We start from the raw sequence: 56,078 nt of genomic DNA, 5'->3' as shown, positions 1-56,078 counted from the left end.
TTGCCCTGCCTGGGCGAAGGTGTCAGTGCGGGCCCGATTGAAAGGGCACGGCATTGATGGCGGGCTCCAGCGGGGCACCCGTTTCCACATGGCCCGATCCCGTCGCCTCCACGGGGGGCGATACCCGGCCCGACACCACGGTTGCGGTTGCGATGGCCAGCCCGACAAGGGCCGCCACCAGCACGATCCAATCCAGCGAGACCGCGCCGTTCTCGTTCTCAAGAAACTGCACAATAGACACTCCGCATGTCCGCCGTTCCCGGTCGGGCCTAGCGGTCCAAGGCGGCGTGGACGTGGCGCATTCGCGTCAAATCTTCGGTAGTCTCGGGGCGCGGCGCGGTCTGCGGCCCGCTCAGGTCTCGCGGGCCAGCCTGCGCAGGACCGGCACCATGGTAAGGCTGAGGGCCGCGCACCAGAGCGCCATGGCGCTCCCCTGTTCGGGAAAACTCACACCCCGGTCGATCAGAACCCCGGTGATGCCCGGCCCGATGGCCGTGGACAGCACCATCAGCGCGGTCGCCATGGCCCGCACGGAGCCGAGGTGGTTGGTGCCGTATAGGGACGGCAGAAGCGTGCCCCATGTCGTGCCCGACATGCCCTGCGTCACCCCGATGATGCCGAGCGCCACGATCCAGCCCAAGGGCGTCTCCGCCGGGCCGATCAGCCAGATGCCCAGCGCCATGGGCAGCACCATCACCGGCAACAGGCGCTGCGGCCCGAAGCGGTCGCAGGCCCATCCGGCGGCAAAGGCCGTGCTGACGGTGGCGGTCGCATAGGCGAGGTAGCCGGGCGCCATGGCAGTCAGCGTCCAGCCCTTCACCTCGGAGACATGGACCTGGTGAAAGAAGATCACCGTCCCGATGAAGCCCGGCGTCAGCAGAAGCGGCACCAGCGCCCAGAACAGCCAGTGGCGCAGCACCTCGGGCCGGGTCCAGTGCCGCCCGCCAAGGCCGGGCGCGCCCGTTGCTTCTACGCTGCCTTGCGGCGCGCGGTCCTGCGCCAGGAGCCAAACGAGCAGCGGCAGGACGACCAGCAGCAGGACCGCGGCCACCACGCCCCATGACGCGCGCCAGCCCAAGGCGGCCAGCAAGAGCACCGCGGGCAGCGGCAAGAGCACCTCGCCCAGCGGGTAGCCGAGGTTGGTCAGCGCCATGGCGCGGCCCCGTGTGGCCACGAACCAGCGCGCCATGGCGGTCATCTTGATGTGGCTGAACATCCCCTGCCCGCAGAAGCGGAGCAGGAAGACCGCGATGCCGAGCGTCCAGAGCGACTGGCCCAGCGCCATCAGCAGCGCTGCCCCCGCGAAGGCCCCCGCGATCATCGGCGCGAGCCGCGACAGGGGCACGGTGTCGGCCCAGCCCCCGCGCCCCAGCAGGAGTGCCGCGGAGGAGAGCGTCGCAACCGTGTAGATCAGGCCCCAGTCGCCGTCCGACAGGCCGTACTCCGCCCGGATCTCGCCCGCGAAGAGCGAGATGAACCAGGTCTGTCCGAAGGACGAGCCGAAGGCGAGCAGCAGGCCCGTGGCGAGCCAGCGCCGGTTCTCGGCCAGGAAACGAAGCATCGGGGACCGTCAGAGAAGGGTGCGTTCCACCACCCAGTATGCCCCGACCGCCGAAATGGCCAGAGAGGCCGGGATGGCGATGGCTTTGCGATACCAGCTGCGATGCAGGAACCAGCCCGTCAGCGCAAAGGCCATGGCGATGACCGCCAGCTGTCCGAACTCCACCCCGATGTTGAAGCCCACCAGCGCCACGGCGAAACGCTCGGACGCGATGCCGTAGTCGCCCAGCACGCTGGCGAAGCCCAGCCCGTGCAGCAGGCCGAAGGCGAAGACCAGCGCGGTGCGTCCGCGGGTGGTGCCCCGGCCGATGGTGTTCTCGATGCCCACGTAGACGATGGAGGCCGCGATCAGCGGCTCGACCACCGCCGCGGGGACGGTGACGATGTTCGTGGCGGCCAGCGCCAGCGTGATCGTGTGGGCAACCGTGAAGGCCGAGACCTGCCACAGGAGCGGGCCGAGCTGCGTGGCGAAGAAGAAGAGCCCCAGCACGAAGAGAATATGGTCGAGGCCAAGCGGCACGATATGCTCGAACCCCGCCCCGATGTAGCGCAGGAAGACGGCACCGGCGCCCTCGGTCAGCACCTCGGCGCGGGGCAGCTCGGGGGTCAGCTCGCCGCCCGACAAGAACCCCTCGTAGGCGTCTTCGCCGCCGCCCACCTGCCGCGGCACGAAGGTGCCGTAGCCGGGCGCAAGGCCGAGGCGCACCCCCGCCTGTCCCTCGGGCAGGGCGGCGGCGATGGTCAGGATGCTGTCGCGCGGCAACTCGAGGTCGCCCGCCGCCGGGATGGCGACCTCGACGATCTCGGGCGTCAGGCGCTGCCCCTCCACCTCGATCAGGAAACCGCGCGCGATGCGGGGCCAGTCGGCGCGCAGCGCGGCCTCGAGCGTATCGGGCTCCATCGCGCGGAAGCGGTCATAGAGGAACGCCTCGGGCGCATCGTTGGTGTCTTCGACGGTGGCAAGGTCGATCCCCGCAAGGATCGTTTCCAACGTGATCCGCAGCGTCAGGGTGACCTCATCGGCCCCCACCTCGACATCCGCGATGGTCGGCCGGATCTCGTGCGCGCGCGCACCTGCCGAGATCGTGAGCAGAAGCGCCATTGACAGCGCGAGCGCGCGGGACAGGATCATGGGAAACATGGAAGAGGGCCGATCGATGAAAGTTTTGCACGTTGCGTTGACAGTTGCGGCGATTGCCGCCGGGGGCAAGGGTCTGGCGCACGAGTTCTGGATCGACCCCGCCGCCTTCCGGCTTGCGCCGGGCGAGGTGCTGGCCGCCGACCTGCGCGTGGGCGAAGAATTGCGCGGCAGCAGCCAGCCCTACCTCACCCGCAATTTCACCCGCTTCGAGGTGGTCACGCCCGAGGGCACGCGGGCCGTCGAGGGGCGTTTGGGCGACATCCCCGCGCTGGAGATGGCGGACCTGCCCGAGGGGCTGGCCGTGGTGGTCCACGAGACGACCGGGCGCGACCTGACCTGGTCGGAGTGGGAGCGGTTCACCGGCTTCGCCGAACACAAGGACCTGGGCGACGTGGCCGCGATGCAGGCCGCCCGCGGCCTCGATCAGGAGGGCGTGCGCGAGGAGTATTTCCGCTACGCCAAGGCGCTGGTCGCCGTAGGCGCTGGCGCGGGCGCGGATGCGCGCGCGGGGATGCCGACCGAGTTCGTGGCGCTGGCCAATCCCTACACCGACGATCTGTCGGGCGGCTTCCCCGTGCAGCTCTGGCTGGGCGACGCACTGCGCGCCGACGAGCAGGTCGAGATGTTCGCCGAGGCCCCCGACGGCACGGTCACCGTCACGCTGCACCGCACCGATGCCGAGGGCATCGCGCGGCTGCCCGTGACGCCGGGGCATCGCTACATGATCGACGCCGTCACGCTGGAAGCGGTCGAGCCCGTGGCCGAGACGGACCCCGAGTGGCGCACGCTCTGGGCCAACATGACCTTCGCGGTGCCCGAGTAGCCTTTCGCCACCTTGCCGGGGCCGGGCGGGAGCGTTAAAGCACCCTCGTTCGACCGAGGAGATGACCCATGGACAAGTTCACCACCCTGACCGGGATCGCGGCGCCCATGCCGCTGGTCAACATCGACACCGACATGATCATCCCCAAGCAGTTCCTGAAGACGATCCAGCGCTCGGGTCTTGGCAAGAACCTGTTCGACGAGATGCGCTACGACACCGACGGCAACGAGATCCCCGATTTCGTGCTGAACCAGCCGGCCTATCGCAACGCGCAGATCCTTGTTGCGGGCGACAACTTCGGCTGCGGCTCGAGCCGCGAGCATGCGCCCTGGGCGCTGCTGGATTTCGGCATTCGCTGCGTGATCTCGACCAGCTTCGCGGACATCTTCTTCAACAACTGCTTCAAGAACGGCATTCTGCCCATCGTTCTGCCGCAGGAAGACGTCGACAAGCTGATGGATGACGCCAGCCGCGGCGCGAATGCGACCGTGACGGTCGACCTGGAAAACCAGACCATCACCGGGCCGGATGGCGGCGAGATCCGCTTCGAGGTCGACGGCTTCCGCAAGCATTGCCTGCTGAACGGGCTCGACGACATCGGCCTGACGCTCGAGAAAGCGGCGGCCATAGACAGTTTCGAGGCGCAGGCCTCGCAGGCACGTCCCTGGGTCTGATAGACTGACCTGAGCCGCCATCGCCGCTGCCCTTGCGCGCCCGCCCGGTGCCGCGGGTGTGATGCAAAGCGGCGACACCCCGTGCAGGAATGGGGCGGAATTATGGCAAAACCGCGTCGCAATTCTTGCGTCGCGGCACAGCATTGGGCAACCTCTCGACAAAACAAGGCCTTGGCTGTCGGCTTTCGGCAGATCGGGTAATAAGTGCCGGGGCATCGCGCCCCAGCTGTGACGAGGTAGAGGCAGTGCTTTCAAGGCTCCTTGGCGCTTTGGTGCGGGCGGCAGTCGTTGTCGTCGTGGTGGCAACGCCATCGTTGCTTGTGCCGGGGACGTCCCTGGAAGGCGCGCAGATGGTGACGCTGGTCGCGCTGGCGCTCGGCCTGTTCACGGCCATGGAATACGGCGCGACCTATCCCGCCCTGATCGAGTTCCGCGACGCCCCCCCCTTCAACCGCGTCCGCATCCTGTCGCTCTTCGCCATGCTTTTCGTGTTGAGCGTGGTCGCCGGCGGCGCGGGCGACGAGAGCTCGAGCCTCGTGCTTGTGCTGAACGCGCTGGGGCTGATGATCGGGCATCTGCTGGACTTTCCCTACAGCCCGCTGGCAGCGGTGTTGCAACGCCTGCCCGAAGGCGCGACGGCGATCACGGCGCTGCAGGTGACGGCCATGGCGGGGCTTGCGTTGTTCGTTGCGGTCACGGCGCTGTCGATCTTTACCATTCTCCTGCGCCTGCAGCACTGGCCGAACCGGGCCGAGGCCTTCAACGTTTGGATCAACCTTCCGACCTTCGACCCCACCACGGGGGGCGATATCGTGCCCCGGCTGGTCCGCGATGCGCGCGTTAACGTCATCTTAGGGATTTCCCTGGCATTCGTCTTTCCCATCATGGGTGTGACCATCGCCGACCATGTCGACGAGGCCATGCTCGACGCGCCGCATGCGATGGTCTGGGGGGTCGCGCTTTGGATGTTCCTGCCGCTCAGCATGCTGATGCGCGGCCTGGCCATGGCCAGGATCGCCGAGATGATCCGCGCGCGCCGGGCGCGGCTCGTCGCTGCGCCGGACACAGGTGGCGCGCAGCCCGTCTGAGCCTTGCCGCCTGCCTGCTGGCGCTCTGCGCCATGCCTGCCGTCGCCGACACGCTGCGCCTGGCCACCTATCACAGTGACCTGTCGCGGCAGGGGCCGGGGCTGGTGCTGCGCGACATCCTGCGCGGGGACGATCCGCAGATCGACGCCACGCTGGCGGTGATCGTGGCCGCGGGGGCGGATATCGTGCTGCTGCAGGGGGTCGATTACGACGCGGGCGGCCTTGCGCTTGCGGCCCTGGCTGCGCGCCTCTCGGCAGAGGGGGCCGATTACCCGCACCGGCTGGCGCTTCGGCCCAACACGGGACGGCCCACGGGCCTTGACCTCGACGGGGACGGGCGCAGCTGGCGCGCGCGCGACGCCCATGGCTACGGCTTTTTCAGCGGGCAAGGCGGCATGGCGCTCCTGTCGCGCCACCCGGTCGGCGCGGTGCGGGATTTCTCGGGCCTGCGCTGGTCCGAGATGCCAGGCAGCGCCGCGCCTGATGTCCTCCCGCCCGAGGCGCTGCCGGTGCTGCGGCTGGCCAGCGTCGCCGCCTGGGATGTGGAGATCGTGCTGCCGGGTGGGCCCCTGCACCTGTTGGCGCTGCATGCCACGCCCCCCGTCTTCGACGGACCCGAGGATCGCAACGGCCGACGCAACCATGACGAATTGCGCTTCTGGCAGCTCTATCTCGACGGCTGGGCACCCGCGGGCATGGCCCCCTTCGCCGCCACGCGCTTTGCGTTGATGGGCACGCTGAACATCGACCCCGACCGTGGCGAGGGGCGGCGCGAGGGGCTCCGCGGTCTGCTGGACCATCCCCGGCTGCAAGACCCCGTGCCGCGCCGCCCCGGCGGCGGGACCGAAACCGCCGACTGGCCCGACCCGGTGCCGGGCGATCTGCGTGTCGATTACATCCTGCCCGCCGCCGGGCTGCCGGTCGTGGCGGCCGGCGTGATCTGGCCCGAGGGAGAGGGGGCGGACCCGCCCCTGTCGGTCGTGGCCGAAGCCTCGGATCACCGCCTGGTCTGGGTCGACCTGGACTTGCGGGCGCAATAGCAGCGGGGCCTGGCGCAGCGCAGGCTCGCTTGACGCCCCGTCACGGCTTGGCTACGCGGTGGCGACGCATTCAGACAGAGGACCGCCACCATGACCACCCGCTCCTTGCTCATTCTTCCCGGCGACGGGATCGGCCCCGAAGTCATGGCCGAGGTGCGGAAGGTCATCGACTGGTTCGGCACGCAGGGCATCGGGTTCGACGTGTCCGAGGACCTCGTCGGCGGGGCCGCGTATGACGCGCATGGCACGCCGCTGACCGACGAGACCATGGCGAAGGCGCAGGCCGTGGATGCCGTGCTGCTGGGCGCCGTGGGCGGGCCGAAATACGACGTGCTCGATTTCAGCGTGAAGCCCGAGCGCGGCCTCTTGCGCCTGCGCAAGGAGATGGACCTTTACGCCAACCTGCGCCCGGCGCAGTGCTTCGACGCGCTGGCCGATTTCTCGTCGCTGAAGAAAGACGTGGTCGCGGGCCTCGACATCATGATCATCCGCGAGCTGACCTCGGGCGTCTACTTCGGTGAGCCGCGCGGGATCATCAAGGAAGGCAATGAGCGCGTGGGCATCAACACCCAGCGCTACACCGAGTCCGAGATCGCCCGCGTGGCGCGCTCCGCCTTCGAGATGGCGCGCAAGCGGGGCAACAAGGTCTGCTCGATGGAGAAGGCCAACGTGATGGAATCGGGCATCCTGTGGCGCGACGTGGTGCAGGAGATCCACGACGCGGAATACCCGGATGTCGAGCTGTCCCACATGTATGCCGACGCGGGCGCGATGCAGCTGACCCGCTGGCCCAAGCAGTTCGACGTGATCGTGACCGACAACCTGTTCGGCGACCTGCTGTCGGACCTGGCCGCGATGCTGACCGGCTCGCTCGGCATGCTGCCCTCGGCCAGCCTCGGCGCACCGATGGAGAACGGCCGTCCCAAGGCGCTGTATGAGCCGGTCCACGGCTCCGCCCCCGACATCGCCGGTCAGGGCAAGGCCAACCCGATCGCCTGTATCCTCAGCTTCGCCATGGCGCTGCGCTATTCCTTCGACCTCGGCGATCAGGCCGAGCGGCTGGAAGCCGCCGTGAACGCGGTTCTGGCCGATGGGGTGCGCACCGCCGACCTGCTGGGCGCAGAGGGCGTGACGCCCGTCAGTACCGCCGAGATGGGCGACGCCATCATCGCCAAGCTGGCCGCGAGCGTCTGAGCGTGAAGACGGCGCTCGTCACCGGGGCGGCGCGCGGCATCGGGCTGGCCACCACGCAGCTGTTCCTCGACGAGGGGTGGCGCGTGGTGATGGTCGACCGCGACGCGCCCGCGCTGGAGGCGGCGGCCAAGGGGCTTTCGGGCGCGACGCCGGTCGTGGGCGACGTGTCGATCCCGGCGGATGTCGCGCGCATCGTGACCGAAGCGGGGTTGGAGCAGGGCCTTCACGCGCTGGTCAACAACGCGGGCGTGGCCGATTTCGGCCCGATCGAGACCACCGATTTCGCCCGCTGGCGCGCGGTGATGGAGACCAACCTCGACGGGATCTTCCTGCTGACGCAGGCGCTGACCCCTGCGCTCAAGGGCGCGCGGGGGGCCATCGTCAACATCGCCTCGATCTCGGGGCTGCGCGCCTCGACGCTCAGGGTGGCCTATGGCACCTCGAAGGCGGCGGTGATCCAGCTGACCCGGCAACAGGCGGTGGAGCTGGGCGAGCATGGCATCCGTGCCAATTGCGTGTGTCCCGGCCCGGTGCGCACGAAACTGGCCATGGCGGTCCACACGCAGGACATCATCGACGCCTACCACGACGCCATTCCGCTCAACCGCTACGGCAGCGAACGCGAGATCGCCGAGGCGATTTCCTTCCTCTGTTCCGACCGGGCCAGCTACATCACCGGGCAGACGCTTGCGGTCGATGGCGGGTTCGAGGCAACCGGCGTGGGACTGCCAGCCTTGCGGAAATGAGCGGCCACGGCCCTTGCGCCGTGGCGCAGGACTGGTAACGCTAACGGGGTCCAGCGATCAGAGGCCCCATGCCCCCCGAGAAAGCGACCCAATTGCGTGGCGTTGCGCTGGCGTTGGCCGCCTTCGGCGTCTTCGCCACCCATGACGTCCTGATCAAGTATCTGGGCGGCAGCTACTCGCCCTTTCAGATCGTGTTCTTCAGCGTGCTCTTCGGGTTTCCGATGGTCACCTTCCTGATGTTGCGCGACGCGAAAGAGGGCACGCTGCGCCCGGTCTACCCGATGTGGACGGCACTGCGGACGGTGGCCACCGTGATCACCGCGGTCACGGCCTTCTACGCCTTCACCGTGCTGCCGCTGGCGCAGGTCTATGCGATTCTCTTCGCCTCGCCGCTTCTGATCACGCTGCTGGCCATCCCCCTGCTGGGCGAGCGCGTGGGCATCCGCCGGTCGCTCGCGGTGCTGGTGGGGTTGGGCGGGGTGTTGATCGTCCTGAGGCCCGGCGCGACCGACCTGACGCTCGGGCACCTGGCGGCGCTTGTTGCGGCGGTTACGGGGGCCTTCGGCGCGGTCATCATGCGCAAGATCGGCCAACAGGAACGGTCGGTGGTGCTGATCCTCTACCCGATGATGGCCAACGTGGTGCTGATGGGGGCGGCGCTGCCCTTCGTCTACGAACCGATGCCCGGGCGCGACCTGCTGGCGCTTGCCGTGATCGCGGCCTTCGCGCTCATCGCAACGACGCTGCTGATCTTCGCCTACCGTCTGGCCACCGCCGCGACGGTGGCCCCGATGCAATATTCGCAGATCATCTGGGCCTCGGTCTACGGCGCGATCTTCTTCGACGAAGGGTTGGAGTGGGCGACGGTGATCGGCACGGCGGTGATCGTCGCCTCGGGGGTCTACATCGTCTTCCGCGAGGATCGCGGCGGCACCTCGACCACCACGCCGGTGCTGCGCACGCGCTCGCGGGTGGCGGCCCCTTCGGTGCCGAGGGTGGCGACGCTTCTGCCACGCGCAGTCCGGTGGCAGCGTCCCGCCGAGAAGCCGGGAGAATAGCCCAACAGGCCCCTTGCAAAGCCCCCGCCCCTTGGCTATGCCGCCCAGCACGGTCGGAGTGTAGCTCAGCCTGGTAGAGCACTGTCTTCGGGAGGCAGGGGTCGGAGGTTCGAATCCTCTCACTCCGACCAGATTTCAAGGAAAAACATGGCGTGACAAGGTCGTGCTCTTGGGTTCGCTGAACCTTGGGGTGCCGGGCCGCACGTCGCGTGGCCTTGCATGACGCGCTCCCGACTCGGCGCTGTGGTCTACGTGGCCCAGGCACCTCGGGAGGCAGGTTGCTCCGACTGGCGCTGGAACAAGACCGTTCACGACAGACACTACATCGCGGTCGCTGTCGGCTTCGCAAAGGGCGGGAGCTGACGTTCGCTGTGATCTTTCAGCGCGCCCCGCTCCGGCAGAACACGCGGCCGACCGATGTGCCGGGGCCGCGCTTTGCGCCTCCGGTGATCGGGTCTTTCTGCTGTTCGATGGCGCGGGACATGGTCAGGATGCCTTGTGATGGAGTTCATGGAAATGATGCACGGGGCCGTGTCCTGACCCGACTGTCAGATCGCCCGAACGGGCTATGGCCGTTGCGATGTAGGTTTTCGCGTGGGCCATGGCCGACGGGAGGGTCAGGCCATGGCCGAGCTGCGTTGCCAGCGCGGAGGACAGGGTGCATCCGGTGCCGTGGGTGTTGCGCGTCGCAAGGCGCTGGCCGTCGAACCAGCGCGGGCCATCCGGGGTCAGCAGGAGGTCGGGACTGTCGCCCCCTGCAAGATGCCCGCCTTTCAGCAGCACCGCATCCGGCCCGAGGGACAACAGGGCCGCGGCTTGCGCCGCCATGGCGGACCGGTCCGTTGCCTCCTCGGCATCCAGCAGGTCCGCGGCCTCGGGCAGGTTCGGGGTGATGACCGAGGCGAGGGGCAACAGCCGGTCGCGCAGCGCGGTGACGGCGTCGGCCGCCAAGAGGCGGTCGCCCCCCTTGGCCACCATCACGGGGTCCAGAACCACGGGCACCATCAGGCCCGCCACCGCATCCGCCACCGCCTCGATGATCTTCGCGTTGCCCAGCATTCCGATCTTCACCGCGTCGATGCGGATGTCGTCGCGGATCGCTGCAACCTGGGCGGCCACCATGCCGGGGTCGGTCAAGGCAACGGCGCGCACGCCTTGGGTGTTCTGTGCCGTCAGCGCGGTGATCGCGGCCATCCCATAGCCGCCATTGGCCGAGATCGCCTTGAGGTCGGCCTGGATGCCCGCACCGCCCGAGGGGTCCGAGCCTGCGATGGTAAGGATGTTGGGGATCATGCCTGCCTCCATGCGTCGACGAGGGCGCGGGTCGCCTCTTCGGGGTTGGTGGCCCGCACCACGGCCGACACGACGGCAAGCCCCAATGCGCCGGCCTGTTTCAGGGCCGCGATGTCGTGCAGGGTCAGGCCGCCGATCGCGATGGTCGGGACGGGCGAGGCCGCGACGATGCGCGCCAGCCCCTCGGGCCCCGTGGGTGGGGCCGCATCGGGCTTGGTCGCCGTGGCCCGGACCGGGCCCGCGCCGATATAGTCCACGCCCTCGGGGATGGCCGCGCATTGCGCCACGGTCTCGATCGACAGGCCGAGCAGCGCATCGGACGCGATCAGTGCGCGCGCGCGCAGCGGGTCGATGTCGCGCTGCCCGATGTGGAGGTCGGCCCCGGTGCGGCGGGCAACCTCGGCCCGGTCATTGACGAAGACACGCACCCCCATCGGAGCGAGCGCCCCCAGCAGCATGTCGGCAAGCCGCGCGATCTCGTCATCGGGGGCGCTCTTGTCCCGGATCTGGACAGCCCAGGCGCCGCCGCGGGCGGCAGCCATCGCCTGCTCGGCCACCGGCATCGGCGCGGCAGGGTCGGTCACCACGTAGACCGGCCCGATCATGCCGCGACCTCGATCCGGGCTGCGGCGTCCAGGGTCTCGGGCGCAAGGCCATGGAGCGCATCGAGGAAAGCCGGCTGAAAGCTGCCCGGCCCCTGCGCCGTTCGGGCGGCGATCTCGCCCGCGACCCCGTATGCCGCCAGCGCCGCGACGGTCGCCTCGAATGGCGGCTGACCCACGCAGAAGGCCGCGATGACCCCGTTCAACGCGCATCCCATGGCGGTCACCTGCGCCATCATCGGGTGGCCGTTGGCGACGCGCGCTGCGCGCGTGCCGTCCGTCACGTAATCCACCGGGCCGGAGACGGCGATCACGCCGCGGGTACGCTTGGCCAAGGCGCGCGCCGCGGTCTCGGCGGCCTCCACGCTGTCACCGGCGTCGACCCCGCGCGCGGCTCCGCCGAGACCGGCCAGGGCAAGGATTTCCGAGGCATTGCCGCGCACCACGGTCGGCTCGAGCTCCAGCAAGCTTGCCGACAGGTCCTGTCGGAACCGCGTGGCGGCCACGCCGACGGGGTCGAAGACCCAGGGGCGACGGGCCGCTGCCATCACGGTGGCGGCCTCCTGCATCGCGGCACCCCAGTCGGGATCGACCGTGCCGATATTGACGGTCAACGCCTGCGACAGGGCTGCGAAATCCGCGACCTCCTCGAGCGCATGGACCATGGCCGGCGAGGCGCCGACGGCCAGCAAGACATTCGCCATCACGTTCATGGCCACGAAATTGGTGATGTTGTGAACAAGCGGGCACTCGGCGCGCATGGCGCTCAGGGCCGGTCCTGGGGTCTGCATTATGCCTCCTTTTCTGGCGGAGGCGCGGGACGGAAGACGGCGATCCCCATCGAGCCATCCCCGCAACTTCCTCCGCCGGCATGATCCGGGTCAGGTTCGAAGGGTGCTTCTCAGCCCGCGCGCAGCGGACGCCCCTGTTGCGGGTGCGAGGCTTTCACGTCGTCACAGCGAAGACAAGGGGGGCGAAGCCGTGGCGCGCTGCCATGGCGCGACGGGTCAGAGGCCCATGACCGTCACGAGACCCACCGCTGCGCCCAACAGGAACAGCGTGAGAAGAACGAGCATCGCGGTGTACCGCATGTCGACCTGCAGGATGCGTCCCAGGTTCGTCCTGAGACCCAGTGCGGCGATGGCGATGACGAGGCAGGCTTGGGACAGGACGATCAGCTGCGCGACCAGCGGGGCGGGGAGCAACCCGGTGTTGCCGAGGATGGCGAGCGCCGCGAACAGCACGACGAACCACGGCAGCCGGGTCCGGCCGTCGCCACCGTCGCGCATGACGGCGACGACCAGCAGCAGCACGACGGGCAGCAGCGCCACGCGCAACATCTTGACGAAGGTCGCCATGACGCCGACCTCCTCGCTGATGGAATGGCCCGCGCCCGCCACCTGCGCCACGTCATGAATGGTGGCCCCGATCAGGAAGGCGGTTTCGGTCGGGCCGAACCCAAGCGCCTGGAAGAGAACCGGATAGCCGACCATGGCGATGGTCGACAGGATGGTCACGGCGGTGATCACCAGAAGGGTATCGGCCTCGCGCCCTTCGCGCCGCGGCAGGACAGAGGCGATGGCCAGCGCCGCCGAGGCCCCGCAGATCGCAACGGAGCCGCCCGCCAGAAGGCCGAAGGCCTTTTGCCGACCAAAGGCGTAGGACAGGAACACCCCAGCGCCAAGGGTCGCGCCCACCAGCACGACGATGGCTGCGACCGGCTGCCACCCGAGGCCCGCGACATCCTCGAGGCCAAGGCGCAGACCCATCAGGGCGACACCCCAGCGCAGCAATGTCTGCGAGGCGATCCTGACCCCGCTCGCACAGGCCGGTTGGTCGGCCACCGCGTGCAGCGACATCCCGATCAGCAGCGCGAAAAGCATGACCGGCGCGCCGTAGCTCTCGGACAGAAAGGTCGCGGCGGCCGCGACCATCCCGGCCAGCAGGAGCCCGCGCAACGCGGGCCCCCAACCGGCGGGGGCTGCTTGCCAAAGATGCGCCCGGGGTCGCACGGATCAGGCCGTGGCCAGCGCCTGATCGTAGCCGAACAGCGCGGCCGCGCCCCCGGTGTGCAAGAACACGATGCGCTCGCCCTTGGCGAAATGGCCCTTGCGGATCAAGTCGATCAGCCCTGCCGCCCCCTTGGCCGAGTAGACCGGGTCGAGCAGGATGCCCTCGAGCTGGGCGAACATCCGGATCGCCTCGAGGCCGCCCTCGGTCGGGATGCCGTAGCCCGCGCCCACGTAATCGGTGTTCGCCACCACGTCCTCGCGCGTCACGATGCCGGGGCAGCCGAGTTTCTCGGCGGTCTTGCAGGCCAGCGCAAAGACATTGCCCTCCTGCACCGGCTGGGGTGCGCGCACGCCGATGCCCAGAAGCGGGATCTGGGCGTTGCAGGCCTTGAGCCCGGTGATCAGGCCCGCCTGCGTGCCCGCGCTGCCGGTGGCGGTGACGATGTGGTCCACGGCCAGCGCGCGGTCGTTCAACTGCCCCAGCAGCTCGAAGGCGCAGTTCACGTAGCCCAGCGCCCCGGTCGCGTTGGAGCCGCCGCCGGGGATCGTGTAGACGCTCCGCCCCTCGGCGCGGAAGCGGTCGGCGACGCTCTCCATCTCGGCGTTCATGTCGACCCCGCCCGGCCGCGTCTCGGTGGTGGCGCCGTGCAGGTGGTCGAGCAGGACGTTGCCGTTGCCCTTGTAGTTGGGGTCGTTCGACCCGGTGCGATCCTCCAGCAGCAGGTGGCAGCCAAGGCCCAGCTTGGCGGCGAAGGCCGCGGTCTGGCGGGCGTGGTTCGACTGGGTCGCGCCCTGTGTCATCACCATATCCGCGCCCTGCAGCAGCGCCTCGGCCATCAGGAATTCCAGCTTGCGGGTCTTGTTGCCGCCGGTCGACAGGCCGGTGCAGTCGTCGCGCTTGATCCAGATCTCCGGCCCGCCAAGCTCGGCCGACAGGCGGTCGAGCCGTTCAAGCGGCGTGGGCAGATGCGCGAGGAAATGGCGCGGAAAGCGGGCGAGGTTCATGGCGGCGTCTCCCTGATTTGAACAAACCGGCAGTTATCAGGGTATCGGTTGAAAAAATAACGGATGATTTGCATGATAAGATGCGAAACGCGCAACTTGAGGCCTGTCATGCGTCACGATTGGATCGCCGACATTCTCGCCGTGATCGACACCGGCTCCTTCGCGCGCGCGGCCGAGGCGCGCCACGTCACGCAATCGGCCTTCACCCGGCGGATGGACGCCATCGAGGACCATCTGGGCGGCCCCCTGTTCGACCGACGGCGCAAGCCCGTCGAGATCCTGCCGGTCACCCATGCGCTCGAGCCTGCCCTCCGCGCGGGATTGCAGCAGCAATCCACGCTTCTCAGGGACCTGTCCGAAGCCGCTGCGGGCGGCGGGGCGATCACGCTGGCCTGCCAGCACGCCATCAGCGCGACGGTGTCGCCCGGCATCGTGCGCGCCCTGTCCTGCGCGGGGTTCGAGCCGGTGCGCATCCGATCCGGCAACCAGGACGAATGCCTGCTCATGCTGCTGTCCGGCGCAGCCGACCTTGTGATCAGCTATGCCGCCGCGGACGGGGTGCCCGAACCCGGCTCGGCCTTCGAGGTCTGCCAGATCGGCCAGGACCGGTTGATCCCCGTGGCCGCGCCGGGGCTGGAGCGGTCGGCCAACGGCGCCCTGCCCGTGGTGGCCTACCCCTCCGATGTCTTCTTCGGCGGGCTCGTCGCGGAGCTCTGGCGCGACCTGCCGGAGGACATCGTTCTGCACCGGCGGATAGAGACGGCTCTGACGCTGGCGGCCTATCGCTATGCCGTCGAGGGGCTCGCCGTGGCGTGGCTGCCGCAGGCGCTGGTGCAGCCAGACCTCGACAACGGGCGGTTGCGGCGGGTGGCGGAGGCCGGGCCGGACCTGCCGCTCGACATCCGGATGCTGCGCCTGGCCGGGTCCGGACGCGAGGGGGCGCAGCGGGGCTGGGACGTGATCCGCGACAACGCGGGGGGTGTCTCAGAAGGCTTCCCATAGCGCACGCCCGATCTTGTCGAGGCGCTCGGGCGAACAGAACAGCGAAATCGTCAGGCGCGCTGTCCACGACGGGCCGCCCATGCGCACCAGCCGCCCGTCGGCCAGTTCCTCGACAATCGAGAAAGCGGGCAGCCACGCGACGCCGCCGCCCGCCACCGCCTGCCGCTTCAGGGCCTCGGCGAGCGCGTCCATGTAGCGGATATCCAGCGTCGTCTCGCGCTGGCCGATGGTGCGATCCACCACGCTGCCGAGGAAGGTGTCGGGATCGTAGCCGAGATAGGGCACCGGCGCGCGGCTGGGGCCGCCCAGCGTCCAGCCATGCCGCAGCGCCGCGGCCTGCTGCGCGACCGGGATCAGGTCTTCGGTGCAGATGTCCTTTCGGGCAAAGCGGGTCTCGTCGAGGATCGGCTCGACATGCTGGTGACGGTAATAGAGCAGGAACTCGCAGCCGCCGTCGGTCAGGAGCTGGCAGCACGCGGCCATGGTGTCCGACACCACGCGGGTGCGCAGCTCCGGCATCGTGGTTGCGAATTCCGTCAGGCGCGGCTGCAGGTAATTCACCGAGATCGCGTGCAGCGCCGCGATGCGCTGGAGCGGCAGCTTGTTGCTTTCCGCCGCGCGAATCGCCTGCCGCGCATCGGTGAGCTGCGCCATGGTGACCTGCGCGGTCGACAGGAATTGTTTGCCCGCCGGCGTAAGCTGCACCGGGTAGCTCGAGCGGTCGACCAGCGCGGTTCCGACCCAGGACTCGAGCGAGCGGATGCGGCGGCTGAAGGCCGATTGGGTGATGTTGCGCTCCTCGGCGGCGCGCGAGAAATTCAGCGTCCGGCCAAGGCAGACGAAGTCGATCAGCCAGTTGATGTCCATCGCGCACCCCGTCCGGTTCCGCCGGAGATCGAGCCTAAGCGAGGCGCAGGGTTATGCAAGTTTGGAATAGTTGTTTGAGGGAAAAGCATTGGCGCAGATGCCGGAGACTCGCCTACCGTTTCAGCATCTGCCCACGCTCTGTGCGGCCAAGACGGGACACCGGGGCTGAAACCCGGGCCAATCGAAAACCATCTCAACGGGGATCATCGCATGAAAAAGACGATCACGACGGCACTTTCGACCACGGTTCTGGCAACGGGGCTTGCCCTGCCCGCCGCAGCCGAGACGACCATCCGCCTCTCGACCTACGTGAACGAGATCGACATCCGTCACGAGGGCTTTCAGCATTTCGCCGATCTCGTCGCCGAGCGCACGGGCGGCGAGGTGGAAATCCAGATCTTCCCCTCCTCCACGCTTCACGGCTGGTCCGAGGGCGTCGACGCGCTGCAGGGCGGGGTGTCGGACATCAGCTGGATTCCGGCGGACGAGCGTCTGCCCTGCTACCGCGTCACGTCGCTTTACCCGGCGATGGTCGACCTCGAGAACCAGGTGGCCATGGACGCGGCCTATGCCGACCTGGTCCGCGCCGAGGCGGCCGAGGTCGGGCTCGTGCCGCTGTTCAACTCGAACTATTCCTACGATCAGGAATGGTGGTTCGAGGAACCCATCGCCGATCTGGGCAACCTCGAAGGCCGACAGGTCCGCTCCATCGGGCCGCTGGTCTCCATGATGATCGAGACCTGGGGCGGCTCGCCCGTCTTCGTGGCGCCAAGCGAAGTGTTCCAGTCCGCCGAGCGCGGCGTCGTGGACGGCATCAACATGGGTGTGGCCACCTATTCCAGCTGGCAGCTCTGGGACGTGATGCCCTACATGGTCAACGGCAGCCTGTTCTACGGCAACATCATCTACATGATGAGCGAAAACGCCTACGAGCGGCTGACCCCGGAGCAGCAGACCATCGTGATGGAGGCCGCCGCCGAGACCGAAGCCTGGCTGCAGCCGCGCTACGAGGCCTGGGTCGATCAGCGCGTCGGCAATGCCGTGATGTCCGGCGGCGGCGCGGCGGTGTCGCTGTCGGTCGAAGAGCGCACGGCGCTTCTCGCAAGCGTGCAGGAGACATGGAACGCCGAGGTCGAGGCCGCCTGCGGCCCCGAGCTGGCCGGTCAGATCCTCGAGCTGTTCGCCGAGAACGCGCCCTGACGCTCTCCTGAACCGAAGGACCGCGGGCCGATTGCCTTGGCCCGCGGCACCTTGATCCGTTTGCACGGCAACAGTTTCACGGGGGCGCGGCAGTGACGCAACTCGACGGATTGATCCGACATGTCGAAAGGCTCGTCGTCTGGCTGGCGGCGGCCGGGGCCTGCATCATCCTCGTTCAGATGGTGTGGATCAGCTACGGCGTCTTCACCCGCTACGCGCTGAATTCACCGGACCGCATGGTGACCGAGGCGACCGCGCTGCTTCTGTTCCCGGTGGCCTTCGCAGGCCTCGCCTACGCGCTGCGCGAGGATGCCTATCCGAGGGTCACGATGCTGACCGACCGGCTGCCGGCCAAGGGCCGCAAGATCGTGGCGCTGGTCAACCTGGCCCTGATGCTGGGCGTGGGGATGTTCCTTGCGACGGCGGCGGGCAACGCCACGATCCGCGCCTTCAACTCCGGCTCCTCCTCCGAGATCCTGCTGTGGCCGCGCTGGATCTTCTGGGCGCCGGGGGCGCTGTCTCTGATCGTCTTCACGGTCTACGCGGTGCTGCGCCTTGCGCGCGTCGCCCTGACCCCGTCCGAGGAGTTGTAAGCGATGGAATGGTATGAAGTCGGTCTCGGGCTGCTCGGTCTTCTCGTCCTGCTGATCGGGATGGGCCTGCCCATTCCCTTCGCCCTCGCGGCCGCGTCGCTGCCGTTCCTGTGGCAGATCCAGAGTTTCCAGACCTCGCTGGTCTCGTCGCAGCTGAAGCTCTGGGGGGTGTGGATCAACTACATCCTGCTCGCCGTGCCGCTCTTCGTCTTCCTCGGCGAGCTGATCGGCAGGTCGCATATCGGCCCGAGGCTCTACCAGTTCCTGCACCAGGGGGTGCGGGTCCGGGGCTCGGCGGCCTATGGCTCCATCGGGGCCTGCGCGGGCTTCGGCGCGGTGTCGGGCTCGTCCATGGTGGGGTCGCTGACCATCGGCGGCGTCGCGCTGCCCGAGATGCTGCGCCTCGGCTACGGCAAGGAGCTGTCGTCGGGCGTTCTGGCTGCGGGCGGCACGCTTTCGGTGCTGTTGCCGCCCAGCCTGATCCTGCTGTTCTACGGGATCGTCACCGACCAGAGCATCGGCGACCTGTTCATCGCGGGCGTCGTGCCGGGGCTGATCCTTGCGACGCTCTTTTCCGTCGTCGTGATGATCTGGGGCGTGATCCACCCCGACGACATCCCCGCCAGTGAACAGGCGGCGCGGATGACCCTGTTCCAGATCGGGGCGACCGTCGGGCCCATCGCGCTCATCGGCCTTGTCATCACGGTCGCCATCTACGGCGGCATCGCCACGCCCACGGAGGCCGCGGCGGTGGCCGCGCTTCTCACGGTGATCCTCGCCTTCGGCGTGGGCGGCCTGCGCTGGGCGGGCTTCAAGGACGCGCTCTTTTCCACGATGCGCACCATGGGTTACCTCGGCCTGCTGCTCTCGGCGGGCACGCTCTTCGGCTTCGTGCTCACCTATTACCGCGTGCCGCAGGAATTCACCGAGCTGTTCCTGAGCTTCGAGTTGTCGCCCTACACCGTGCTGGCCATCGTGCTGGTGTTCTACATCCTGTTGGGCATGTTCCTCGAGCCGGTCTCGATGACCTTCATCACCCTGCCCACGATCTTTCCGCTGATGGCGGCGGCGGGCTTCGACCTGATCTGGTTCGGCGTGGTCTACACCGTGACGATGGAGATCGCGGTGCTGACGCCGCCCGTGGGGCTGAACCTCTACGTCATCCAGGGGATCAGCCGGGGACAGGTCAGCATAGGCCAGGTGATCCGGGGCTGCCTGCCGTTCATCGGGGCGCTGGTGCTGCTCATCGGGCTTCTGATCGCCTTCCCGCAGCTGGCCCTGTGGCTGCCCGAGCAGATGCAATGACCCTGTCGCGCGATGTCCACCTTCACCCGGCCGATGCGCCGGATGTCGAGGCCCTGCCGCTGGTTCTCGTGCACGGCTACCTCGGGGGATCGGCGCAATGGGCCGAGCTCGAGGCAGGTCTTGCCGGGCGCTTCCGCACCGTGGCGCTCGACCTGCCCGGCTTCGGGACGGCCAGCCGGCGGCCTGCCCCCACGTCGATCGGCGGCTTCGCCGAGCAGGTGATCGCCGATCTGGACGCCCGCGGCATCGACCGGTTCAACCTCGTCGGGCATTCCATGGGCGGCATGATCGCCCAGGAGGTCGCGCGCCGCATCACGCCGCGGATCGGGCGGCTGGTCCTCTACGGCACCGGGCCGCTCGGCCTGATGCCGGACCGGTTCGAGCCGATCGGCGTGTCGCTCGAGCGCCTGCTCGCGGATGGCGTGGCGCCGACGGCGCGCCGCATCGCCGCCACGTGGTTCCTGCACGGCGAGGCGCACCCGGCCTTCGAAGCCATCGCGGCCATCGGCGCGCAAGCCGATCCATCGGCGGCCGAGGCCGCGCTGGGCGCAATGGCCGACTGGGACGGGCGCGCGGGGATTTCCGGCCTGACCATGCCGTCGCTGGTGGTCTGGGGCGACCGGGACCGGTCCTACCGATGGCCGCAAGTGGAACAGCTCTGGACACGGCTTCCCGCCGCCTCGCTGGCCGTTATCCCCGGCGCATCGCACGCGGCGCATGTCGAGAAGCCGGGGATCTTCCAGCTGATCCTCGAGGATTTCCTGTCGGGCTGACCCTGCCGGGCCGCGGCGTGGGAAGACCGGTTGAAAATCCCGCCTCGCTCGCCGACAAAGCGGGCGTGGTGAGCACCGTGGCTGTCCCCCCGTCGCCGGGGGCGGGATGGTTTCGGACAACTCCCACACCGCACGCCCAGAACCAGGGAGATGGCCAGATGACAACACGCTGGTTTGTCGCGCGCACCAAGCCCAACGGGGAGCAGCGCGCCTTGATCAACCTGTCGCGGCAGGGGTTCCATGCGTTTCTTCCGCGCGAGGAGCGTCAGCAAAAACGCGGGCGGCGTCAGGTTCTCGTGCAGCGCCCCTTGTTTCCCGGCTATGTCTTTCTCGAACTTGACCTCGACCGCCCCGGTTGGGCCGCGGTGAACAACACCTTCGGCGTGCTCAGGCTGGTGTCGCTGCAGGACGGGATTCCCTCCGCCTTGCCGCGCGGGGCGGTGGAGGAACTGCTGGAGCGCACCGACGAACAGGGCCTGCTGCTTCCGCCCGAGGAGATCGAGGTCGGAAGCCACATGCGGGTGGTGCAAGGGCCCTTCGCCAACTGGGTGGCCGAGGTGGTGGCCGCGCCCGATGATGCCCGCATCAGCCTGTTGCTCGACCTGATGGGTCGCAAGGTGACGGTGACGACCACCAGGTCCAACCTTGCGAAACCATCCTTGGCGGACGGCAAGGGCTGAGATCGGGGGCACGTATAGCGCCCCGCGCCAAGGCGTCGGCGATCACTCGGCCGGGTGTTCCGACAGGGGGGGCGGCGCGGTCGTGCGCAGCCGTCCGAAGCGTCCACTGCTGACCAAAAAGGTCATCAGGAAATAGGCCACGAAAAACAGCACCACCAGCCCGACGAAGGCCCCGAAGGCGAGCGCGGGTTGATCCCACAGCAGCACCCCAAGGCAGGCCGGCGCCACGATGAAAGGCAGCAGGACCAAGGTCGTCAACGGGTTGGACACGGCGCGCCGGTCGCGGCCGAGCCAGGTGATCTCGAGGCTGCGCATGACAAGCTGGTGGACGTGCAGGCGGTCGGGCTGCATCGCGGGCCGCTTGCCCAGCCCGCGCCGGTAGATGGCAAGCAACGTGTCGGCGATCGGCCAGAACATCGTGAGCAAGATGGCCCAGGGCGTCACGTCGGAATGGTTCATCACGATCGCCACGCCGAACCATGCCAGCACGAAGCCCAGCGTATAGGCCCCTGCATCGCCGAGGAAGATCAGGCCGAACGGGTAGTTGAGAAGCAGAAAGCCACCGATGCCCAGCGCCAGCAAGGTCGTGAAGGTCATCATCGCGTCGTAGCCCGTCGCGTGGGAAATCCACCCAAGCGCGACTGCGCAGACCAGCGCCGTGGTTCCGGCAAGACCGTTCACGCCATCGATCAGGTTGAACGCGTTCGAGATGCCGACGACCACGAAGATGGTCAACGGAATCCCGAGAAGGCCGCTCGCCATGATCGGTTCGAGGACGGACCACCCGATCCGCGGCACCCAGGCGTCCAGCATGACGATCACCAACAGGCTGGCGACAACGGCCGCCAGCAACCTGCCCCTGGGCGGCACGCGCCACCCCAGATCTTCGGCAAGGCCCGCCGCGAACAGAACGGAGGCCGCCAGCAGAAAGTTGCCATAGGCGGTTTCGATATAGACCGGCGCGAATGGCAGCGTGGCGATCAGAGAGGCAAAAATGGCGATGCCGCCAAGGCGCGGGGTGGCAACCCGGTGGGCGGACTGGACGCTGGTCAGGTCGCCATCACGCCCTGACAGCGGACGAAAACTCTTTGAAGTCAGAACGATGGCCACAGACAACACTGCCGAAACCGCGAAGATGGTCCAAACGGACATCTCTGAAATGGCATACGGCAGCATCATGTCGGATCCATCTTCGGGAAACCAAATACAACTTTAAACACCGGGCGGAGGTCACCCATCAGCACCAAGATTGTGACGTTCGTCACACTGACCCGAGTAGAGAGCGCAGTCACCTTGAGTCAAGGTGTGGTCACCCCCATTTTTTACCTGCTCACCCCCAATCGGCAATGGTTACTCAAAAGTTTATCCTTCTCTTCCACACCCTCGAGCCCATCAACGACACGACTGTGGCCCGTCATAGCCCCGCTGCCGCTCCGCCGTGCAGGGCAGGCCCGCCCGACACGAAAGTCAGTGATTCCCAATGGTCGGGCCATTGGCCAGACGCCTCCATGGGTACAGGCCGCCATCCGCCCGAACGGGATGGCGTGTGATGCGGCGCGCGCCCGCCGAATATACGCTCATGCCTGCATATTGATCGCCATGCTTGGAAAATGGGCGGCCCCAACATAGCCGCCCAGTGTGTCCCCGATGCACACCGGCCACCGACCACGCCCTCCCGGCCGCGATGACGCCTCGCTCGGTTGACTAAGCCGGAGTGGCTGCGCACACTTGTGCAATAATTGCACGGAGCATCCATCATGACGCGCCTTGGCCGCACGAAATTCGCATTGCTCACATCGTCTGTCGCCATCGCCTTGGCGGGATGCACGCTGTCTCCCGTCGCGCAGTCCGCCGACGGGGCCGCCCTGACCCCCAGCATGTCGTCGCAATCGAGCGACGGCGTTCTCGTGGAAGGCGCATCGCGGCTGGTGTCGTTTGTCGAAGACAATCAGGTGTTCGAGATCCGGCAGCAGCTGGTCTGCGCGGTGCCCGAGGCCGCGCAACTGACCTCGTCCTGTGGCTGCGCCTGGGTGGCGCAAACGCGGGTGCCCGTCGCGGCAAGCGCGGCGACGCCCTATGACGGCAACCCCTGCGTCGAGCTGACCGCGCAGAGCACGCAGGAGTTGCGTGATTCGTTCCAGCCCGGCACAGGTGCCATCATCGCCGGGGCCGGCCTTCTTCTGCTGCTGGGCCTTGCGGGCGGCGGTGGCGGCGGCGGGGCCGCCGACGGGACGTGATGCACCTGCAGCGTGGCGCATCCCGCGCCACACGCGCTGAAACACCCGTGGGCCGCTGCGTGCCCTGCGCGGGTGACGGGCCGCGGGGCACGCAGCCATGACCCACTGGACCTCGCTCAAGGGGCAGGTGGTGGACCTGCTCGGCCTTGATCAGGACCTGTTGCACGTCCCGCTCGGCCTTGTGGTGTTCGCGCTGCTGGCCGTGGCGCTGCGGCGCTGGGACCACCGGTTCGGCCTTGCGCTGCTCGGGCTGCTTGGCCTGCAGCTGCTGAACGAGACCTTCGACGCCGTGCAATGGGTGATCTGGACCGGCCGCATTCCGTGGGCGGAAGCCGCGCGGGATACGTTTGCGACGCTTGCCCTGCCGGTCATCATCCTGTCGGTCCTGTCGGTCCGCCGCCACCTCAGGGGCCGCCGCGCCGTGGCCGCCGCACGCACCGAATCACTGGACCCGACGCGGCAACCGTGCCCTTGAGGCCCCGGCAAAGGAACGGGGCCGCGTGTGATGGACACAGTTTTCTTCGTGATTTCGAAACTCGTCGGCGCGGCGCTGATGCTCGAGACATGGCTGGTTCTGGCCGCTCTGATGACGGTCTGGGCCATCCGGACCGGTAGGCTGCGCCTTGCGCGGCGCAGTTCCGCGGGGCTGGCCCTTGCCCTGCTGGTGATCGGCCTCGTCCCCCTGGGCGACCTTCTGCTGCGGCCCATCGAACAGCACCATCCCGTGATCGCCCCCCCCGACGGGATCGACGGCATCATCGTGCTGGGTGGCGGCGAGGACGTGGCCGCCTCGGTCGCCTCGGGGCAAGCGCAGCTCGGCGAAGGTGGCGACCGGCATGTCGCCGCCCTTGCGCTGGCGCGAGCCGCGCCCGAGGCGCGCATCCTCTTTGCCGGCGGCAGCGGGCGGTTGCGCGACATCGGGGGCGGTTTCGTGTCCGAGGCGGCGATTGCCGAACGGATCTTCGCGGCGCAAGGGATCACGGGCGGACGGCTTCTGATCGAAAGCCGGTCGCGCAACACCGCCGAGAATGCCCGGCTGGCCCGCGCCCTCGTGCAGCCCGAGGCGGGCGCGCGCTGGGTGCTGGTCACCAGCGCCTTTCACATGCCCCGCGCGCTGGCCAGTTTCGAGGCGGCGGGATGGGAGGAGCTGGTTCCCTACCCGGTCGATCACCGGACCCGCGACTGGCGCGACGCGCTGGGGTGGAATTTCGGGCGCAACCTCGGCCTTTTGAACACGGCGATCCGCGAATGGGTCGGGCGCGCCGTCTATGAGATCACGAGCCGGTAGGCGTCGGACCGATGCATGTTCTGATCACCGTCAACGCGACCTGGAACGTCTGGAACTTCCGTCGCCCGCTGGTCGAGGCCCTGATCGCCGACGGGCACGAGGTGACGGTTCTGGCCCCCCGCGACGAGACCGCGGCGCAGCTCGAGGCGCTGGGTTGCCGCATCCATCCGCTCGAGATGAGCGTGAAGGGCATGAACCCCGCCCGCGATGCCGCCCTCCTGTGGCGGCTGCGGCGGGCGTTTCGCGTGCTGCGCCCCGATGTCGTGCTGGGCTTCACCATCAAGCCCAACATCTACGGCGCGCTGGCGGCGAAAGCGGTGGGGGTGCCCTTCGTGCCGAATGTCACAGGGCTGGGAACCGCCTTCCTGTCGGGCGGCGCGCTGGAACGTGTCGCCGTGGCGCTCTACCGGCGCGCCTTTCACGGGCTGCCGGTGGTGTTCTTCCAGAATGCCGACGACCGCGCGCTGTTTCTCGGGCGCGGGCTGGTGGGCGTGGCGCAAGCGCGGCTTCTGCCGGGGTCGGGGATCGACCTCGGGCGTTTCGCGCCCACCCCCTCTCCCGCGACGGCGGAGGGCCCCGCCTTCCTGATGATCGCGCGGCTGCTGCGCGACAAGGGCGTGCTGGAATATGTCGAGGCCGCCCACCTTGTCCGCCGAATCCATCCCGAGGCGCGGTTCCGGCTGCTTGGCGCGGCGGATGCCGCCAACCGCTCGGCCATCGGGATCGAGACGGTCCGCGGCTGGGAGGCCGAGGGGGTGATCGACTATCTCGGCACCACCGATGACGTTCGCCCGGCCATCGCCGAGGCGCATTGCGTCGTCCTGCCCTCCTACCGCGAGGGGGCGCCGCGAACGCTGATCGAGGCGGCCGCGATGGCGCGCCCGCTGGTTGCGACCGATGTTCCGGGATGCCGTTCCGTGGTTGCCGACGGGGAGACGGGGCTTCTATGTGACGTCAGAAGCGCCGAAAGCCTCGCCGAGGCCTGCCTGCGCATGATTGCGCTCGGGCCGTCGGGCCGGGCGGCGATGGGGATGGCGGGCCGCCGCAAGATGGAACGTGAGTATGACCAGGCGATCGTGGTGCAGGCCTACCGGGACGCGGTGGCGGATGTGACGGGCCGCGGGGCCGGTTCGGAAGTGAACGGGGAAGACGCAAGATGACACGGGTTCTGATTACCGGCACAGCCGGGTTCATCGGATTTCACCTTGCGCGGCTGCTGCTCGACGAAGGGTTCGAGGTGCATGGCTTCGACGGGATGACGGATTACTACGATGTCCGCCTCAAGCAGCGCCGCCATGCCATGCTGCTGCAAAAGCCCGGCTTCGCCGCGACCGAGGCCATGCTGGAAGACCAGGAGGCCTTCGACCGCGTGGCCGATACCTTCCGCCCCGACGTGATCGTTCATCTCGCGGCCCAGGCCGGGGTGCGCTACAGCCTCGAGAACCCGCGCGCCTATCTCGATGCCAACGTGATCGGCACCTTCAACGTGATGGAGGCCGCGCGCCGACTGGAGGTGCGGCACCTGCTCATGGCTTCGACCTCGTCGGTCTACGGCGCGAATGACGAGATGCCCTTCACCGAGACGGAGAAGGCCGACACGCAGCTCACGATCTACGCCGCGACCAAGAAGGCCAACGAAAGCATGGCCCATGCCTATGCGCATCTGTGGGACCTGCCGACGACGATGTTCCGCTTCTTCACCGTCTACGGCACATGGGGCCGCCCGGACCTTGCGCTTTACAAGTTCGTCGATGCGATCCTCGATGGGCGGCCCATCGACATCTACAACAACGGCGACATGTATCGTGACTTCACCTACGTCGACGACCTGGTGCGCGGCATCCGCCTGCTGATCGACGCGGTGCCCGAGCGCCCGGCCTCTGCCGACGAGATCGAGCCGGGCGACAGCCTGTCGCCGGTCGCGCCCTACCGGGTGGTGAACATCGGCAACTCGCAGAAGGTGCGATTGCTCGATTTCATCGACGCGATCGAGGACAGCCTGGGCCAGAAGGCCATCCGCAACTACATGCCGATGCAGATGGGCGATGTGCCCGCGACATGGGCCGATGCAAGCCTGTTGCAGCGGTTGACGGGCTACAGGCCGCAAACGGATTTCAGGGACGGCATCGCCCGTTTCGTAGACTGGTTCAGGGATTACCATGGCAAATGATTTCGACCTCGGGGGCGCGACCATCGCGGTCATCGGATTGGGTTACGTGGGCCTGCCCCTCGCGGTGGAGTTCGCGCGGCACCGCCCTGTCATCGGCTTCGACGTCAACGAGGGGCGCATCGACGCCCTGCGCGCCGGGCGCGACGACACCCGCGAAGTGACGCCCGAGGAGCTGGGCCGCGCCACCGGTCTGACCCTGTCGCACGATCCCGCCGACCTGCAGCGCGCCAGCGTCTTCATCGTCACCGTTCCCACGCCGATCGACGCCACCAAGCGCCCCGACCTGACGCCACTTCTGCGGGCCTCGGAAACGGTCGGCCGCGCGCTGAAACGCGGCGATATCGTGATCTACGAAAGCACGGTCTACCCCGGCGCGACCGAAGAGGATTGCGTGCCCGTCCTGGAACGGGTCTCGGGCCTGCGGTTCAACGAGGATTTCTTCTGCGGCTACAGCCCCGAACGGATCAACCCCGGCGACAAGGCGCATCGGCTGACGACCATCCTCAAGGTGACCTCCGGCTCGACCCCCGAGGTCGCCCGCGCCGTGGACGGGCTTTATGCCTCGATCATCGAGGCGGGCACCTACATGGCCGAAAGCATCCGCGTGGCCGAGGCGGCCAAGGTGATCGAGAACACCCAGCGCGACCTCAACATCGCGCTGGTCAACGAGCTGGCCATCATCTTCAACCGGATGGGGCTGGACACCGAGGCGGTGCTGCGCGCGGCCGGGACGAAGTGGAATTTCCTGCCCTTCCGCCCCGGCCTGGTGGGCGGCCACTGCATCGGGGTCGATCCCTATTACCTCACCCAGAAGGCCGAGGCGCTGGGCTATCATCCGCAGGTGATCCTGGCCGGTCGGCGGATCAACGACGGGATGGGGGCCTATGTCGCGGGGCAGATGATCAAGGCCATGCTCCGCCGGCGCATCCAGGTCGAGGGGGCGCGGGTGCTGATCCTCGGGTTGGCCTTCAAGGAGAACTGCCCCGACCTGCGCAACACGCGGGTGATCGACGTGGTCCGCGAGCTAGCGGAATATGGCGTCGCGGTCGATGTGCATGACCCTTGGGTCAACCCGCAAGAGGCCGCCCATGAATACGGTATCGCCCTGCAGGACGCCCCGGCACCGGGGGCCTATGATGGCGTGATCTGTGCGGTGGCCCATGACGAGTTCGTCAATGGCGGGGCGGAAGCGATCCGGCGCTACGGGCGCGAACCGCATGTCTTCTTCGACCTGAAAAGCCGCTTCGCGCCCTCCGAGAGCGATCTGCGCCTCTGACGCGGGCGAGCGGCTACATTTGCCGACGGCTCGTCACTGCGACCGCCTGACGATGGCTTGTGCGGCAGCAGTATGCCGCCCGACCTGCGCGGCAGGCCGGCATTTGTCCGCCTTCGAAAGGACAACATATTTTACATCGCTCAACAATTGTGCGAACGACCGCAGCTCAAAAGAGTGGAATGTCGGTCGGAGTATCGAAGCTTGCACAAAACACTATCCGAGATCCTGCAGCCTTACCGGGCCTCCCTGCGCTTGCGCCCCGGCCTGCTTCGCAGCGAGTTCGGGCAGACGACCACCCTGTCGGACCTGTTGTCCGACCCCGAGGAGGTGCTGGCGCAACTGCGGCTTGTTCCCGGTGTCGGCGAAGTCAGCATTGCACGGATCAAGCAGGCCATCTTTGGCCACCTCGCGCAGCGTTTCCCCGTGGAATGGTCGGCCTCAGACCGCCCTGCACCATTGGGTAAACCGGTGGAAGGTGCCGATCCAGCGCTGTTGGAGCGGTTTCGCCATCTCAGGAAGGTATGGGGCTTTTCGCGCGCAAGCTTGTCGGTGGCTGGCCTCTTCCACCCCGATTACACCAGTCGGGCCACGACCGTGTTTTCCGCCGCCTTGTCCGAAAACACCCCCTTCGTCTACGCCCCCGAGAGCCTGCCCGAGATCCTGAAGACCCCGGCCGTGTTCAAGGCCGAGCAAGGCTGGTCGCCGCAGCGGGCCGAATACCTGGGCCGGTTGAAGGCGGCGCTCGACGAGGATGTGGTGCCGCCGGACGGCAGCCTGATCCTGCTCGACCGCTACCCGCTCGAGGATCTGGCAAAAGGGCGTGGGCAATATGCCGGGCTTGGCCAGGCCGAGATCACGGAACAGCTGGCGGTCCTGAAGCGGGTCTTGTGTGCGGCAGAAGCCCCCGTGACGGTGGTCACGGAATTCCGCAAGGTCGGGATGTCATCGGGCTTTGCGACGGCGAGCGGTCCCCTGTTCCATTATTGCTTCGGCGGTTACATCGAGCTGCGCGGCCACGAGGTGGTGGAGCATTTCCACAGCCGTGCGCAGGCCGCGGCCGCGGCGGGCATCCCGCTGGCCGACTGGTTCGGGTGAGCGCGGCCCGGTGCAGATGCCGATCCGAGCCGTGGGGCGCGCGCCGCGCGCATCTGTCTTGAGAATATCACTTGCAGCAGGCGGCCTCGCGGCATAGCGTTCAGGAATGAACGGCGAAACCCTTGGGGCGTCTTTCCGGCGGACCGCGGCAGCGAGCTCCGGTGCGGTAGCCGTCGAGGCGCGGGCGGAGTTGCGCTGATGCCCCGCCGACCGAACGAGGACGCCCATTTCCGCATGATGCGCCTGATCGAGGCGCGGCCGGACATCAGCCAACGGGAATTGTCGCGCGAGCTGGGCTTGAGCCTTGGGGCTGTGAACTACTGCGTCAACGCCCTGATCGAAAAGGGCCACGTGAAGATGCGCAACTTCCGGGCCTCCGAGAACAAGCTTGGCTATGTGTATCTGCTGACGCCCGCCGGTTTGGCGCAAAAGACCCGCATGACCCGCGCCTTCCTGGCGCGGAAAATGACGGAATACGAGGCGTTGAAGGCCGAGATCGAGAGCATCGAGGCCGAGCTTGGCCAAGCCACGGGCGAGGGCAAGTGAGCTTGCGGTCGGTGATGCTGGAGGGGGCGTGGCCGGGTGTGGGTGCTGAGTGGCGTAGCCGCTGACAGCCCGGATGCTGCCAGACTCGGGAAAGTGCTGCGCCTTGGAGCGTTTGGAGCCCGGTAACGCGCTACAAACGAATGTGAGTTCGATGTTTTTCACGTCCATGAACGAAAATCATGGTCAGCCCGACGGTTGTGGCTTTACCCAACCGGTCAATGCACCGACTGCGAAATATGCGGACGCATCCGAGGCAAACATCGTCACGCCGAAACACAAGGCAAAGGCGCGATAGCTCAATGACTTGGGCCACTGCTGCACAAGGCATGCCGATAGGGCAGCGCGCGCCGCTGCATTCGGATGCTCCCTCGGACAAGCTGCTTCTGCTTGAAGTGGGGCGCGCGATCGCCGCGCTGCTCGTCGTTCTTCACCACGCCGATCAGGCAACGGCGCATTTCGCGGACGTGCCACGAGAGCGGTTCCTCATGTGAGGGCAATATGGCGTCGATTTCTTCTTCGTTCTGAGCGGCTTCATCATCTATTACAGCCATCGACAGGACGCGCCCGGCGTCGCGTCCGCGAAGCTGTACCTGTTCAAACGGGTGACGCGCATCTTCGTTCCCTACCTTCCCGTGGCATTCGCGTGGATGGCCTTGCTCATCGTCTTTCAGGACGGTCCGATCGAAGAGCGTGCCTGGGGGTTCTGGGCGACGGTTACACTGCTGCCGATGGAAAAGATTTCCACCCTGACCGTTGCGTGGACACTCACATACGAATTGATGTTCTACGCCCTTTTCCTGCTCGCGTTCGTGTCCCGCCGGGCGTTCGTGATGGCGAGCCTTGCATGGGCGGTGCTGCTTTTGCTCGTGTTGCTGGGACAGGTCGATCCCGGAACCAGCCCTGCAGGCTTCGCGGCCACCAACCCGATCGTCTTGGAATTTTTCTGTGGTGTTCTCGCGGCCTGGGCCTTCACACGACTCGATCGAGAGTTTCGCAGCTGGGTCCTGGTGTTCGGTATGTTGAGTCTCTTGGCGGTCATCATGCTTTGGACAGGGCAACGCGCGATCTTGGGGCCGCCGCTGGCGCTGCTCGTTTTGGCCGGCGCGATGTATCACCCGGCCATGAAGGCCGGGGCATTGCGCTTTGCCGTGTTTCTGGGGGCTGCTTCTTATGCAATCTACCTTGTTCATAGCCCGGTGGTCTCGGTGACGGCCGAACTGCTTCAATCGCTTGGGCCGCGCGGGCTGGTCTTTGCGATCTGCGTCGGGCTCGGAACCGCTTTGGGTGCGGCATACCATGTCGTGTTCGAGCGTCCTGCGCTCAGGTGGGTGCGCCGCTTTGCGCCCATGCGCCGCGTGCAGCCGTCCTGATCATGATCGATACATCCACATGGCGAAAAGCCTGGGCGTTGCTGGACGCGCGTGAACGGCGCAACGCCTGGATCGTTCTGGCGATCATCATCATCGGTGCGCTGTCCTCGGCGGTGATGGTCGGATCGGTGATGCCGTTCCTTGCCGTCCTCGCAGACCCGTCGCGGATCGAGACGACCCCCGCACTTGCATGGGCCTATGATGCGTTCGGCTTCAACACCGAGTATGGGTTCCTGGTGGGGCTGGGGCTGGCCTCATTCGCGGTGATCGTTCTGTCGAGCGTCATCCAGATCCTGCGGACCTGGGCCGTCGCGCGCTTTGCCATGATGCGGATGCACTCCATCAGCCATCGGCTGCTGGCGACCTACCTCGCGCAACCCTACGCGTTTTTCCTGAACCGCCATTCCGGAGAAATGGGGCCGCGGGTGCTGACGGAAGCAGGACGGGTAGTCCTCGAATTCTTGCGTCCTGCAGCGGAATTCATTGCCGCCTGTCTGACGACGGCCGCCATCGTGGGCCTGCTACTATGGGTGGACCCGCTGGTGGCTGCCATCGCCTTTGCCGTCCTGGGGGGGATCTATGGGGTCATCTATATCGGGATGCGCGAGGCTCTGAAACGGTTGGGGGCGGAGCAGATCGAAGCCAATCGCGCGAGGTACCGACTGGCCAACGAAAGCCTGACAGGCATCAAGGACATCAAGCTTCTCGGTCGTGAGGGCGCGTATCTCGGTCGATTTGATGGACCTTCGATCCTGATGGCGCGGGTCATGGTGAAGATCTCGGTCATTTCCCAGGTGCCGCAATTCGCGCTGCAAGCCGTTGCCTTGGGCGGCGTGATCATCCTGTGCATGGTGCTGATCGACCCCGCCGGGATCGCGTCGGGCAACAGCCTTGGCGGGGTTCTTCCGGTCATCGGTGTCTTCGCCTTCGCGGGACAGCGCCTGATGCCCGAGCTGTCGAAGCTCTACCAGTCGCTGGCGCAGATCCAGACGGGCGCGGCGGCGGTCGAGGCGGTTCACAAGGACCTTCTCCTGCAAGGGGCCACGCATCGCCTTGTAGGATCACCGACCCAGGGCCTTGGCCTCAAGACCACGCTCAGTCTCGAGGATGTCTCCTACAGCTACCCCAATTCGGATCACGCCGGCGTCCGCGACGTGTCCTTGACCATCCGCGCGGGAGAAAAGATCGGGATCGTGGGCAGCACCGGTGCCGGCAAGACGACACTGGCGGATATCTTGCTGGGTTTGCTGGACCCCGACACCGGCAGGCTCGTCGCCGACGGCACCCCCATCACCGAGGACACCCTGCGCGCCTGGATGCGGAGCGTGGGCTACGTCCCGCAGGATATCTTCCTGACGGATGCCCCCGTGGCCGAGAACATCGCATTGGGCGTCCCCCCTCACGAGATCGACCAGGCACGCATCCGCCGCGCGGCGCAGATCGCGCGGATCGACCGCTTCGTCGAGGATGATCTGCCCGAGGGATACCAGACCCATGTCGGCGAACGCGGCGTGCGCCTCTCGGGGGGGCAGCGCCAGCGCATCGGTATCGCGCGGGCCATGTATCATGACGCCGACCTCATCGTCTTCGACGAGGCGACCAGCGCATTGGACAACCTGACCGAGGCCGAGGTGATGGATGCCATCGACGCGTTGCCGGGCGACAAGACGGTGATCATGATCGCTCACCGCCTGAGTACGGTAAAGCGGTGCGACCGGATCGTCGTGCTCGACAAGGGGCGTGTGGTGGGCTGCGACAGCTGGAGTGAGCTTATGAGTTCAAGCCCTACTTTTCGGCGCATTGCCAGCTTGAGTGAGGCCACATAGAGGTGAGATTTGGAAATTCATGAAATAATTACACGCCAAAAAATGCCTGTGCCAAAAGCCGGTTTTGCAAATTTTCTTTGCATGCAGATTTTGGGTTGCTACTTCTAAACCATGAGGTGTTGGGTAGCGAATACTTTCGCTGCCCCCCTTCTCTCTCGCCGCCATTGGAAAGGCAAACAATGAAAAAATGCCGAATTTGTCTCAGAGAGTCGCATGATGGAATCATTATTCGCGCGCCGGAGATGATGATAGGAACCAAAGAAGAGTTTGATTATTTGCATTGTTCGACTTGCGGAGGGTTGTCGCTGATAAGCATTCCGGAGAACTTAAGCTGGTATTATGAGCAGAAATATTATTCATTTGCAAGCAGAAACATCAGTCGACCCAAAGTGGGATTTAAAGCTGCGATAAGGCGCCGCGCAGCCCTTGGGAAATTGGGGTCCTCAAATGTGGGGGATCGCTTTGCTCATTGGGTGAGGCCCGTTTACTTTAATTGGATTTTTAGAGGATGCATGAGTTTAGACTCACGTATACTTGATGTTGGCTGCGGTTCTGGCGCGCTTTTGCAAGAAATGTCGTCTTATGGGTTTTCGAATCTGACAGGTATAGATCCATTTCTCCCCGATGATCATATGTCACTTGCAGAGGGCCCAAGGATTCTTAAAGCCTATATGAAAGATATGCGCGATGAGCGATTTGATGTTGTAATGCTGCATCATGTTTTTGAGCATCTCGAAGACCCGCAAAGGAGCATAATGGAAGCTCGTGACCTACTTTCTGCAGGTGGTCGGGTTTTGATCAGGGTTCCGCTTGCTGATTCGTATGCATTTCGGAAATACGGTCGCTTTTGGGTGCAGATCGATGCGCCCCGGCATATTTTTATTCCTACTGCTTCTGGAATGTATGGGCTCGCAGAAAGGGCGGGCTTGCAAATAGAGAATATTATATATGACTCAAGCGGATTTCAGTTTTCGGGTAGTGAGGCTTACCTGCGCGGCATGTCTATTGAGCAGTCTGCTAATATTTTTTCCAAATCGGAGGGTGGGCGATTTCACGATTATTCAATTTTCCTTAATCTCATTCGAGATGGAGATTCTGCCAGTTTTTGGCTTCGCTTGGCTGGGTAAAGAGATATGAGCATAACTATAACAGTTTTAGTCCCGTTCTATAAATCATCTTATTTCCAGAAGTTACTTGAAGCTTTGGCTCAGCAAAGCGATTCAGATTTTAATATTGTCGTCGCGAATGACGCCTCTGAATTGATTGCGCGGGAAATGTGTGAGGGGTATAAAGATTCTTTAAACATATATTACTTCAGATTTGAACAGAGGTTGGGTCACATCGACCTAGCTCGACAGTGGAACCGTGCTCTCGAGCTGGTCCCCAATTGTGATTGGGTGTGGGTGGTTCCCGATGATGATCTTCCTTCATCGAAGTGCATCGAGGAAATCAGGGCTTCTACATATATAGCGGATGAAATTGGGTCACACATAATTCATATCCCTGTCGTTACAATTGATAAGGAAGATGTGGCTCTTGGTGAAAGGCACCCTCAGCCATCCTACATATGCTCTGGGGACTTTTACCTGCGTCAGCTTCGGGGGCTTGAGGCGGGATTATCACTCGCAAACTCGGTCTACAGAAGGCGAGCATTAGAAGAGGCGGGAGGCTTTATGTCGCTGCCGCGAGCTTGGGGTAGCGATCATGCGACGACACTAGCCGTAGCTGCAGGAGGGCCAGTTGTCACCGTTCCTAGTTCTTGGTTGGGGTTTCGAATGAGTGGCGTCAATATCTCATCGCAAACTGACGATTCTGATGAGAAGCTTCAAGCGAGGATACAATTTGCTTATTGGCTTTCAGGCAAGCTTCCTGAATGGTATGATGAGCAAAAAGCAGGTGAAATTATGAAGTGGTTCTACCTGAAAAGTGAGCTTTATACTGTTAAGATTTGGCCGTGTTCTGTGAAAATGATCCGTGGGCTTTTTCAAATTGCCAATATTTCGGGCGTCCGGCTAAGTATATTGCAAAGGGCGGGGATCATTGTGCGGGTTGCATTTAATGCTGCAAAGGGCTTTGCGTCCAGGTATGGATTGGTTAAAGATTTTGAAAATTCTAATATTTTTAGATGATAATGCTCCACATCGCCAACTGGTACCCCGGCCCTTGGGACAATGTCGAAGGGAACTTCGTGCGTGACCAGATCGCACTGTTCCGAGAAGAGCTCCCGGGGGACGTGGTCGTGGTTCAGGTGCGCCCCGCCCGCGGGCAGTGGCCTCGTTTCGAAAGACCCGTTCTGGACGGCGGCGCACGCGGTTACATCCTGCATGCTCCAGTGCGGCCCGGCAGCAAACCTCTGGAATGGCTCTCGACCCTGCTTCTCGTCCTTGTTCTCCTGCGCGAGCGTGCCTGGCGGTTTCGGGCATTGCATTTTCACATCGCCTATCCGTTGCTCATTCATTCCCGTTTCTGGCGAAAGCTTTTTCGTCGTCCCCTCGTGATCAGCGAACACTGGTCGGCGTATCACTACAAGTTTCATTTGCCCCGGGGCAGCCGCGCCCTCAAACACATGCAGCGCCCCTTTCAACAGGGGGACCCGGTGCTGGCCGTATCGAACGCCCTGTTACAGGATATCCGCGAATTCTCCGAGCGCGACGATTTCAGCGGCTTCGTTCTGCCCAATGTGGTGCCTCTGCATGGGGCAGCGCAAAGTACACGCGAGGTTCCGACGCTGTTCGCGGTGAACCGGTGGGTCGCTGTGAAAAACCCGATGCCGATGCTGGAGGGCATGCATCGGGCGGCCGAGTCCGGGATCGCATTCAATCTTGTGGTTGGCGGGTATGGCGAGCTGATCGAGGACATGAAAGCCTTTGTTGCGGAAAGCGCCTTGCGTGACCGAACGTGCTTCACGGGCAAGATGACCAAGCCCGAGATCGCCACACAGCTGGCTGCCAGCGACGGTTACCTCTATTCTTCGGATTATGAGACATTTTCCATTGCCTGTGCCGAAGCCCTTGGGGCGGGCGTCCCCTTGATCGGTCCACATATCCCCGCAATCGCGGAGTATGCAGGGCCGCAAGACAGGGTGGAGGTCGCTGCCCGGACACCAGAGGCGTGGGCGAAGGCAATTGAGGAATTCATTGCTATGTGGATTGACGGCAACTGGGACCGGAGGGTGATTGCCCATCGCGCCCAGGCACGGTTCTCGCCATCTGGTTTGCGGGATTCATATCGGACGACGATGGAAGAGATCGGGGTAATTGGATCTCATACGCTCATCAACGACCGCCCGGAATGAGCACAATCCTGATCATCTCGCCCGAGCCTTGGGACGGTCATTTCGTCAGCAAGCATCACTACGCCCGTGAGCTTGCGGGCCGCGGCCACAGGGTGCTGTTCCACGGCCCTCCGGGCGAAGGTGGCCCGATGCATCTCGTGCCGGTCCCCGATGCGCCGGGCGACCTGCGCGTCCTGCACGCGTCACGCGTCGCCCCCGGTTTGCGCTTCATGCCCGGTGCCATGCGCCGCGGTCTGGAAGCGCGCTGGCTGGCGCAGGTGGAAGCGCTCGCGGGTGAGCGCATCGATATCGTCTGGAATTTCGAAAACTCGAGGTTCTACGACCTGGGCTTTGCCGGCGACCGTCTCAAGATCTACCAGCAGGTCGATCTCAACCAGGATTTTCACCCGGCAAAAGCCGCGTCCACGGCGGATATTGCGATTGCCCTGAATGCCCCCATTGCAAACCGCCTGCGCAGCCTCGGCGTGGACAAGCCGGTGCATCTGGTCTCGCATGGCCTGACCCTTCCAACCGGACAGGCCGCCCCCCCCAATCTGCCAAAGGACCGGATCCATGCGGCCTATATCGGCAATCTCGAGATACGGTATCTCGATGTAGAGGCATTCGCGCAGGTCGTGCGCGCGCATGGCCCGCGCGTGGATTTTCACCTTTTTGGGCGCTTTACGGACACCACCTCGCTAAGGCAGGCGCTGGCTGGTCTGGAAAATGTCATTTGGTATGGCTGGCAGGACCCACCGACTGTCTATCGCCATCTGAGCGCCATGGACATTGCCATGGTTCTTTATCGCACCCAGATGGACCCCGAGCAGATTTCCAATTCCCACAAGGTTTTGGAATATCTGCACAGCGGCGCTGTCGTTGCATCAAGCTACCTGTCGGATTACGAAGACAGGCCCGATCTGATCGAAATGGCGCCGCTGAATGGCAGCTACCCTGATCTCTTCGCCTCTGTCGTGGAGCGGCTGGACAGCCTGAACACGCTTGAGCAGCGCCGAAGGCGAAGGGTCCATGCGCTGGAACATACCTACCCTAGGAAGCTTGACCAGATCGAGGCGATCATTGCGGCGCAATGCCCAGACACATCTCTCACAGCCGGACCAGGAATGCAGGACAAGACATGAAACGCTTCGCCTTGATAGGGGCTGCCGGTTATATCGCCCCCCGGCACATGAAGGCCATCCGCGAGACCGGGCATGATCTGGTGGCTGCCTTCGATCCCAATGATTCGGTGGGCATAATCGACAGCCATTTCCCCGAGGCGCATTTCTTCACCGAATTCGAACGCTTCGACCGTCATGTCGACAAGCAGCGCCGCATGGGGCAGGGGGTCGATTACATGGCCATCGCTTCGCCCAATTACCTGCATGACAGCCATATGCGCTTTGCCCTGCGCTCGGGTGCGGATGCGATCTGTGAAAAGCCTCTGGTGCTGAACCCCTGGAATATCGACGGTTTGAAGGAAATCGAGGCCGATACCGGGCGCAAGATCAACACGATCCTGCAACTGCGCTTGCATCCCGCGATCATCGCGTTGCGCGAACAGGTCGCGGCGAGTGGCGATCATGTCCATGATGTCGACCTGACCTACATCACCTCGCGCGGGAACTGGTATCTGCAAAGCTGGAAGGGCGACGAGAAGAAATCCGGCGGCATCGCCACCAATATCGGGGTGCATTTCTACGACATGCTGTATTTCGTCTTCGGCAATGTCCGGGAAAACACCGTACATCTGAACACGCCCACCAAGGCTGCGGGCTATCTGGAATATGACCGTGCCCGCGTACGCTGGTTCCTGTCCATCGACGTGGATGACGTGCCTGAGGCCGAACGCGCGCAGGGCAAGCGCACCTTCCGCGCGATCACGGTGGATGGGCAGGATGTCGAATTCTCTGATGGATTCACCGATCTGCACACGCGCAGCTATGAGGAAATCCTCGCCGGGCGCGGCTTCGGGCTAGAGGAAAACCGTGCGGCGATCCAGACGGTCAGCGATATCCGGACCGCATCCTTGCTGACCACAGGAGACCGCCATCCCCTTGTCCACAAGGCCCGGACATGACAGTCATGATCCATACCAGCGCCATCGTAGATGACGGCGCGCAGATCGGTGCGGGCAGCCGCGTGTGGCATTTCACCCATGTATGCGCCGGCGCACGCATCGGGGCGGGCGTGTCGCTGGGCCAGAATGTCTTTGTTGGCAACAAGGTGGTGATCGGGGATCGCTGCAAGATCCAGAACAATGTCAGCATCTATGACAATGTCACGCTGGAGGACGGCGTTTTTTGCGGTCCCTCGATGGTCTTCACCAATGTCTACAACCCGCGTGCCTTGGTCGAGCGTAAGAATGAATATCGCGACACGCTGGTAAGGCGGGGGGCCACGCTTGGCGCGAATTGCACCATCGTCTGCGGTGTTACGATTGGGGCCTTCGCCTTTGTGGGCGCAGGCGCTGTCATTCAGCGCGATGTGGCCGATTTCGCGCTGATGGTCGGCGTTCCGGCCCGCCAGATCGGCTGGATGAGCGCATTTGGCGAACGCCTTGATCTGCCGCTTACGGGGGCGGGCACCGCTACCTGCCCGAAGACGGGTGATCTTTATACCCTGTCGGATGGCAGGGTCAGTCGGCGGGAGGCCTGAGCAATGATCCCCTTCATTGACCTTGCCGCTCAGCAGGAACGCTTGCGTCCACAGATCGACGCCGCCATCGCGCGCGTGCTGGCGCATGGGCAGTATATCCTTGGCCCCGAAGTGGCCGCGTTGGAAGAACGGCTTGCGGCCTATACCGGGGCTGCGCATTGCATCACTTGCGCCAATGGCACCGATGCGCTGCAAATCGCGCTGATGGCGCTTGGCGTGGGGCCGGGCGACGAGGTCATCACCCCTGGTTTCAGCTATATCGCCACCGCCGAAGCCACCGCACTTCTGGGCGCAAAGCCCGTCTATATCGATATCGATCCGGTCAGCTACAATCTGGACCCCACGCTGCTGGAGGCCGCGATCACGCCGCGCACACGCGCGATCATTCCCGTATCGCTTTATGGCCAGCCTGCCGATTTCGACATGATCAATGCCATAGCCGCACGCCACGGGCTTTGCGTGATCGAGGATGGCGCACAAAGTTTCGGCGCGCTCTACAAGGGGCGGCGCTCGTGCAACCTATCCACAATCGCCTGCACCAGTTTCTTCCCCTCCAAACCCTTGGGGTGTTACGGGGACGGCGGCGCGATCTTCACGTCTGACCCCGAGCTTGCAGCGCAGTTGCGCCAGATCGCGCGGCATGGCCAAACGAAGCGCTATCACCATGCCCGTGTCGGGATCAATTCGCGGCTCGATACGCTTCAGGCGGCGATCCTTCTGGCCAAGCTGGACGTGTTCGACAGTGAAATCGCAGCGCGCCAGCGCATCGCGGCACAGTATGCCACTGGTCTTGCGGCGCTCGAAATCCCCCCGCCGCAGGTCGGGCCGGACCGAAACAGTGTCTGGGCGCAGTACACGATACGCGCGAGTAACCGCACCAAAGTGCAGGCGGCCCTGAAAGATGCAGGCATTCCGACAGCCGTTCATTATCCCCTGCCTCTTCATCGACAGCCTGCGGTCGAAGATAAGGCCGTGATGCTTGCGCACAGCGATCTTGCGGCGCAAGAGGTTATGAGCCTGCCCTTTGGCCCCTACATGACATCTGAAGCGGTATCGAAGGTGATCGCCGGCTTGCGACCCGTGTGCGAGCTTATTTTGCAGCGTTGATGAATTGAAAACCTACATGCCGTATCAGATTGACAGTCACCAAACCCCCATTGTCATCTTCCTCTACAACCGGCTGTTCGACCCACTCATCCAGGGTAATTTCTGGCTCTACATAAGGGATTACCTTTCCGACCCGGACAAGCCGGTCCGATTTCATGTCGTCACTTTCGAGGATCCGCGCCACCCGTTGACAGAGGCGCAGGAGGGCCTCGTGGCGAAATGGAGGGAACAAGGGTTGGAGTGGACCGCCCTCACCTGGCATCCGGGTATGGGTCTGTTGCAGAAAGCGCGGGATGTCTCGTCGGGCTTTCTTGCCGTCATGCGCCTCCGCATCAAGGGGTATCGCCATATCGCGGCCCTTGGTTCGGTGGCGGGCTCCTTTGCCTACATGTGCGCGCTTCCCCTTCGGATGCGGCTGTTTCTCTATCAGTATGAGCCGCATAGTGAAGTCTCCCGAGATGCAGGGGCATGGCGCGAAGACAGCATCCAGTTCCGCCTCGCACGCTATTTCGAACGCAAATCCGCGGAATATGCGCATGTGATCGCGTCCGGAACACGCTTCATGGGCGAGCGTCTCAAGGACGAATGGGGGGTCCGCGCAGCGTTCTTCCGTGTGCCGACCGTGGTCAATGAAGACAAGTTCGCCCATGATCCACAGGTCGAGGCGCAGGTCCGTGGCCAGCTGGGCCTGGAACCGGATCAACCCGTGCTGTTCTACACCGGGAAATTCGGGGGATTGTATTACGACGTCGAGATCGCGCAGGCCTTTGCATGGCTCCGCGACTATGAACCCCGGCTCCACCTGTTGATCGTGACCCCGAATGACGATGAGCATGTGCATGGGCTGTTCCAGCAGGCGGGCGTAGATCGGCGGCACTACTCGGTCTGCCATTCCAGCTATGACGAGATCGAACGCTTCTACTTCGCCGGTGATCTCGGCCTCATCACCATCCCCCCCGGTCCCGGCCAAAAGTTCCGCTCCAGCATCAAGGTGGGCGAATACCTCTGCGCGGGCATGCCCTTCCTGACGCCAACGGGCGTGTCCGAGGATTACCTGCATGCACGCGAACAGGACGTCGGCGTCGTGGTTGACGATTTCCGCGAAGCCTCCATTCGCGGCGCGTGGCCCGAAATCCAGCGCTACCTCGAGATGGACCGCGACACCCGTCGCGCTCACTGCCGGGCATTCGGAATTTCGTATCGCGGCTTCTCGTCGCTCAACCCTGTATTCCGCAAGGCCATCGACGCCTTGCGCGCAAAATGACGGACAGGATCATGCAACACGTTTTGGTAACGGGCGGCGTGGGGTCGGTCGGTCGATCGGTCGTCACGCGCCTGCTCGAGACGCGGCCCGAGGTCGAGCGGATCGTCGTCTACTCCCGCGACGAGCACAAGCAGGGCGACATGGCGCAGGACCTGGCCGCGCATGCAGACCGGCTCGAGTTCATCATCGGTGACGTCAAGGACCGCGACCACCTCAAGCGCAGCCTGCGCGGCATCGACACGGTGATCCACACCGCGGCTATGCGGCTTGTCCCACATGCCGAGGCGAACCCAGAGGAATGCCTGCGCACCAATGTCGACGGCGCGATGAGCCTTGTGTCTGCGGTCGCCGACAGCACGGTGCGCAAGGTGGTGGGCATTTCGAGCGACAAGGCGGTGTCGCCCACCACGATCTATGGTGCCAGCAAGTTCGCCATGGAGCGCGTCTTTCTCAACGCGGATCGCAAGACGAATACGCGGTTTTCGCTGGTGCGCTATGCCAATATCCTCAACAGCCGGTCCTCGGTGGCCCCGCTGTTCCTGAAGCAGCGCGAGACCGGGGTCCTCACGATCACCGACCCGAACATGACGCGGTTTTCCATCACGATGGACGAGGGCGTCGACCTGATCCTCTTCGCCCTGGACGAGGGGTGGGGGGGCGACGTGATCTGCCCGATCTCGCCCTCCTACCGGGTCGGCGACATGGCGATGGCCATCGCGCCGGACGCCGAACACCGCGTCATCGGCGCGCGCCCGGGCGAGAAGCTGCACGAGGCGATGTTTTCCATCACCGAGGCCCCTTTCGTGGCGCGGCGGGGCAAGCACTACGTCGTGACACCTGTGCGCGGAAGGTGGGACCTGCCGCGCTATTGCGCCGAGGTAGAGGAGGCTGAGCCGTTGGAAACGGCGTTCGAGTATGAGTCGGGGGGGAATCCAAACAAACTAAATTCTGAGCAAATATTTTTGCTAGTGAAAGATGTCTTCGATGAGTGAATCTCCACGCGATATTTTTGGCGATTGGCGAAAGAGTGTAAGTGGAAACATTGCCTATAGCCTCATGCGCCACCTTAGAGATACCGCGCTGAGCATGAGGGGGGTTGCAGTTAATGCGCAAAAATACCGGCTTCCTCTCGGGGTGGTATTTAAAATTGACGAAATCTGGATGTCCGAGGTGATTGAGAAAATTCTTCCCCATACCAAAGGCATATTTTTGGATATCGGTGTAAATCTCGGCCAAACTCTATTAAGCTTAAGGTCAGTTGATAAGCGGAGATCGTATCTTGGATTTGAGCCGAATGTTGACTGTGTTTCAGTTGTAAGGAAAATCATAAGGTTGAATGAGATCAGTCACTGCGTCATCATTCCTGCTGCGTGCTCAGGGCAGTTTGGCATTGCCCGCCTTTTTCACTATCTCGATTCCGATTTTGATTCATCCGCATCGATGCTGCCAAATTTTAGAGATGTCAGGGCAAGGCGCGGCGAAACAACAATTGCAGTAGCGTCAGTCCATGAGAGCCTCACTGCCATGGGTGTGGAGCGCGTAGGTATCGTAAAGATTGACGTGGAGGGATTTGAGGCCGATGTACTTGAAGCTTTAGAAATGGTCCTAGCTAGAGACCGGCCATTCGTTATTATTGAAGTCCTGCCGGTGATGGAAAGCACTTCACGAATGCATGCCACAACAAGAATCAGTGCATTGTTGGCTCGCCTGGGTTACATCTCCTTTGAGATTGTCAAAGATGAACATGGCAACCTAAGAGACTTCAGGGAGGTGGCATGTATGGGTGCGCAGAAGGAAGTGCAGAGTAGCGACTTTCTTCTTTCTCCTGTATCGACACTTCCAATTACATCAAGCAAATAAAAGTATTTGAAATTGGTGGCGCGACAGGTCGCCTTATCTCATTGTGGTCGATAAAGGTGCCAACGGATCTTGCGCCCCAATGGTGAAATGAGGTTAGGGAATTTATTTTTGGTAATTAATATCAGATATATTCGAGCTCAGTGAAACTGGCATAATGTTCGAGCGCAATCGCAAATGACGTTTCAGCCACAGCCAAGTTTGCCGAGACACAAAGAAGGTGGCGGCTCACAGCAGACGTTTCGTGTTTCCGGGCTCTCAGCGATGCTCGCACGGCGTGGTATTCGTATCTACTGCCCGTGGCGGGCCGCCCTGCCCAAGAGCGAGGAGATATCCGAGCGGGACGCTCTCTTGAACGCCACCTATCAGGGAAATGATCGCCAGCAACTCAATCGCTCGGCGTCTGATTACTGCCGCGCCACTTTCGGTGTTTGGGCATGACCGCCGACAAACGCTCCATGAAAGTTCTACTTGTATCACTCGCATTCCCACCGAAACAGGATGCAGAGGTGTTGCAGACCGCGAAGCTGCACAAGTATCTCTCCAGTCTGCCGGGAGTAGAGGTGCATGTGGTAACGAGCAACGAGAGTAGTCGGGTCTCCGCCTTGCTGGCACCAAGATTGCGACTTGAGGAGGGTGTTACCCGGTTTGACCTTTTCTCAAATCGCTATGTCAACCATGCCGTACTCCGGTTCCTGCCGGCCCTTGCCTCGCGCCCGGATCTCAAGCGCGCTGCCGTCGCCCGGTCGCAAGAGATCTGCGCTGTATTGCCTTGGCGGCCAGATATTATCCTCTCACGGTCTTATCCGATATCTTCAGCGCTGCTCGGCCAAGCAATCGCCGAAAAATTGGACGTGCCGTGGATCATGCAATTGAGCGACCCATGGTCGCTATCTCCACTCCATCCGCGTGGATATGATCTTGAATGGAACAGGGTGCGTGAACACGAGGCTATCGCACGTGCTGACCGCGTGACATTTACTTCAATTCGAACGTTGAAAAATTACGCGAGCCTTTATCCGACTGCAGTGAGTCGTTTTCGCTACTTTCCAAATACATACGATCCGGAACATAACACGCCAAATCCTTGGCGGCGCGGCGACAAGTTTCGTTTGGTCTATACCGGGACGCTAGGTGGCAGTCGCCATCCAGAAATATTCTTTTCTGCAATCGACGCTTTTCTAGAACGTGTCCCACAGGCACGCGGATCAATTGTTTTCACAATCGCTGGTCACGCTGATCGTGAAGTTCGTGCCTATTTTGCAAAATGTGCCGACTACCTTGACTGGAAAGGTCCCGTTGACTTCGACACAGCGATGGGATTGATCCGAAGTGCGGATGTTCTGTCCCTTATCGATAACAGCATGGAGCGGGCAGCAGGAACTGCGAAAAGCGCCGAAGGTTATGAATTCTTCCCTTCCAAGTTGCTGGATTACATGTTGGGCCAAAGACCCATTCTCGGAGTCAGTCCAACGGGTAGTATCGCTCAAGAATTGATCGAATCTCTTGAGCTTGGCCTATGCTTTGACCACTCGGACGTTGCGGGTTTATCAAAAGGCATTGAGCAGAAATGGAAAGAATGGCAGTCGGGAGACCCGGTGCATTTTGAGCGAAATGCAGACGATGACACCTATGATGCAAGGGCGGCTGCAAACCGCCTTTACAGGGAAATGGAGAGTATTCTGGATGACGCTTAAAGCGGCAATTATTGCGGGTACCCGCCCTGAAGCCATCAAGTTGATACCGGTTCACGCTGCTTTTTCAATGCATCCGGAGATAACCCCAACCCTGATTGCAACCGGACAGCACCGGGAGATGCTGAAATCTGTTTTTATGGCATTTGGTGTCGAGCCTGACCTTTCTCTTGATGTCATGTTGCCGAACGACCGGCTTTCCAACCTATTTGGCCGCATCATGCATGTGCTTGACGCTCAGTTCATGGAGCAAAAATATGATGTGGTCATTGTGCAGGGCGATACATCTACCGCTCTTGCGGGCGCATTGGCGGCCCATTACCACCGTATTCCAGTTGCCCATATTGAGGCAGGTCTACGAACGGGCGATAAATGGGCTCCTTTCCCGGAGGAAAGCCATAGACGAATGATTGGAACCCTGAGCGATTTCCACTTTGCAGCGACGCAAAATGCGGCCATGGCTTTGTTGCGTGAAAATGTGACCACTAATGTGGTCGTGGTTGGAAATACGGTCATCGATGCGCTGCTCATGATGAATAAGCAGATCGACCTTAATCAGTCCAAGTATCAATCGGAATTTCCACAGCTTCGCAACAAGGCAAGGCGTCATGTGCTGGTGACGATGCATCGCCGCGAGAACTTTGGACAGGGTATAGAAGATATTTGCGCAGCGCTACGCATCATTTCTGAGACTTATGAGAATTGCACAATAACGGTTAGTACCCATCTCAACCCGGCCGTTCGTGAAGTCGTCACAGAACGACTTGGAGGGGTGGCCCATGTGCATCTCATGAACCCTCAATCATATGATCGAATGATTTACCTCATGAGGAATTCGTGGGTTATCCTGACCGACTCTGGAGGTTTGCAGGAAGAAGCGCCGAGCCTGAATGTGCCCGTATTGGTCATGCGCGACAAGACGGAGCGTCAGGAAGGTGTTGCCGCAGGCTGTGCACGGCTTGTCGGGACAAACAAGGCACGAATTCTCAGTGACTTTCAGACGCTATGGAGCGACCCGGCAGCCTATCAGGCAATGTGCGACGCGGCCAATCCTTATGGTGACGGCACAGCAGCGCGGCAAATAGCGGATCACCTCGTTCGTTTTTTGCTAAAGTAGCAACAGGTGTGAGCAACTTCGTCGGCCTCTGGTATGCATTGCGTCGGAACCATGTATTATCTTTGACACAAAGGCTGGATGGATGCAGACCCCTAAAAACAAGACTACGCAAATCGCGCTTGGCATAATTGGCAGAGTCGCCACTCTCCCATTCCGGTTTCGCACAAGCAAGGTTGCTCGACCAAATAGTGTTTCTCACCTGTCTTGGGAAAAATATCTGCTGGACAGGTTCGATCACTCGGGCATGAAAATCCTCGAAGTCGGGTCCCGAAACGTCACGGGCACACCCTTCGGGCAAAGGTTCAGGCACGCCGACTACGTCGGGTTCGACATTTACCCCGGCGATAATGTGGATATCGTAGGGGATGCTCACAAGCTCTCAAGCCATTTTGACCCAGATGAGAAATTCGACCTCATATTCTCGTCTGCCGTGTTCGAGCATCTGTGCATGCCGTGGGTGGTAGCCGAGGAAATTCACAAGCTTCTGAAGGTCGGTGGACATGTGTTTGTCGAGACTCACTTCTCTTTCGCGTCCCACGAGCGCCCCTGGAACTTCTTCCAGTTTTCGGACATGGGTCTTCGGGCGTTGTTCAATTCGTCTCTTGGCTTCGAGCTGATCGAGAAGGGAATGAGCAATCCGATTTGTGGGTACTATGGTCACGACGCGGACGACTACATGAAATACCGCCCCCTGACCGAACTATACTGCCACAGTGAAATCCTTTGCAGGAAAGTGCGCGATGTGTCCGACTTCGAATGGCGCAATGCGGATGTCAACTCTATCGTCGATGGCACGTCCTACCCGAAAGGCACGAAGAAGTACAAATTGCCCTGAGCAGATTGTGTTCCGGGGCCGGGCCTCGGTTTCGCCGGACGTCGTTTCCAGAGTGCATCTTGCACGAAGGCGTCGCCCTGCAGCAGCCAATGCCGACCGCGCGTGAAAGGATGCCGGTGAAGCTACACCTCCTCACGCGCTACGATCGGCGCGGCGCCTCGAGCCGGTTGCGGCTCCTCCAGTTCATCGCGCATCTCGAGCAATCCGGCTTCAGGGTCAGCACCGACTGCCTGTTCGACGCGTCATACCTGGATGCGCTCTACGCCGGGCGGCGTGAGCCCGGCGCGATCCTGCGGGCCTACCGCAGTCGTCTTTCCGCGCTGAAATCCGCCCTCGACGCTGACCTGATCTGGCTCGAGAAAGAGGCCCTGCCCTGGGTGCCCGCCGGTCTCGAACACCGGCTGTTTCCCCGCGATGTGCCCGTCGTCTCGGATTTCGACGACGCCGTCTTCCACCGCTACGACAGCCACGCCAACCCGATGGTGCGCGCGCTGCTTGGCCGCAAGATCGCGCGTGTGATGTCGAACTCCACGCTCGTGCTCGCGGGCAACGCCTATCTTGGCGCGTATGCCGAAAGGGCCGGTGCCGACCGGATCGAGATCGTTCCGACCGTCGTCGATGCTGCGGCCTATGACGGCAGCCCGACGCCCGCGGCCCCGCATCCGACCGTCGGCTGGATCGGCACCCCCGGCACCTGGCGCGAGTGTGTCGCGCCCTTCCTCCCCGATATTCTCGATACGCTGCGCCCGTTGCGGTCCCGGATCCTCGCCGTCGGTGCCGGGGCGCTGTCGGCCCAAGACGCGGCCATCGACCTCCGCGATTGGTCCGAAGAGCGTGAGGCCGCCGATATCCGCGACATGGATATCGGCATCATGCCGCTGCCCGACACGCCATGGATGCGGGGCAAATGCGGCTACAAGCTCATTCAATACATGGCCTGCGGCCTGCCTGTTGTCGCCTCACCCGTGGGGGTGAATGCTGACATCGTCACCCATGGCGAGACCGGCTTCCTTGCGTCGACACCGGCGGAGTGGCGCTCCGCGCTAAAGACCTTGATCCACGATCCCGATTTGCGTCTGCGCATGGGGCAAGCCGGTCGCAAAAGGGTGGAGCGCGACTACTCTTTGCAGGTACACGGGCCACGCGTCGCCCGCATGTTTGCGGATTTGGTCCGGCGCGCGGTGTGACGGGTTCGAGGAAGGTGGCCTGAGATGTGCGGGATTGCAGGCATGCTCGGCCTCGGGACCGGGACCGGCACAGCCCCCGATGCCTCGACCCTGCGCCGCATGGCCGATGCCTTGGCCCATCGCGGGCCGGATGCCGAAGGTCTCTGGCGTGACGAGGACGCCGCCATCGGGCTGGCGCACAGGCGGCTTTCCATTCTCGACCTCTCTCCGGCAGGCGCACAACCGATGCAGTCTGCGGATGCGCGGCACGTGATCGTCTTCAATGGCGAGGTCTACAATCACCTCGAGCTTCGCAAGGCGCTCGAGGCCGAGGGCGTAGCCTCCACCTGGCGCGGGCATTCGGACACCGAGACGCTGCTCGCCGCCATCGGCCATTGGGGGCTGGACAAGGCCCTGCAACGCGCCGCTGGCATGTTCGCCCTCGCCCTGTGGGACCGGGAGGCAGGCATCCTGTCGCTGGCCCGTGACCGCACCGGTGAAAAGCCGCTCCACCTGGCGATGCTGGGAGGGGCGGTAGCCTTTGCGTCCGAGCCGCAGGCTTTCCAGGCCATCCCCGCGTTCGATCCCGCGCTCGACCCGCAAGCCTTGCAGGGCTTCGTCGCAACGGCGACCGTCGCCGATGACCGCTGCATCTTCGCATCCGTGCGCAAGGTGCAGCCCGGCACGATCCTCAGCATCGCGGCCGCGGACGGGGCGATGGAGCAGCGGGTCTATTGCGACATGGTCGGTGTCATGGCGACGGGTCTCTCCCATCCCGCCCGCCGCGCGCCCGATGACGAGGCCCGCGTCATCCGCGACATGCGCGCGACCCTCGAAGAGGTCGTCGCCTCGCAGATGATCAGCGATGTGCCGCTGGGCAGTTTCCTGTCCGGCGGCGTCGACTCCTCGCTGGTCACAGCGCTGATGACCGCCGTGTCGGACCGATCGGTCAAGACCTTCACCATCGGTTTCGAGGAAGCGGGCTATGACGAAAGCGCCCATGCCGAGCGCGTGGCCGCGCATCTGGGCACCGATCACACCACCTATCGCCTGACCGAGGCCGACGCGCTCGAGGTCATCCCGCAACTCGGCCGAATCTATGGCGAGCCCTTCGCGGATTCCTCCCAGATCCCCACGGTTCTACTGTGCCGGAACGCGCGGCAGGCGGTGACCGTGGCGCTGACGGGCGACGGCGGCGACGAGATCTTCGGCGGCTATAATCGCCACGTCCTCGGCCCGAAGCTCTGGTCCCGGCTGTCCCGGATGCCCGGCCTCCTGCGGCGTGGCGCGCGGCCCGTGGGGCGCGTCCTGCAGCAGCTCGGTGGCGGCGGCTCGCCGCTTCTGCGCGGGCTGGCCCGCCGGGCAGGCCTGCCTGCCAGCCTGCTCGACAAGAGCGGCCGCCTGGCCGAGATCGCGGCCAGTGCGACCTCGCTGCAGGATGTTTATGCCGGCCTGACACAGATCACCGACGACCCAGCCCGCGTCCTGCGATCCGGCCCCGACAGGGCCGCGACGCGGGCCGAGGACGAGCGGCTGGCCGGGTTCTCGCCCAAGGACTGGATCATGGCGCGCGATACGCTGGGCTATCTGCCGAGCGATATCCTCGTGAAGGTCGACCGGGCCGCCATGCATGCCTCGCTTGAGACGCGGGCCCCATTCCTCGATATCCGCACGATAGAAGCGGCGTGGCGCTTGCCGCCCCGCGCACGCATCCGCGACGGCCGGGGCAAGCAGATCCTGCGCGATATCCTGGATCTGCACGTTCCCCGCGCCCTGATCGACCGCCCGAAACAGGGCTTCGCCATTCCCATCGACCGCTGGCTGCGCGGCGAATTGCGCAGCTGGGCCGAGGGTCTGCTCTCGGTCGAAGAGTTGCAGGGCCAAGGCGTTCTGCAGGTCGCCCCCGTGCGCGAGATCTGGTCCACCCATCTCGCCGGTCGCGGCAATCACGGTCAGCTTCTCTGGGCGCTTCTCATGCTGCAATCCTGGTTGCAGGACGGGGCCGCACGCCCTGCGGAGATGGCGACGTGACCACCTATTACGCCACCTTTGTCGCGCTGCTGATCTCGTCCTATCTGGCGGCGCGGGACCGTCAGGCAAAGCTGGCTCTCTACTGGGCCGGTCTGATCGGCCTCTTCCTGTTCTCGGCCTTCCGCTACCGCGTCGGCTGCGACTGGTGGGGCTATTTCGTCAACTACCGCATCCAGATCCCGAGCTACGAGTTCGCCTTCACGCTCTCCGAACCCGGATACTGGTCGATCATCCGGTTCCTGCAGCAGACGGGCCTGCCCTACGAATACCTGAACATCATCACCTCGGCGATCTTCTTCATCGGCTTCCACGCCCTTGCGCGGCGGCAACCCAACCCGCTGGCCATGCTGGCGCTGGCCTTTCCGATCCTCGTCATCAACATGCCCATGTCGGGCATCCGGCAAGGGGCCGCGATCGGCTTCACCTGCCTTGCCTATGTCGCCTTCATGGATCGGCGTGTCATCCGCTATGTCTTCTGGATCCTCGCAGGCTCGCTCTTTCATTCCAGCGCCCTCGCGTTCCTCGTTTTCGCTCCCTTCGTGCTTGGCGCGTGGACGCGGCGGAACATCATCTTTGCCAGCCTCCTGGCGCTGCCGGGCGTCTACGGCCTGTCCCAGACCGAAGCGGCCGAACTGGCGCAACGTCGCTACATTGAAACCGGAATCGACGCCGCGGGTGCGGTGTTCCGGCTCGGCATCCTCAGCCTCAGCGGCCTGTTCTTCGTCCTCTACATCCGCAAGGCGTGGCAGCGCGAGTTTCCGCAGGACTACAAGATCGCCATCATCGGCGCGTGGCTCATGGTCGGCTTCTTCAGCCTGTTCTTCGTCTCGACGGTGATCGGCGACCGGTTCGGCTATTACCTCATCCCGATCCAGCTCATGATCTTTGCCCGCGTTCCGTATCTGCAGACCCTGAAGAACCGCCAGCTCTGGACGCTTGCGCCCATCGCGGGCTTGACGCTTGTGTTCCTCGTCTGGACGCAGCTCTCTTCGCTGTTCGGACAGTGTTACGTGCCATACCAGATAAGCTTCGACGCGCTCGGGGCGCTTTGACGATACCGCGCCAAGCTTGGCTTCTCGGGGGCGCAGGCTGTTGGTCCCATCATGCTTGGCGTTCAGCTTGCAGAACGTCGCCGGGCCGAGACCATGCCTGCAGCACACCTCAGCCGTCGGCATGCCCGCCTCCGGCGCCTTGAGCATCCCGATGACCTGCGCCTCGGTGAAACGGCTTTTGCTCGGTCGCCTGCTCCTTCGCGGTTGAGCAGACCCAACATCAGACCGAGGGATCTCGGGGGGGGCAGCTCACCCGTCGCTCAGGCCCCCATGATCGGCCTCGCCCCTCGCCGCCAAGTGATCGGAGTTCATGCCGTCGGTGGCCCCCTGGCGGCTGGGTGACCTTGCCTTGCGTCGCAGGGTCTGTCTGGGGCTTTCACCGAACGCGCGGCGATAGGCGCGGGTGAAATTCGCCAGATGGGCGTAGCCGAGATCATGGGCCAGTTGCTTGATCATGGCACCTTCCATCAGCTCGGCGCGCGCAATCTCCATGATGGTCCTGTGCCGGAAACTGCGCAGGGACATCCCGTAGCGCGCCTCGAACATGCGCAGGGCTGCGCGTTGGTCCTGAAGGGTCAGGTCAGGGCCCAGAACCCGCAGCAGTTCGACGGTCGGCTCCCGCGACACGGCATCGTGCAAGCTCCGCGCCCGCTCGAGCGCGAGCGACGTATCGGCGGTGCCGCCGGGATCAGGCAAAAGCAGCGCCGCGAGCGCCTCGAACAGGAATTGAAGGGCAAGCGGCTCGCACCGCGACCGTCCGAAGGCGTCGCCCAGGGCGCTCGCCTGCAGCGCCTGCGCCGTTGAACTCATGGAGCGGGTGACCATCAGTTCGCGTATCGCGTCGACCTCTCCGGGGTGGAACAGATAGTCCAGCAGAACCTCGGGCGGCCCGTCCGGAAATCGGGCAGCAAGATCGCTGCAGGCCATCGAGACGCAGACATGCGACTTCCATCCGCTGTCCTGCGCAACCAGTCGAAATCCCGGCGTGTCGCTTCGGACAAGGCAGGCCGTCCCGGGCACCCATCGGCCGACCGCCCCGTTCCCGAGGCGAAGCTCCATACGCCCCGTCAGGAAGAAGATCGCGCTGACCCGGCAGGTCTGCGGCGTGTCCGGAAAAGTGATCACGCTGCCTTTCGCCATGCCGAAGCCGGACAACACCACCTCGACCCCGCTGGGAAAGTCGATGAGGGCCACACCCGGATCACCTGCGGCACGTTGCGCCGGATCGATCGTCAGAATGGGCCAACCAATGGTTTCGGACATGCGGGCTTCCTTCCGGACGGGCGATTGCCCGATGAAGACGCGATTTCGGCCCCCGGCAATCTTCAGGCCAGACCCGACCGGGGACGTCATCCATGCAAACTGCCGCCATCGCCGGGGAGCTTGCGAGAGAATTGCAGCCCGCAAGGTGATGAATGTCACATGATGATAACTTTGGCGTGTTGGTGACAAGCGGTTCGAATGGCTAGCCAATTCTGAAAGCACTATACCTGAGCGCGAGCGGTGGGGATCATGTGTGTGATCCGAGGTATCTCGGGCTTTACGGGGTAGTGTGTTTGCGGTCGGACGTGGCTGATCTGGTCTGCGCCTCAATGGCAGTCTCCAGCGAGTGTGCGGAGCGTATCGCGCGCCTGTCCGAGGTGGTGGTCTACGGCCCCAACAGCGTGATCTACTTTCAGGAAGACGACACGGAATGCCTGTATCTGGTGGTCACGGGCTACGTGCGTCAGACCTACATCAACGAGAACGGGGTGGTGACGCTGACCTCCGTCGTTCCACGCGGCCACATCTTTGGCGAGGCGGGCCTGCTGGACAGCGGGCCGCATCTCGACACGGCCTTCACCGTCGGCACGACGGAGGTGATGCAGATCACCCGAGGTAGCCTGAAGCAGGTGGTGGACACCCATCCCGAACTGCGCGAGGCGCTCTCGGGGATGGTCTCGCGGCGCTACCGCTCCTACATGGCGATGACCCGCGCGCTCTACCTCCCCAGCCTGTCGCTGCGCCTTGCGCATGTCCTGTTGCAGATCGCCGACGTGCTGGGCAACCAGATCCGCTACCGCGGCGTGATGATCGACTGCATCGGGCCGATCATCACCCAGCAGGATCTGGGCTCGATGGCGCGCGGCACGCGGGAAAACGTCAACAAGACGCTCAGGGGATGGGAAAAGGCGGGGATCCTCGCGCTGGAGGATCGGCACATCCTGCTGACCGACCGGGCCCAGCTTCTGGAGATCGCCCTGAATTCTGACCGTCCCAACGGGGTGGTGACGTTTGACACAAGCACCGCGGTCGGCCTGTCCCATAAATGAGGGGCAAACCGGCGGAGGACCGCGATGATCTTCGGCATGACCGAGCTTGAGGAACGCCTTCGGGCCGAAGACGCCGCGACCGTCAAGGTCGAGGCGCTCAGGCAGCTTGCCGGCATGCGCGACCGGCTCGAGGCCGCGCGCGGCGACGGCCTGTCGCCCGACGACTTTGCCCGAAGCGAACGCCTCGTCATCGCGCTGGCGGCGGCGCGGGCGATACTTGCCCCCTTTCCAGAGACCAAGGAGATCTGACCATGGCCGTCGGCGATACATCGGCACCCGCGCTTTTCACCCTGACCACCCCGGAGCTTCGGACGGACGCGTATACCAACCGTGACGGCTTCGACCTGATCTGGCGGCAGGAATACCTGCAGGAACAGATGACCGCGATCGAGGCGGACATCGCGGACATCGAGCAGAACGCGAACCTCTCGGATACCGAGAAGATGTATGCGATGCAGATGGCCATGAACACCTGGTCGGCCGTCAGCAACCTGCGTACCAACATGCTCAAGGCCGTGTCGGACACGCTCAAGGCCATCGTCCGCAACGTCGCCTGAGCCCGGCACCGTGCTGACCGAGCGCCAGCATGATTTCCTTCTGCTGGCGATCTTCGTGCGGCTTCAGCACGAACGCCACGCCGAGGCCGGCCGCCTTGTCGAAGCTGCACGCAGGCTCGGGGTGAACAGCCCCGAGCTTGCCTTTGCCCGCGCCGTGGTCGAGCATCTGTCCGGCAACCACCGCGCCGCGCTCGAGGCCGCCCGCAGTTGCGAGGTCATCGAACCCGCCGAGATGGGCGCCGACGCCAAGGCGCTCCGCCGCATCCGCATGCGCAACTACATCAAGGCCCGCGCGATCCTGTCGCTGACCGGGGACCTGGACGACGAGGCGCGCTCGGCGCTCGATTTCTACCTGCGCATGGGCCGCCGCCGGGCCGAGCGGGCTAGTTGACCATGCCTGGAAAGGCCTCGAACAGGCCTATGGTGTAATTCACCATCTCGCTTCCCAGGATCGAGGCCATGGCGAACAGCGTGATCGCCACGGCGATCAGCTTGACCGCGAAGGACAGCGTCTGCTCCTGCACCTGCGTCAGCGCCTGCAGAAGGCTGACCACGATCCCCACCAGCGAGGCCACGATGATCGGCGGCATGGACAGGACCATGACGAGGATCATCGCCTCGGAGATCTGGTGGACGGCGTCTTCGGGGGACATCGGGGCCTCGTGGTCAGTTGGCGTAGGTCAGGATCAGGCCGAGGATCAGCCGTGACCAGCCATCGACCATCACGAACAGGAACAGCTTGAACGGAAGCGAGATCGTCAGCGGCGACACCATCATCATCCCCATCGCAAGCAGGATGTTGGACACGACAAGGTCGATGGCGATGAAGGGCAGGTAGAGAAGGAAACCGATCTCGAAGGCCTCGCGCAGCTGTCCGACGACAAAGGCGGGCAGCATGATCGCCAGGTTGTCGGCGGTCGCGCTGTCATGCAGCGACTCGGGCCAGATCTGTTCGGCGGTGGTGATGAAAAAGGCCAGTTCCCGGTCCGAGGTGTGCTGCGCAAGCCAGTTGAGAAGCGGCTCCTTGGCGACGGAATATGTCGCCTGCACGGCCTCGACGCTGTCGAAGCTGAAATCCCCCGCGGTCAGGATGTCGAAGGTTTCGACGAAGACCGGGGCCATGATGTAACCCGACATGATGATCGCCAGCGCGTTCAGCGCCATGTTGGGCGGGATCTGCTGCACGCCCAGCGCGTTGCGGACCAGCAGAAGCACGATCGAGATCTTGATGAAGGCCGTGGCCACCACCGCGAGAAAGGGGATCAGCCCCGCGACGACCAGGGCCAGGATCAGATTGAGCGGATCAACCATGCCCGCCCGTCCCGAAAAGCCGCGAGATGCGCACGGCCGGAAGATCGTCGATCAGGATCAGGCGACCGTCGCCGATCTTGCATCCATTGGCGAGGATATCGACCGCATCCCCCGGCGCGGGCGGATCGACGGCTAGCGGCAGGATTCCACCCGGTGCCAGCTCGCCCAGTTGCGCCAGCGTCATCTGCCCGCGTGCGATGCGGAAATCGATCCGGACGGGGATGTCGCCGGGGCCTTCTGCCTCGGGCATGTCGGGCATTTCGGGCGCGTCATCGGGCGTGTCATCGGACATGAGGGCCTCTATCTTCCATCCGGTTTCCTCCGTGCGGGCCTGCACCACCCGCCCGCCCGCATGGATGCGGCAGAGGGTGGGAACCGGCCCGTTCAGCAGGGCATCGCCGGGGGCGAGCCCCTCGAGCGCGGCCCGGCGCAGGGTCAGGCCGCCGCTCAGCGCCTGCCAGTCGCAATGCACCAGCGCCGCGACCTCGGCGGGGGGAAGCCCCGGCATCGGCCCAAGCCCGCGGATCAGCCCCGCCATTGCGGCGGGCGACCCGCAGACCAGAAGCCGCGCAAGCGCCACCCCGTCGCGCTGCACCGTCATCCGCAGGCGTTGCGCCGGCATCGGGTCGGGACAGGGCTCTTCGGTCAGCGGCGTTTGCAGCTCCAGCGCCCGGGCCAGCATTTCGGCGGCGGCATGGGTCAGTGCGGCGGCGAGGTCTTCGGGCAGGGCCGCAAGGCTCTCCATCCCGAGGGGCGCATCCTGCGGGGCACCCGCCAGCGCCATGAAATCGCAGGCCTCCAGCCGCAGCGACAGCCCCTCGCCGCTCGCAAGCCAGCTGCCGCCCGGCGCGGGATCGGCCAGCGGCTCGAAGACCACGGCCAGCACCCCGTCGCGCAGGCCCAAGGGCTGCCCCTGGCACCGCATGGCCGCGTTCCAGAGCGCCAGGTCGGCCTCCGGTCCCCGTATCGTCAGGGCGGGGTTGGGGGTGGTTCCGTCCATCGTGACTACCTCACCGGACCCAACAGGGGGTTGAAACCGCGCGCACGGTCGGCGCCCTCGACCGGGGCTGGCTCGTCCGGCTCGTAGCCCAGCGTCACGCGACGGTCGGGCAGGCGCTGCAGGAGCGACAGCGACAGGTTCCGCGCCGCTTCGGCGATGGCGCGCGGATCGGGCGGTGCGACGCCCGGCACGCCGTGCAGAAGGATCAGGATCTCGGTGGCCGTAACGGTCACCGTCGCCGATTGCGCGCCGAAGACCGCCCCGTCGAGCGGGATGCGCAGCCCCCCCTCAAGCTGCGGCACAGCGCCTTGCGCGGACCGCCCCACCGCCTCGGCCACGCTCGCCGCCATGCGCTCGAGGCCCGCTGCGGCGGGCGCAT

At 64.3% G+C, this 56,078-nt stretch carries 58 protein-coding genes, 1 tRNA gene, 2 pseudogenes and 1 riboswitch; of the genes and pseudogenes, 45 read left to right on the top strand and 16 right to left on the bottom strand.

The genetic code is table 11. The annotated features are described in order from the left end of the window. Positions 1-22: 22 nt before the first annotated feature. The 3 genes from QQK83_RS01240 to QQK83_RS01230 form a co-directional block, all read right to left on the bottom strand. Entirely contained in the window at positions 23-232 is a 210-nt protein-coding gene (locus QQK83_RS01240) for a hypothetical protein (RefSeq protein ID WP_284260864.1), read from the bottom strand. A gap of 120 nt (positions 233-352) precedes the next feature. Next, a complete protein-coding gene (locus QQK83_RS01235) occupies positions 353-1,561 on the bottom strand; it encodes an MFS transporter (protein WP_284260862.1) in 1,209 nt (402 codons plus the stop codon). 9 nt (positions 1,562-1,570) lie between these two features. Further along, positions 1,571-2,662 (bottom strand): HupE/UreJ family protein, encoded by a 1,092-nt coding sequence (locus QQK83_RS01230; protein WP_284260861.1) that lies wholly within the window; start codon positions 2,660-2,662, stop codon positions 1,571-1,573. A gap of 55 nt (positions 2,663-2,717) precedes the next feature. Here QQK83_RS01230 and QQK83_RS01225 point away from each other — a divergent pair, with 55 nt between their 5' ends. The 8 genes from QQK83_RS01225 (at position 2,718) to QQK83_RS01190 (ending at position 9,455) form a co-directional block, all read left to right on the top strand. Further along, positions 2,718-3,524, top strand: a complete 807-nt coding sequence (locus QQK83_RS01225; protein ID WP_284260860.1) for a DUF4198 domain-containing protein — start codon at positions 2,718-2,720, stop codon at positions 3,522-3,524. Positions 3,525-3,592: 68 nt separating this feature from the next. Further along, positions 3,593-4,198: a 3-isopropylmalate dehydratase small subunit gene (gene leuD / locus QQK83_RS01220; RefSeq protein WP_284260859.1), complete on the top strand. Its 606-nt coding sequence runs from the start codon at positions 3,593-3,595 to the stop codon at positions 4,196-4,198. A gap of 350 nt (positions 4,199-4,548) precedes the next feature. Next, entirely contained in the window at positions 4,549-5,286 is a 738-nt protein-coding gene (locus QQK83_RS01215) for a hypothetical protein (protein WP_284260858.1), read from the top strand. Positions 5,287-5,318: 32 nt separating this feature from the next. Beyond that, positions 5,319-6,326: an endonuclease/exonuclease/phosphatase family protein gene (locus QQK83_RS01210; protein WP_284260857.1), complete on the top strand. Its 1,008-nt coding sequence runs from the start codon at positions 5,319-5,321 to the stop codon at positions 6,324-6,326. A gap of 90 nt (positions 6,327-6,416) precedes the next feature. After that, positions 6,417-7,520: a 3-isopropylmalate dehydrogenase gene (gene leuB, locus QQK83_RS01205; RefSeq protein WP_284260855.1), complete on the top strand. Its 1,104-nt coding sequence runs from the start codon at positions 6,417-6,419 to the stop codon at positions 7,518-7,520. Continuing rightward, positions 7,517-8,266 carry an SDR family NAD(P)-dependent oxidoreductase gene (locus tag QQK83_RS01200; protein WP_284260991.1) on the top strand — a complete coding sequence of 250 codons (750 nt, stop codon included), beginning with the start codon at positions 7,517-7,519 and terminating at the stop codon, positions 8,264-8,266. Before leuB ends, QQK83_RS01200 begins: the two co-directional genes overlap by 4 nt. Before the next feature lie 68 nt (positions 8,267-8,334). Beyond that, positions 8,335-9,324, top strand: a complete 990-nt coding sequence (locus tag QQK83_RS01195) for a DMT family transporter (RefSeq protein ID WP_284260853.1) — start codon at positions 8,335-8,337, stop codon at positions 9,322-9,324. A 54-nt stretch (positions 9,325-9,378) separates the two neighbouring features. After that, positions 9,379-9,455 (top strand) — tRNA-Pro (locus QQK83_RS01190). A gap of 355 nt (positions 9,456-9,810) precedes the next feature. Here the strand turns inward: QQK83_RS01190 and thiD are convergent. The 5 genes from thiD to cuyA all read right to left on the bottom strand — a co-directional run bounded on the left by thiD (position 9,811) and on the right by cuyA (position 14,236). Continuing rightward, positions 9,811-10,617, bottom strand: a complete 807-nt coding sequence (gene thiD / locus QQK83_RS01185) for a bifunctional hydroxymethylpyrimidine kinase/phosphomethylpyrimidine kinase (RefSeq protein ID WP_284260850.1) — start codon at positions 10,615-10,617, stop codon at positions 9,811-9,813. Next, the gene (gene thiE / locus QQK83_RS01180; RefSeq protein ID WP_284260847.1) at positions 10,614-11,222 is read right to left on the bottom strand and encodes a thiamine phosphate synthase; all 609 of its coding nucleotides are present in this window, start codon (positions 11,220-11,222) and stop codon (positions 10,614-10,616) included. The genes thiD and thiE overlap by 4 nt, the downstream gene beginning before the upstream one ends. Next, entirely contained in the window at positions 11,219-12,010 is a 792-nt protein-coding gene (thiM, locus tag QQK83_RS01175) for a hydroxyethylthiazole kinase (RefSeq protein ID WP_284260845.1), read from the bottom strand. The genes thiE and thiM overlap by 4 nt, the downstream gene beginning before the upstream one ends. Before the next feature lie 50 nt (positions 12,011-12,060). Then, a riboswitch (TPP riboswitch) is annotated at positions 12,061-12,156 on the bottom strand. 70 nt (positions 12,157-12,226) lie between these two features. Next, positions 12,227-13,177, bottom strand: coding sequence for a YeiH family protein (locus QQK83_RS01170; protein WP_284260843.1), 951 nt, complete (start codon positions 13,175-13,177; stop codon positions 12,227-12,229). Positions 13,178-13,234: 57 nt separating this feature from the next. Next, a complete protein-coding gene (gene cuyA / locus QQK83_RS01165) occupies positions 13,235-14,236 on the bottom strand; it encodes a D-cysteate sulfo-lyase (protein ID WP_284260841.1) in 1,002 nt (333 codons plus the stop codon). Positions 14,237-14,344: 108 nt separating this feature from the next. Here cuyA and QQK83_RS01160 point away from each other — a divergent pair, with 108 nt between their 5' ends. Then, positions 14,345-15,238 carry a LysR family transcriptional regulator gene (locus QQK83_RS01160; RefSeq protein WP_284260839.1) on the top strand — a complete coding sequence of 298 codons (894 nt, stop codon included), beginning with the start codon at positions 14,345-14,347 and terminating at the stop codon, positions 15,236-15,238. Here QQK83_RS01160 and QQK83_RS01155 read toward each other — a convergent pair. After that, a complete protein-coding gene (locus QQK83_RS01155; RefSeq protein ID WP_284260837.1) occupies positions 15,221-16,105 on the bottom strand; it encodes a LysR family transcriptional regulator in 885 nt (294 codons plus the stop codon). The two genes, QQK83_RS01160 and QQK83_RS01155, sit on opposite strands and share 18 nt — an antisense overlap. A 210-nt stretch (positions 16,106-16,315) precedes the next feature. On the opposite strand from QQK83_RS01155, the gene dctP reads away from it, so the two are divergent. From dctP to nusG, 5 genes are all read left to right on the top strand, one after another. Further along, on the top strand, positions 16,316-17,305 hold the full coding sequence (dctP, locus tag QQK83_RS01150; RefSeq protein ID WP_284260835.1) for a TRAP transporter substrate-binding protein DctP: 990 nt from the start codon (positions 16,316-16,318) through the stop codon (positions 17,303-17,305). A 110-nt stretch (positions 17,306-17,415) separates the two neighbouring features. Continuing rightward, positions 17,416-17,898 (top strand): TRAP transporter small permease, encoded by a 483-nt coding sequence (locus QQK83_RS01145; protein WP_284260833.1) that lies wholly within the window; start codon positions 17,416-17,418, stop codon positions 17,896-17,898. Positions 17,899-17,901: 3 nt separating this feature from the next. After that, the gene (locus tag QQK83_RS01140) at positions 17,902-19,203 is read left to right on the top strand and encodes a TRAP transporter large permease (RefSeq protein WP_284260831.1); all 1,302 of its coding nucleotides are present in this window, start codon (positions 17,902-17,904) and stop codon (positions 19,201-19,203) included. After that, a complete protein-coding gene (locus QQK83_RS01135) occupies positions 19,200-19,976 on the top strand; it encodes an alpha/beta fold hydrolase (protein WP_284260829.1) in 777 nt (258 codons plus the stop codon). The genes QQK83_RS01140 and QQK83_RS01135 overlap by 4 nt, the downstream gene beginning before the upstream one ends. Before the next feature lie 158 nt (positions 19,977-20,134). Further along, on the top strand, positions 20,135-20,656 hold the full coding sequence (gene nusG, locus QQK83_RS01130) for a transcription termination/antitermination protein NusG (protein ID WP_284260827.1): 522 nt from the start codon (positions 20,135-20,137) through the stop codon (positions 20,654-20,656). 42 nt (positions 20,657-20,698) lie between these two features. Here the strand turns inward: nusG and QQK83_RS01125 are convergent, their stop codons facing one another. Further along, on the bottom strand, positions 20,699-21,832 hold the full coding sequence (locus QQK83_RS01125; protein WP_284260825.1) for an MraY family glycosyltransferase: 1,134 nt from the start codon (positions 21,830-21,832) through the stop codon (positions 20,699-20,701). Positions 21,833-22,413: 581 nt separating this feature from the next. Between QQK83_RS01125 and QQK83_RS01120 the strand changes: the two genes are divergently transcribed. From QQK83_RS01120 to QQK83_RS00990, 27 genes and pseudogenes are all read left to right on the top strand, one after another. Then, positions 22,414-22,893, top strand: coding sequence for a hypothetical protein (locus QQK83_RS01120; RefSeq protein WP_284260823.1), 480 nt, complete (start codon positions 22,414-22,416; stop codon positions 22,891-22,893). A 97-nt stretch (positions 22,894-22,990) separates the two neighbouring features. Further along, on the top strand, positions 22,991-23,368 hold the full coding sequence (locus QQK83_RS01115) for a hypothetical protein (RefSeq protein ID WP_284260821.1): 378 nt from the start codon (positions 22,991-22,993) through the stop codon (positions 23,366-23,368). Between the two features lie 30 nt (positions 23,369-23,398). Then, the gene (locus tag QQK83_RS01110; RefSeq protein WP_284260819.1) at positions 23,399-24,181 is read left to right on the top strand and encodes a YdcF family protein; all 783 of its coding nucleotides are present in this window, start codon (positions 23,399-23,401) and stop codon (positions 24,179-24,181) included. A gap of 11 nt (positions 24,182-24,192) precedes the next feature. After that, positions 24,193-25,341: a glycosyltransferase family 4 protein gene (locus QQK83_RS01105; RefSeq protein ID WP_284260817.1), complete on the top strand. Its 1,149-nt coding sequence runs from the start codon at positions 24,193-24,195 to the stop codon at positions 25,339-25,341. Further along, the gene (locus QQK83_RS01100) at positions 25,338-26,351 is read left to right on the top strand and encodes an NAD-dependent epimerase/dehydratase family protein (RefSeq protein WP_284260814.1); all 1,014 of its coding nucleotides are present in this window, start codon (positions 25,338-25,340) and stop codon (positions 26,349-26,351) included. Before QQK83_RS01105 ends, QQK83_RS01100 begins: the two co-directional genes overlap by 4 nt. Next, positions 26,341-27,627 (top strand): Vi polysaccharide biosynthesis UDP-N-acetylglucosamine C-6 dehydrogenase TviB, encoded by a 1,287-nt coding sequence (tviB, locus tag QQK83_RS01095; protein WP_284260811.1) that lies wholly within the window; start codon positions 26,341-26,343, stop codon positions 27,625-27,627. Before QQK83_RS01100 ends, tviB begins: the two co-directional genes overlap by 11 nt. Positions 27,628-27,699: 72 nt before the next feature. Beyond that, entirely contained in the window at positions 27,700-28,722 is a 1,023-nt protein-coding gene (locus QQK83_RS01090; protein WP_284260809.1) for a hypothetical protein, read from the top strand. Positions 28,723-28,920: 198 nt separating this feature from the next. Then, positions 28,921-29,268: a MarR family EPS-associated transcriptional regulator gene (locus tag QQK83_RS01085; RefSeq protein ID WP_284260807.1), complete on the top strand. Its 348-nt coding sequence runs from the start codon at positions 28,921-28,923 to the stop codon at positions 29,266-29,268. A 326-nt stretch (positions 29,269-29,594) separates the two neighbouring features. Then, positions 29,595-29,759, top strand: coding sequence for a hypothetical protein (locus tag QQK83_RS01080; protein WP_284260805.1), 165 nt, complete (start codon positions 29,595-29,597; stop codon positions 29,757-29,759). Positions 29,760-29,771: 12 nt separating this feature from the next. After that, positions 29,772-30,638 (top strand): annotated as a pseudogene (locus QQK83_RS01075) (acyltransferase family protein); the annotation flags it as partial. Positions 30,639-30,640: 2 nt separating this feature from the next. Further along, complete coding sequence (locus tag QQK83_RS01070) at positions 30,641-32,464, top strand: ABC transporter ATP-binding protein (protein ID WP_284260803.1); 1,824 nt, start codon at positions 30,641-30,643, stop codon at positions 32,462-32,464. Positions 32,465-32,580: 116 nt separating this feature from the next. After that, entirely contained in the window at positions 32,581-33,591 is a 1,011-nt protein-coding gene (locus QQK83_RS01065) for a class I SAM-dependent methyltransferase (protein ID WP_284260801.1), read from the top strand. A 6-nt stretch (positions 33,592-33,597) separates the two neighbouring features. Beyond that, positions 33,598-34,593 (top strand): glycosyltransferase family 2 protein, encoded by a 996-nt coding sequence (locus tag QQK83_RS01060; protein ID WP_284260800.1) that lies wholly within the window; start codon positions 33,598-33,600, stop codon positions 34,591-34,593. 2 nt (positions 34,594-34,595) lie between these two features. Then, positions 34,596-35,759 carry a glycosyltransferase family 4 protein gene (locus QQK83_RS01055; protein ID WP_284260798.1) on the top strand — a complete coding sequence of 388 codons (1,164 nt, stop codon included), beginning with the start codon at positions 34,596-34,598 and terminating at the stop codon, positions 35,757-35,759. Then, entirely contained in the window at positions 35,756-36,880 is a 1,125-nt protein-coding gene (locus tag QQK83_RS01050; RefSeq protein WP_284260796.1) for a glycosyltransferase family protein, read from the top strand. Before QQK83_RS01055 ends, QQK83_RS01050 begins: the two co-directional genes overlap by 4 nt. Further along, a complete protein-coding gene (locus tag QQK83_RS01045; RefSeq protein WP_349816210.1) occupies positions 36,829-37,818 on the top strand; it encodes a Gfo/Idh/MocA family oxidoreductase in 990 nt (329 codons plus the stop codon). The genes QQK83_RS01050 and QQK83_RS01045 overlap by 52 nt, the downstream gene beginning before the upstream one ends. After that, on the top strand, positions 37,815-38,396 hold the full coding sequence (locus tag QQK83_RS01040; RefSeq protein ID WP_349816209.1) for an acyltransferase: 582 nt from the start codon (positions 37,815-37,817) through the stop codon (positions 38,394-38,396). The genes QQK83_RS01045 and QQK83_RS01040 overlap by 4 nt, the downstream gene beginning before the upstream one ends. Before the next feature lie 3 nt (positions 38,397-38,399). Next, positions 38,400-39,503: a DegT/DnrJ/EryC1/StrS family aminotransferase gene (locus QQK83_RS01035; protein WP_284260792.1), complete on the top strand. Its 1,104-nt coding sequence runs from the start codon at positions 38,400-38,402 to the stop codon at positions 39,501-39,503. Positions 39,504-39,507: 4 nt separating this feature from the next. Further along, positions 39,508-40,767: a glycosyltransferase family protein gene (locus QQK83_RS01030; RefSeq protein WP_284260790.1), complete on the top strand. Its 1,260-nt coding sequence runs from the start codon at positions 39,508-39,510 to the stop codon at positions 40,765-40,767. A gap of 11 nt (positions 40,768-40,778) precedes the next feature. After that, positions 40,779-41,759, top strand: coding sequence for an SDR family NAD(P)-dependent oxidoreductase (locus tag QQK83_RS01025; RefSeq protein ID WP_284260788.1), 981 nt, complete (start codon positions 40,779-40,781; stop codon positions 41,757-41,759). After that, entirely contained in the window at positions 41,752-42,627 is an 876-nt protein-coding gene (locus QQK83_RS01020; RefSeq protein WP_284260786.1) for an FkbM family methyltransferase, read from the top strand. The genes QQK83_RS01025 and QQK83_RS01020 overlap by 8 nt, the downstream gene beginning before the upstream one ends. 434 nt (positions 42,628-43,061) lie before the next feature. Further along, entirely contained in the window at positions 43,062-44,321 is a 1,260-nt protein-coding gene (locus QQK83_RS01015) for a glycosyltransferase family protein (protein ID WP_284260784.1), read from the top strand. Next, entirely contained in the window at positions 44,311-45,435 is a 1,125-nt protein-coding gene (gene wecB, locus QQK83_RS01010; protein ID WP_284260783.1) for a non-hydrolyzing UDP-N-acetylglucosamine 2-epimerase, read from the top strand. The genes QQK83_RS01015 and wecB overlap by 11 nt, the downstream gene beginning before the upstream one ends. A 244-nt stretch (positions 45,436-45,679) precedes the next feature. Further along, entirely contained in the window at positions 45,680-46,270 is a 591-nt protein-coding gene (locus QQK83_RS01005) for a class I SAM-dependent methyltransferase (protein ID WP_284260781.1), read from the top strand. Positions 46,271-46,359: 89 nt separating this feature from the next. Further along, a complete protein-coding gene (locus QQK83_RS01000) occupies positions 46,360-47,457 on the top strand; it encodes a glycosyltransferase family 4 protein (RefSeq protein ID WP_284260779.1) in 1,098 nt (365 codons plus the stop codon). 24 nt (positions 47,458-47,481) lie between these two features. Further along, the gene (gene asnB, locus QQK83_RS00995) at positions 47,482-49,467 is read left to right on the top strand and encodes an asparagine synthase (glutamine-hydrolyzing) (RefSeq protein WP_284260777.1); all 1,986 of its coding nucleotides are present in this window, start codon (positions 47,482-47,484) and stop codon (positions 49,465-49,467) included. After that, a complete protein-coding gene (locus tag QQK83_RS00990; protein ID WP_284260775.1) occupies positions 49,464-50,519 on the top strand; it encodes an EpsG family protein in 1,056 nt (351 codons plus the stop codon). Before asnB ends, QQK83_RS00990 begins: the two co-directional genes overlap by 4 nt. 24 nt (positions 50,520-50,543) lie before the next feature. Here the strand turns inward: QQK83_RS00990 and QQK83_RS00985 are convergent. Further along, positions 50,544-50,753, bottom strand: a pseudogene (locus QQK83_RS00985) (transposase); the annotation flags it as partial. A gap of 15 nt (positions 50,754-50,768) precedes the next feature. Further along, positions 50,769-51,941: an AraC family transcriptional regulator gene (locus tag QQK83_RS00980; RefSeq protein ID WP_284260773.1), complete on the bottom strand. Its 1,173-nt coding sequence runs from the start codon at positions 51,939-51,941 to the stop codon at positions 50,769-50,771. Positions 51,942-52,111: 170 nt separating this feature from the next. On the opposite strand from QQK83_RS00980, the gene QQK83_RS00975 reads away from it, so the two are divergent. From QQK83_RS00975 to QQK83_RS00960, 4 genes are read left to right on the top strand one after another with little or no spacing between them, the layout of a single operon-like run. After that, positions 52,112-52,831: a Crp/Fnr family transcriptional regulator gene (locus QQK83_RS00975; protein ID WP_284260771.1), complete on the top strand. Its 720-nt coding sequence runs from the start codon at positions 52,112-52,114 to the stop codon at positions 52,829-52,831. A 36-nt stretch (positions 52,832-52,867) separates the two neighbouring features. Next, positions 52,868-53,080 (top strand): EscE/YscE/SsaE family type III secretion system needle protein co-chaperone, encoded by a 213-nt coding sequence (locus QQK83_RS00970; RefSeq protein ID WP_284260769.1) that lies wholly within the window; start codon positions 52,868-52,870, stop codon positions 53,078-53,080. Between the two features lie 2 nt (positions 53,081-53,082). Continuing rightward, on the top strand, positions 53,083-53,388 hold the full coding sequence (locus tag QQK83_RS00965; RefSeq protein WP_284260767.1) for an EscF/YscF/HrpA family type III secretion system needle major subunit: 306 nt from the start codon (positions 53,083-53,085) through the stop codon (positions 53,386-53,388). Positions 53,389-53,398: 10 nt separating this feature from the next. Continuing rightward, positions 53,399-53,779, top strand: a complete 381-nt coding sequence (locus tag QQK83_RS00960) for a hypothetical protein (RefSeq protein ID WP_284260765.1) — start codon at positions 53,399-53,401, stop codon at positions 53,777-53,779. Here QQK83_RS00960 and sctS read toward each other — a convergent pair. The 4 genes from sctS to QQK83_RS00940 form a co-directional block, all read right to left on the bottom strand. Further along, positions 53,772-54,041 carry a type III secretion system export apparatus subunit SctS gene (gene sctS / locus QQK83_RS00955; protein WP_284260763.1) on the bottom strand — a complete coding sequence of 90 codons (270 nt, stop codon included), beginning with the start codon at positions 54,039-54,041 and terminating at the stop codon, positions 53,772-53,774. The genes QQK83_RS00960 and sctS overlap by 8 nt on opposite strands. A 13-nt stretch (positions 54,042-54,054) precedes the next feature. Beyond that, the gene (gene sctR, locus QQK83_RS00950) at positions 54,055-54,699 is read right to left on the bottom strand and encodes a type III secretion system export apparatus subunit SctR (protein ID WP_284260761.1); all 645 of its coding nucleotides are present in this window, start codon (positions 54,697-54,699) and stop codon (positions 54,055-54,057) included. Next, complete coding sequence (locus QQK83_RS00945; protein WP_284260758.1) at positions 54,692-55,699, bottom strand: FliM/FliN family flagellar motor switch protein; 1,008 nt, start codon at positions 55,697-55,699, stop codon at positions 54,692-54,694. The genes sctR and QQK83_RS00945 overlap by 8 nt, the downstream gene beginning before the upstream one ends. 5 nt (positions 55,700-55,704) lie before the next feature. Continuing rightward, a partial coding sequence (locus QQK83_RS00940; protein ID WP_284260756.1) for a hypothetical protein occupies positions 55,705-56,078 on the bottom strand: 374 nt, incomplete at its 5' end.

Origin of the sequence: Roseicyclus amphidinii (assembly GCF_030163755.1) — a bacterium.
GTDB classification, from domain to species: Bacteria; Pseudomonadota; Alphaproteobacteria; order Rhodobacterales; family Rhodobacteraceae; genus Roseicyclus; species Roseicyclus amphidinii.
Note: the sequence above shows the minus strand (reverse complement) of the source record. Positions and strands in the feature narration are given on the sequence as shown.

Bases quoted from the DNA above. Each gene is read 5' to 3' on its own strand.
- QQK83_RS01235 (WP_284260862.1), bottom strand. From the start codon at position 1,561: ATGCTTCGTTTCCTGGCCGAGAACCGGCGCTGGCTCGCCACGGGCCTG.
- QQK83_RS01230 (WP_284260861.1), bottom strand. From the start codon at position 2,662: ATGGCGCTTCTGCTCACGATCTCGGCAGGTGCGCGCGCGCACGAGATC.
- QQK83_RS01225 (WP_284260860.1), top strand. From the start codon at position 2,718: ATGAAAGTTTTGCACGTTGCGTTGACAGTTGCGGCGATTGCCGCCGGG.
- leuD (WP_284260859.1), top strand. From the start codon at position 3,593: ATGGACAAGTTCACCACCCTGACCGGGATCGCGGCGCCCATGCCGCTG.
- QQK83_RS01215 (WP_284260858.1), top strand. From the start codon at position 4,549: ATGGTGACGCTGGTCGCGCTGGCGCTCGGCCTGTTCACGGCCATGGAA.
- QQK83_RS01210 (WP_284260857.1), top strand. From the start codon at position 5,319: ATGCCTGCCGTCGCCGACACGCTGCGCCTGGCCACCTATCACAGTGAC.
- leuB (WP_284260855.1), top strand. From the start codon at position 6,417: ATGACCACCCGCTCCTTGCTCATTCTTCCCGGCGACGGGATCGGCCCC.
- QQK83_RS01195 (WP_284260853.1), top strand. From the start codon at position 8,335: ATGCCCCCCGAGAAAGCGACCCAATTGCGTGGCGTTGCGCTGGCGTTG.
- thiD (WP_284260850.1), bottom strand. From the start codon at position 10,617: ATGATCCCCAACATCCTTACCATCGCAGGCTCGGACCCCTCGGGCGGT.
- thiE (WP_284260847.1), bottom strand. From the start codon at position 11,222: ATGATCGGGCCGGTCTACGTGGTGACCGACCCTGCCGCGCCGATGCCG.
- thiM (WP_284260845.1), bottom strand. From the start codon at position 12,010: ATGCAGACCCCAGGACCGGCCCTGAGCGCCATGCGCGCCGAGTGCCCG.
- cuyA (WP_284260841.1), bottom strand. From the start codon at position 14,236: ATGAACCTCGCCCGCTTTCCGCGCCATTTCCTCGCGCATCTGCCCACG.
- QQK83_RS01160 (WP_284260839.1), top strand. From the start codon at position 14,345: ATGCGTCACGATTGGATCGCCGACATTCTCGCCGTGATCGACACCGGC.
- QQK83_RS01155 (WP_284260837.1), bottom strand. From the start codon at position 16,105: ATGGACATCAACTGGCTGATCGACTTCGTCTGCCTTGGCCGGACGCTG.
- dctP (WP_284260835.1), top strand. From the start codon at position 16,316: ATGAAAAAGACGATCACGACGGCACTTTCGACCACGGTTCTGGCAACG.
- QQK83_RS01140 (WP_284260831.1), top strand. From the start codon at position 17,902: ATGGAATGGTATGAAGTCGGTCTCGGGCTGCTCGGTCTTCTCGTCCTG.
- QQK83_RS01135 (WP_284260829.1), top strand. From the start codon at position 19,200: ATGACCCTGTCGCGCGATGTCCACCTTCACCCGGCCGATGCGCCGGAT.
- nusG (WP_284260827.1), top strand. From the start codon at position 20,135: ATGACAACACGCTGGTTTGTCGCGCGCACCAAGCCCAACGGGGAGCAG.
- QQK83_RS01125 (WP_284260825.1), bottom strand. From the start codon at position 21,832: ATGCTGCCGTATGCCATTTCAGAGATGTCCGTTTGGACCATCTTCGCG.
- QQK83_RS01120 (WP_284260823.1), top strand. From the start codon at position 22,414: ATGACGCGCCTTGGCCGCACGAAATTCGCATTGCTCACATCGTCTGTC.
- QQK83_RS01115 (WP_284260821.1), top strand. From the start codon at position 22,991: ATGACCCACTGGACCTCGCTCAAGGGGCAGGTGGTGGACCTGCTCGGC.
- QQK83_RS01110 (WP_284260819.1), top strand. From the start codon at position 23,399: ATGGACACAGTTTTCTTCGTGATTTCGAAACTCGTCGGCGCGGCGCTG.
- QQK83_RS01105 (WP_284260817.1), top strand. From the start codon at position 24,193: ATGCATGTTCTGATCACCGTCAACGCGACCTGGAACGTCTGGAACTTC.
- QQK83_RS01100 (WP_284260814.1), top strand. From the start codon at position 25,338: ATGACACGGGTTCTGATTACCGGCACAGCCGGGTTCATCGGATTTCAC.
- tviB (WP_284260811.1), top strand. From the start codon at position 26,341: ATGGCAAATGATTTCGACCTCGGGGGCGCGACCATCGCGGTCATCGGA.
- QQK83_RS01090 (WP_284260809.1), top strand. From the start codon at position 27,700: ATGCCGCCCGACCTGCGCGGCAGGCCGGCATTTGTCCGCCTTCGAAAG.
- QQK83_RS01085 (WP_284260807.1), top strand. From the start codon at position 28,921: ATGCCCCGCCGACCGAACGAGGACGCCCATTTCCGCATGATGCGCCTG.
- QQK83_RS01080 (WP_284260805.1), top strand. From the start codon at position 29,595: ATGCCGATAGGGCAGCGCGCGCCGCTGCATTCGGATGCTCCCTCGGAC.
- QQK83_RS01070 (WP_284260803.1), top strand. From the start codon at position 30,641: ATGATCGATACATCCACATGGCGAAAAGCCTGGGCGTTGCTGGACGCG.
- QQK83_RS01060 (WP_284260800.1), top strand. From the start codon at position 33,598: ATGAGCATAACTATAACAGTTTTAGTCCCGTTCTATAAATCATCTTAT.
- QQK83_RS01055 (WP_284260798.1), top strand. From the start codon at position 34,596: ATGCTCCACATCGCCAACTGGTACCCCGGCCCTTGGGACAATGTCGAA.
- QQK83_RS01050 (WP_284260796.1), top strand. From the start codon at position 35,756: ATGAGCACAATCCTGATCATCTCGCCCGAGCCTTGGGACGGTCATTTC.
- QQK83_RS01045 (WP_349816210.1), top strand. From the start codon at position 36,829: ATGCCCAGACACATCTCTCACAGCCGGACCAGGAATGCAGGACAAGAC.
- QQK83_RS01040 (WP_349816209.1), top strand. From the start codon at position 37,815: ATGACAGTCATGATCCATACCAGCGCCATCGTAGATGACGGCGCGCAG.
- QQK83_RS01035 (WP_284260792.1), top strand. From the start codon at position 38,400: ATGATCCCCTTCATTGACCTTGCCGCTCAGCAGGAACGCTTGCGTCCA.
- QQK83_RS01025 (WP_284260788.1), top strand. From the start codon at position 40,779: ATGCAACACGTTTTGGTAACGGGCGGCGTGGGGTCGGTCGGTCGATCG.
- QQK83_RS01020 (WP_284260786.1), top strand. From the start codon at position 41,752: ATGAGTGAATCTCCACGCGATATTTTTGGCGATTGGCGAAAGAGTGTA.
- QQK83_RS01015 (WP_284260784.1), top strand. From the start codon at position 43,062: ATGACCGCCGACAAACGCTCCATGAAAGTTCTACTTGTATCACTCGCA.
- wecB (WP_284260783.1), top strand. From the start codon at position 44,311: ATGACGCTTAAAGCGGCAATTATTGCGGGTACCCGCCCTGAAGCCATC.
- QQK83_RS01005 (WP_284260781.1), top strand. From the start codon at position 45,680: ATGAAAATCCTCGAAGTCGGGTCCCGAAACGTCACGGGCACACCCTTC.
- QQK83_RS01000 (WP_284260779.1), top strand. From the start codon at position 46,360: ATGCCGACCGCGCGTGAAAGGATGCCGGTGAAGCTACACCTCCTCACG.
- asnB (WP_284260777.1), top strand. From the start codon at position 47,482: ATGTGCGGGATTGCAGGCATGCTCGGCCTCGGGACCGGGACCGGCACA.
- QQK83_RS00975 (WP_284260771.1), top strand. From the start codon at position 52,112: ATGGCAGTCTCCAGCGAGTGTGCGGAGCGTATCGCGCGCCTGTCCGAG.
- QQK83_RS00970 (WP_284260769.1), top strand. From the start codon at position 52,868: ATGACCGAGCTTGAGGAACGCCTTCGGGCCGAAGACGCCGCGACCGTC.
- QQK83_RS00965 (WP_284260767.1), top strand. From the start codon at position 53,083: ATGGCCGTCGGCGATACATCGGCACCCGCGCTTTTCACCCTGACCACC.
- sctS (WP_284260763.1), bottom strand. From the start codon at position 54,041: ATGTCCCCCGAAGACGCCGTCCACCAGATCTCCGAGGCGATGATCCTC.
- sctR (WP_284260761.1), bottom strand. From the start codon at position 54,699: ATGGTTGATCCGCTCAATCTGATCCTGGCCCTGGTCGTCGCGGGGCTG.
- QQK83_RS00945 (WP_284260758.1), bottom strand. From the start codon at position 55,699: ATGGACGGAACCACCCCCAACCCCGCCCTGACGATACGGGGACCGGAG.